A 57,671-nucleotide genomic window follows, 5' to 3' on the forward strand; every position below is an offset into this window, starting at 1 on the left:
AAGACCCCTAACGTTTTTGGCCATTGTCCACGGGAAATTATTTTCTGACAATTCAGATTAATTATTGTGTTAGTTTTTATGCAACGCTACTGATGAATCCTACACAGGAGCGTCGAAAAGGGGCATGCGCGCCGAAATAGTGTATGAATCCTACACTGGAGCGCCGAAAAGGGGCGTGCGCGCCGAAATAGTGTATGAATCCTACACAGGAGCGCCGAAAAGGGGAGTGCGCGCCGAAATAGTGTATGAATCCTACACTGGAGCGCCGAAAGGGGGCATGCGCGCCGAAATAGTGTATGAATCCTACACTGGAGCGTCGAAAAGGGGAGTGCGCGCCGAAATAGTGTATGAATCCTGCACTGGAGCGTCGAAAGGGGGCGTGCGCGCTGAAATAGTGTATGAATCCTACACAGGAGCGCCAAAACGGAGCGTGTGCAGCACATAAACATTGAACGGTAGGCTGTAGTAGGCGATGTGGCCTCGGTTGGAGAGTGGAAAGTGGTTGAATGGGTGAATATGGAATAGATACAGAATGGATAAGTTTCAAGGAAATTCTTTTACAAAGGGATAATTTCTGTTATTATCTTAGTTAAGTTAAGTAATTAAAATCCGATAGACAGGCGAGGGTGTATATTGAAAAAGGTAGCAGGAAATCAGAAGCTCATTCGTTCCACCAATTTGAATTTGATCATTGACCTGGTAAGACGCCAGGGGCCGATCTCCAGAGCCGACGTGGCGAAAATATTAAAGCTGAGCGCACCTAGCGTCTCCTCCAATATCGAGCAGTTGCTTGCGATGGAGATATTGGAGGAAGTGGGCACGCGGGATGTCGTAAGCAGTGGAAGACCGGCCATATTGCTGAGGTTCAACAGACATTACGGATATATTATCGCCATTGACCTGGCAGGGGATCGCATTCGTATGGCGGTCGGCGACTTGATGGGTGAAATCATCGCTCAGGACGAGGTGTCGTTCTCGTTGAAGTCCAATATTACCGCAGACGATTTCTATTCGGTGATGAACAAAATGAAGGAACTGCTTGGCAGCAAGCATATTCCACAGGAAAAGCTGAAGGTCGTATGTGTGGGAACGCCGGGCATTATTAATAAAGAAACCGGTTATTTCAAGGCAGCTCCCAGATTCAAGGAATGGGACACGATCAATATACATCAGTTGATGAAGCAAGAGATGGATACCGATGTGATGGTCATGAACGACATGAATCTTAATGTCATCGGAGAGAATCGTTACGGAGCGGGCAAAGGGTTCAAAAACCTGCTTGGCATCAATATCGACTTCGGCATCGGGGCCGGACTGATTATCGACGGGAGGCTGTACGAAGGGAGCAGGCTTGCTGCAGGGGAAGTCGGTTACTGGGTTTGCGGAAATCCGAATTTCAACGAGCCGGGTCAGTTAAAGAATAATTATCTGGACTACTATTCGTCGTTATACGCTTTAATGAATACTGTGAAAAGGGACTTGAGCAACGGCGCAGAGAGTAAAATCACGGACTACTGCAAGGGCAACCTGGAGATGGTCGATTTCGAGGCGTTCTGTAAAGCGACGGCTGACGGCGATCCTTACTGCATGAAGAAGACGAAGGAGCTGGTGCAGTCCCTTGCCATCGTGCTGGCCAATATGAGCGTGCTCCTTGATCTGGAGCTGATTATAGTAGGCGGAGATATCGTAAAGCTGGGCTATAAGTTTATTCAGCCGCTCAGAGAGCTTGTTAATGGTATGGTTCCTCTGACGACGACGATCGTATTCTCGGAGCTTGGTGAACGATCAGGTATTTACGGCGGATTTGCTGTAGCTCTGGATCGTGTGATGCAAGAGATTCTACCTCAATAATTCGCAAAAAAAATTAGCTTGACGAGTGAACAAACAGAATCTATTATTAAGTTAAGTTAACTAATTAAATTGCGCATGTGTTTTGAAAGAGATGCATCAGCTCGTTATTGCGGTTATGCAAACGCTTATATTGCGCTTGCAAGTTGCTATTTAGACTAGACAAGAGGGGGTTGCGCATGTCAAAAAGGTGGTCGCCTGGAAGGGCGTTGATTCAAGTATTGTTCATGCTATACGCCATTTCCATTATTTATCCTTTTATTTGGATGTTCCTTAATTCGCTCAAGACCGGCCCGGAATTTTATGCCGACATCTGGTCGCTGCCCGATCAATGGCGATGGAGCAATTACGAGAAAGCGTGGGATGAGGCAGGGCTGGGCCAGTACTTTCTGAACAGTATCTATATAACCGCCATAGGTACGCTGCTTGGTGTCATGTCCGCCGCGACTTCGGCTTATACCGTTGCCAAGTACAAATTTCCCGGAGGAAATATCATTTTCTTCTTCGCGGTATCTACGTTCCTGATCCCTACGGTAGGGTCCTTGGCGGCGTTGTATAAGCTGATGATCGATTTGAGCCTGTTCAACTCGCATATTGGGCTGCTGGTGTTGTATTCGGCCGGGCTCGGCATGAATTTCATTATTTTGTACGGATTCTTCAAGGGCGTCTCGTGGGAATACGCGGAGGCGGCCTATATGGACGGAGCGAACGATTGGCAGATTTTCTTCCGAATTATGCTGCCGATGGCCAAGCCGGGATTGGCTGCGGTGGGGCTCATTACCATGATCAACATATGGAACGATTACTTCCTACCGTATATGTTCCTGCAGGAGCAGAAGCTGTTCACCATCTCGGTCGGTCTCTACGATCTCGTTCTGAAGCAGCAGTATGCCGCAGACTGGACTACATTATTCGCTGCGTTGACGCTGTCGACGGTTCCCGTCCTGATCGTATACTTCTTGCTGCAGGACAAGCTGATTAGCGGACTGACGACAGGAGGACTGAAGGGATGAGAAGAGCGATTGGCGCACTGACGGGCATAGCTCTCCTGCTGACGACGGCAGCGTGCAGCGGACAACAGGATGAAGGAGTAGAAGCAGAAATGAAAACGTTTCCTATCGGGCTGTGGGTGTCCCCCCCGGCAAATGAAGTGACTCTGGAGCGTTACGAGGAGATGAGGGAAGCAGGTATAACCTTCGTAACGGGATTTAGCGAATGGGAAGGCGGGAGAGAGACGATGATGAAGTCTCTCGATTATGCGGAAGCAACGGGAATGAAGGTGATATTGCGGGACCCGCAGATCGGAGAGCTGGCGGATGAAGACTTGTCCATGATAGGAGAATTGACCGCTCCGTATCGGGAACATCCCGCATACATGGGCCACGTCTTCTACGATGAGCCGTCGCTCACGCAGTATGACCGTCTGGCAGCCATGAAGGAAGCATACAAAAAAGATGCGCCGGACGGACTGCCCTATGTCAACTTGTTCCCGACATACGCTTCTCTGGACCAGAAGGGAGGCACCTACACCGAGTATCTGGATCAATTTATTCAGAAGTATAAGCCGGAGCTGATCTCCTATGACCACTATCCCTTCCTGACCGAAGCGAAGGGCGGACCCGGCGCGATTACCGAGGATTACTTCTACAATCTGGAGCTGATTCGGCGCGCATCGACCGAGCATCAGCTACCGTTCTGGCTGTTCATTCAGACGCTCTCCTTCAATACGACGCACCGCGATCCCACAGAAGAGGAAATCCGGTGGCAGGTGTTCACAAGTCTGGCCTACGGAGCCAAGGGCGTTCAGTACTTTACGTATTGGACACCGCAGTCGGGCAGGGAGACGTTCGGCAGCGGAATGATTGACCTTCAGGGCAATCGCACCCGGCATTATGATGAGGTAAAACGAATGAATGCGTCCCTGCAGGAGATCGGCCCGTGGCTGATGGAATTGCAATCCGAAGGCGTCATTCACTTCGGCAACCAGCCGCCATTACTGGAGGAGTCCATGCAGTCCTTCGGCCCGATTGCATCTATTTCGGGAGATCCCGCCATTATAGGTTGCTTTACCGATTCGGAGGGAATACAGAGCGTGTTGGTCGTGAACGCAAGCTTTCAACAGCCGTCGAGTACTGAGTTGAAGCTGGCAGGGGATGTGAAGCTGGCAGAGGTCTGGAACGGCGGACCAGTACAGTCGCGCAAGATTGCCGGCGGAGCCGTGCAAGTCGAGCTGGCGCCGGGCGGCGCCATGTGGATCGCATTCAACGGATAAGACAATATCTCAAGATATTGTTTTAGATACATGAAACTATAATCTGAAGGGGTGTACGAACAATGATGAAGAGAAGATGGAACAGAATGACATGGCTAACCGCCATGCTGATTGTCGCAATGATGCTGGCAAGCGCTTGCGCCAACAATTCGAACGGCTCGGAGGAGCAAGGCGGGAAGGAGAGCAATGCGCCTGCGGGAGAGAAGAAAGTACTGAAGGTAGCGTTCTTCCAAGGGGGCTTCGGCGATGCGTGGTTCAAGGAATTGAAGCAGCAATTCGAAGCCAAGCATGAAAATGTAACGGTGGAACTGGAAGGCGATCCCGGCATTATGGAGAAGATGGGCGCTCGCTTCGAATCGGGGGCGAATCTGCCGGATGTGGCATTTCTGACGAATACCCACTGGCAGATGTGGGCTGCGCAAGGCTTCCTGGCGGATCTGACCGACTTGTACGAGGGAACGGACTCTGACGGTGTGACGATCAAGGATTCCTTGAATGAAGCTGCCCGCCAATATGCGATATACAAGGAAAAGGCATATATCATTCCATGGTCCGACGGCTATCTGGGACTGGCTTACAACAAGGGCATGTTCGAAGAGAACGGATGGGAAGTGCCGAAGACATGGTCGGAGTTCGCCGAATTGGCGGAGAAGATCAAGGAGAAGGGGATAGCTCCGATTGTCTATCCGGGGAAAGTGATCGGTTACTGGGACTTCGTCGTGAAGCCGATGATGGTGCAGGCGGGCGGATTCCAGTATTTGAATCAGCTAGTAAGCATGGATACACCGGAGGTATTCCAGGACCCGGCCCGTTTGACCGCATTGGAGCAATTCGAGCAGCTGTTCCAGAACGATTGGATGCTGAAAGGTTCGGAAGCTCTCAATCATACGGAAGCGCAGATGGAATTCGTCAACGGCAAGGCCGCCATGATTCCTAACGGCAACTGGCTGGAAAATGAAATGAAGGCATCTACGCCGGAAGGCTTCCGCATGGCGATGATGCCGGTGCCTGCCGTAGACGGCGCCAAGGAAGAAAACATTTTCTTCAGCCTGGTCGGTGACATAACGGTTGTTCCCGCCAAGTCCAAGGAGCAGGAGCTGGCGAAGGCATTTATCGCATTCGCAGCATCTCAGGAGATGAATCGCAAGTTCACGGAGCTGACTGGGAACTTCCGGCCGTTCGACTACTCGCTGGAAGGCGTGGAAGTGTCTGAATTTACGCAGAGCGTAATGGACATTATGCAGAACAACAAGGCTTTCACCTTTAATTCCAACAATCCTCTCTTCGCCAAAATGCAGCTTTACCCTTCAGGCGACGCTTACGGCAATATTGCGTTCGGAGCGAAGACGGCAGAGCAGCAATTCCAGGACGACTACGCCTTTGCAAAAGACAAATGGGAGGCGTACAAGAAAGAAGTGGGAATGGAGTAAGAGGACTAAGACGGCTTTCGTATAAAGGCTTGCGCCGCAGTCGATGCGGCGCGAGCCGAAGCCGCATGCATGAGGTAAGCTTCTTGGAAAGTAGGGGATATCGTGTCTATATTGCAAAATCGAAAGAAAAGAATGCGATTTCTTTTCATCCTGTCCATGGTCATTTATCCGGTGGCGCATTATCTGATCTTTACGATTTACGTGAATATCAATACGTTCGTCTACGCTTTCAAGCGTTGGAATATGTCCACCGGCAATATCGACTGGGTAGGCTTCGAAAATTTCAGGGAGATCACGGAGAGAGTAATACAAGATCCGGCGTACAAGTATGCAGTCCTCAACACCCTGCTTTGGATTCCGCTGAATGTATTGATTTTACTGCCGTTGTCGCTTTATGCGGCCTATCTGTTCTCCAAGAAGATAAAGCTGCATCATTTTTATCGCATTGTTTATTTCTTTCCGTCCATTCTATCCATTGTTATTATCGCGATGGCCTTCTCGTTCATGGTGAACCCCAATATCGGGGTGGTGAATCCCATTCTGGAGTTCATGGGCCTGGAGAGCTTGACGAGAGCCTGGCTCGGAGATCCGTCTACGGCACTGGCAACGGTGTTCTTCTTCTGCGTATGGGCAGGAATCGGATTCAATTCTGCGATTCTCCTGGGAGCGATCGGACGCATTCCCCACGATCTGTATGAGGTCGGGGAATTGGACGGGATCTCCCGAATGACAGAGCTTCGGAAGGTCGTCGTGCCGATGATATGGCCTACGATTTCGACTTTGATCATTATCGGCACAAGCGGCGCTTTCACTTTGTTTTTGCAATCCAAGCTACTGACGAATGGAGGCCCCAATTTCGCCACGAATACGGCGGCGCTTCAGATTGTCGATCTGGTGTCCGACGGGAATTACGGCACGGCTTCCGCATTCGGAATTCTGTTGGCGATCATTGGATTCGCTGTGACGACAGTAATCAAGCACTTTCTGGATAAGAACACGGCTGTCGAATATTGATCGCACGTATTCACAGACGAGGAGGAACGTTCATGAATCAGAAGCGGCAGATCGGGGAAGCGGTTGTCTTGACGAAGCAGGACAGCCATGCGCTGCGTTATGTCCCTGTGCGGCCTGGAAGCCTGAGCTTGTACGAGAGGGAAACCGGGGCTGAAGGCGAAAGGGTGATGGGAAGGCTGTTCCAAGAGGGACGCGATTATGTGGTGGATTGGGAGGAAGGGCGGCTTCGCCGAACGACCGACAGTCGCATACCGGATTGGGCGAGGCATAGGTTCTTCGGGAAGCGGGCATTCGATCAGACGGGGCTGACCGATTACGGGAATGAGAGCTTCACCGTCTATGCCGACTATGAGTATGACGCGGAGCCTGCTGGCGGGAACGAGGCGGCTGAGAAGGCTTCAGCGACGGCAGCCTCCCTGTTGCCTAGCTGTGATGAACGGCATCGGAAGGGGCTTCCAATCACCTATGTCGTATACGGAGACAGCATCAGTACGGGGGCGGAAGCGAGCCACCATCGCCATTGTTATTCTTATCGGCTGTATGAACGGCTGAAGACGCTCTTCCCGGCTAGCGAGATCCGGTATGAGATGAGAGCGATTGGCGGAGAGACGAGCATGGAGGGGTGGAAGCGGTTACAGCGTGATGTCATCCCGCTGAAGCCGAATTTGATTACAATCGCTTATGGCATGAATGATGCGAACCGATTGCAGGGGCATGTGAATGAAGTGCCTGTGTCTCGCTTTAAAAGCTATGTAGGGGAGATGATTGCAAGCTTGAAAGAAAGGACGGAGGCCGATATCATCCTGATCACCCCTTGCGAGCCTAATCCCATGTGGAAATTCTGCAGCGGCGAGATTCATCACTATGCGGAGGCGATGAAGGAGACGGGGATGCGGTACGGTGTGCCGGTAGCCGATGTGCATGCGCTCTGGCTGGAAGAGCTGGGAGCCGGCAAGACGCCGGAAAGCTTGCTGTTGAATAATATTAACCACCCTAATGATTATGGGCACGAAATTTATATGCGGGCGCTTAGCCAGTTGTTGGGGATGGAATCGGGAATGAGGAAGGAAGGGGAGTCATGATGCGTTCGAAATTCATAATGTCTCTGCTTGCCGTTGCGCTGCTGTCTGTAGGATCGTCGGGTATCGGCATGGCTTACAGCCCGGCTATTCAGCCTTTCCCTATCGGGATATTCTGGCCGCCTTCTCCTGCCGACACCACGAATGCGAATTATACGGACATTGCAGGAATGAACGCCAACTTCATCGTAGGCGGCAATGGTGTAAGTGACTATACGGCAAACGATGCGGCACTGGGTTATGCGGCTACACATGGCTTGACGCTGCTGGCGGATGACAGCCGATTGGCTTGGCGCAATATGTCGGTCGATCAGCACGCTACGGGACACGGGCTATTCGTCAGCTCGTCCGTCACGCTTGGCCAGACCTTCAAGACCCCTCAAGGGACGGGCTGGGGACTCAATACGATATCCATGTATATCGATAAATTGAATTGGCCTGCAGGCACTGCATTGACACTGACCTTGTACGATAGCCCGGCGAAGCAGAACGTACTGGCCTCGGATACCCTTACAGGGCCTGTGCCGACCTATTATCCGACGTTCCAGCTGCATGTACCCGTCTCGTCCGATACCTCCTATTACTTCGAGCTATCCAGCGATCAGCCGAGCGGAGTGGGATGGGTTGTGACCAGCTCCGCCGATGTGTATGGAGACGGCAGAGCCTACAGAGCCGGCGTAGCGCAACATACGGATTTTTGGTTCGAGCTCGGCTTCGCCCAGAGAGCTTACAATGACGGGAATCAGCCCGGCAATAGCGACATCGACCAGATTGCAAGTCATTACCGTACGCATGCCGCCCTGCAAGGCTACCATGTGCTGGATGAGCCTTCGGTTCTGCAGATGACGAGGATACAAGATACGATCCGCCGCTTGAAGAACGGTGATCCCGATCACATGTCCTTCGTCAACTTGTTCCCGAATTACGCGTCTGCAAGCCAGCTGGGATTGAATCAGATGACGGGAGAATACGTCAGCTCGTCTGTCCCGCTTGGGCAAGCTTTCCGCACCAAGCAAGGGCAGACACATATTGATACGGTGCAATGGTGGATCGATAAGAATACTTGGGGAGCGGGAGAAGCCTTGACGCTTTCACTATGGGACTCCAACGCCAAGACGAGCTTGATCGCCCAGCATACATTGACCACACCGACTACGGAGTGGCCGCAATTCCAGTTGAATGCACAAGTATCCGGCAATACGGAATACTATATGGAGCTTACCCATAACGGCGGCGGGAACAACTCGGTGGGCTGGGTTGTACGAGCGAATACAGGGGATGACTGGTACAATGACGGGGCTGCTTATATTGCCGGCAATGCCATTGACGCGGATTTCTGGTTCACACTCAATCAGAACATCGTCGGCGGCTCCTACGAGGATTATGTGTACCGGTGGATGTACACGGAGCCCGATGTGCTCGTGTTCGATCATTATCCGTATCTGGCGAACGGGGCGTTCAGAAGCGATTACTACGCCAATCTGGAAGTGATTCGCCGACAAGCGGACTTGGGGGGAGTGGACTTCTGGTCGTATATCCAATCCGTCGGCGTCAGTGGCGCATGGCGTGTGCCCAGCGAGAGCGAGATGAGATATCAGGTCTATTCCAATCTGGCTTACGGCGCCAAGGGTTATATTTACTTTACGTACTGGACTCCGGAGTCCAGCGGAGGGGAGAGCTTCAACAACGGCATTATCCTGCCTGACGGAACGAAGAACAGCTCTTACACGTGGGCGCAGCAATTGAATGCGGATGTGATGAATCTCGGAGACGTGCTAATGGGGCTGCATTCGGAAGCGGTCTACCATGCCGGGGGAGTTCCTACAGCGGCAACTTCATTGCCTTCGTCGTTCTTCTGGCAGCCGGACAATAGCGCCATTCCGCTATTGCTGGGCTACTTCCAGGACGATGCCGGCAACGATTATTGTCTCGTCGTGAACAAGAACACGAGCCAGTCGCAGCATATGGCTTTTACGATTTCCACAAGTTATGCAACTGTGCAAGAGATATCCAAAGCGACAGGGCAGCCGGCAAGCACCAACTATGACGCCGGGACGGGCAGCATGTCCACGAATTTCCAGCCTGGTGAGGGCAAGCTGTTCTTGCTGCAGTAATTTGTGGAACGAGAATAAGGCATCGATGGGTACAGGGAACTGTATCCGTCGATGCCTTTTGTGCGCTGGTGGCGAGCTGCGCTGTCACGGCATTTATCGTTAAGCTAGAACAACTCAGCTGTGACCGTCACAGCCTGAAAGTCTGTTTGGGTGACCGTTCCGCCACTGAGTACTTTGTAGGTATGAATGCGCACATTCGATGCAGTCTGGCTTCGAATGGTAACAAGTCCGGCATTGCCGGACGCATCTACGTTATTGGAGAACGACACCGCATACCGGTTAGTGGGATACGGGAAGCTCCAATTGATCTGGAAGTCGCCAGCTCCCACTCTTGTCACGCTGGCTACACCGCTGCCAGCCAGCAATGAGCCGCTGGCGTCGAAGGTTGCCCAAGCCCTGCTGTTGACGACCTGGTTGAAGGAGTCGATTAATCTGCCGTTGGTATGATGCAAATACTGGATGCGGTTATGGGCGCCAAGATCGGTAATGGCTCCATTGGAGGTGTAGTATCCCAGTTCTACCCAATTGCGCTTAGAGAGACTGCCCAGATAGACGACATGGTTAGCAGTGGTCGCTTCTACATAACCGCCTTCCAATCGGCAGCCGTAGCCGTCGATGCGGTAGCAATAAGTAGTCGCAGTGCTCCCCCGGGCGGGAATGATTGTCTGGACGATGTTGTTGTTGAAGGTCAGTCCCGCCGTATAACGGGATTCTGTACCAATGCCGAGCTCGCAGATCTGCACATCACAATTGTCTATGGTGGTGGCATGAGCGGCTGAAGCCGGCGACAGAACAGAATCGTCCAGTACAATGGCTTTCTTGGCTCCCCATACCTCGCAGCGAACGGCACTGTTGACTTCGCCGCCGGCGTACGCCGGTGAACTGGATGACACATTGCCGAAGACGATGCCGTAGCCTTGCGCCATATCCTCCCACACGCCTTCCGTCTTGCTGACGCCGCCGCGCACGTAATTGCCGACGTAGCACTCGAATATCGTGCTTCGGGTAATGTTGCGGAAGTCGAATCCAATCTGTTCATAGTTGCTGGGAGATGCGGTGGTGGGATGGTTGAGCACAATAGCCAAGTGGCCGATGAACAAGTCCTGCAAGTAATCGTTGGGGCCGGATGGATGGAAGTCTCTTCGAATGACGCTGCCTCCCGTCGGCTTAGCCGACAATACGGAGACGTTCTCTCCTTCTCCAAGCAGCCATATGCCTCTCTTGAGCGCAATTCCCTTCGAAGGCGAAGGGTCGACCAGATAGACGCCGTTAGGGATGTACACGATGCCTCCGCCAGCGGTATAAGCCGCTGATATAGCCAGATTAATGGCATTGGTGTCATCGGTTATACCGTCGCCTGCCGCGCCGTAGTCGGCTACATTATACACGGTAATTCTTGCTGCTGCTTGAGCGGTTCCAGTCCCGAAGGGGAGTGCTTGGCTTGCGGCAAGCGCAATGCCTGCCGTTCCAAGCGTGGCCAGCAGCTTTCTGCGGCTGATGCCTCCTCCTGCTTCGTCTTCATGATGACAGGTATTAGTGTTCTGATGGTTGATCCCGGTCTTACGATTATCATTCATCCGTCTTCGCCTCCCATGTACAATGAAATGGTCAAGCATGACCAGTATAGAGTTTGCAGGGGATTAAGCCTATAGTAGCTTGATGCATGAATAATACTTTTGCGGCAATAGCATTCCGGGGATGGGCTCCATGTCGGAAAAGTATTATTTATCCGCGAATGTATTATAGAATTGGCGCAAGCATGTGAAATATAATTCGAATCAACCGAACCCGAGAGGAGGAATGATTCCTATTGATCAGCTTCAGAAGAGTGACTTTCAATAATTCGGAAAAGAAACGGCTTCAAAATGTGAAAGGGCTTTCAAAGAACGGCAAGTAGAAAAAGGGGGATATCCATGACAAGAAGAAGGTTATTGGCTGCTCTCATGATCGCTGTCTTGCTCATCGTAACAGCATGTTCGTCACAGGAGAATTCTAATAACAATGCTTCCTCTCCTGGAAGCGAGTCAGGGGACGGCGGCAGTGGGGAGCCGTCGCCGCCTGAAAAAGCTTATATTCTTACGAAAGTTGAAGCGGGTACGGAGCTGTCGGACGATAAAGCGGTGCTGGATGAGATCAGGAAGGAAACGAATGTAGAGCCGGTCATGATCAAGCCGCCTGCGGGCACATACGAGGAGAAGCTTAATATTATGCTGGCTTCCAACGAGCCGTTGGATGCTTTCATTGTGAGCGATTGGACAGAGTTCAAGAAGAAGGGGATGATTCGCCCCATTAACGATCTGCTGGAGCTTGCTCCGGAGCTCGTCAGCAATTATACACAGGAAGAATGGGACGCTGTAACGGATAAGGAGACGGGCAATATCTATGCCATACCGTTCGCCAATACGCCCATAGGCAATGCGCCTCGCATTCGGGAGGATTGGCTGGAGGAACTGGGACTCCAGATGCCGACTACGCTGGAGCAGTTCGAGCAGGTGCTTGAAGCGTTCCACTTCACGGATAAGTTCGGAGATAACGTCATTCCTCTGGTGACTCACTTGAGCTTTCAGCAATTGGACAGGGCGTTCATGGGGTTATGGACCGAATACGGCGATCATCACTGGATAGACGACGCCGGGAATGTGAAGCCCGCGATTCTGCATCCCGGATATAAGGACTATATTGCCAAATTAGCGGAATGGTATGCGAAAGGATACATTTGGAAGGAAGCGTTCACACAAGAAATTAATGCTATAAATGATCTTGTTGCACAGGATCGGGTAGGCGTGTTGGCCACATGGGTGTCCGTAGGCATGACCGGAATCGATACATTGCTCGGGGAGAAGCCGGAGGCCCGCTACAACTATATGAGAACGTTCGAAGGACCTGCAGGAAGCGCTTACTCGCTGCGGCTGCCGGTACGTCAAGGCATCGCGTTCTCGGTGAACAGCAAAAATGCGGAAGCGGCCATCAAATTCTTCAATTGGGGTGTTTCTAATCCGACGAACCGCAATATTATTGACTTCGGCCTTGAAGGCAAGCATTGGAATTGGGTGGATCAGAATGAAGGTATTATTGAGCGGGTTGCCGGCGCGGAGAAGCAGTATTCCGGCATGTTCAGTCTCGTTCAGGGAGCGACTACGCTGGGATCGACCGATCGTACGACGTCAGGTCAACTGTGGGCGGAATTTTTCAACTTTACTTCCGATGCTAGCATTGTGCTGAAGAAGCCTGCCGATTACGGGACCATCTATGACGAAGCGAAGATTAACGAGACGGTGCCGTCAGTCAGCGATATCGACAAGCTGCGGGACCGCTGGCTGGTGAAGTTCATTACCGGACAGGAGCCGATCAGCAAGTGGGATACGCTTCTGGCGGAGCTTAACAAGCTGGGACTTGATCGGCTAGTGGCGGAGAGAACGAGACAGTACAGGGAGCAAGCCGAATAGATAGGCCAGTACCGTTCCAGTGGAGTGGTCCGGCATAAGGGTGGCGGCTGGAGAGGAGCATACGTATGAATGCAATGCGGAAAAATCCGCTGCTATACGCGTTGGTAGTGCCGGGTCTACTGTACTTTTTGATCTTTTATTATGTACCCATGTTCGGCGTTATCATCGCGTTCAAGGACTACAGCCCGTTCCAGGGCATTGGCGGCATATTCTCATCGGAATGGGTCGGCTTCCAGCATTTCCAGGATTTCTTTCAATCCTATTCCTTCCGGCAAGTGCTGGTGAATACGCTGCTGTTGAGCTTCTACAATCTTGTCTTCGGCTTTCCGGCGCCGATTATACTTGCTCTCATGCTGAATGAGGTGATACATCGGCGCTTCAAGAAGGCCATTCAGACGATCTCGTATTTGCCTCATTTCCTGTCCATGGTCGTTGTCGTAGGGATTTTGCACTTCCTGTTATCTACGGACGGCGGATTATTGAATGAGGCACTGGGCTGGTTCGGAGCCGACTCCGTTTTATTCTTGGGAGAGCAGAAGTTTTACCGCTTTATTATTGTCTGTACGCAAATATGGCAGCAGATCGGCTGGGAGAGCATTATCTTTCTTGCGGCCATGACAATGATTGATCCTCAGCAGTATGAGGCGGCTGTCATTGACGGCGCCGGCAAATTCAAGCAGATGCTATATATTACGCTGCCAGGTATTCTTCCCGTTATCGTCATCATGCTCATCTTTCGGATCGGCAATGTGCTAAATGTCAATTTCGAGCTGATCTTGCTGACCTATTCTCCATCCACATACGATGTATCGGACGTGATCGACACGTTCGTATACCGGGAAGGATTAATTGGCATGAAGTACTCCTATACGACAGCGGTAGGCTTATTCAAGTCCCTGTTCTCGGCTATCATGCTGTTGGGGGCCAATTACTTGGCCAAACGGTTCGGGCAAGAGGGGATATGGTAACCGGCACTGCGATTGGGAAGGGAGGAAGTAAGGATGGCTGCGAATCGGAATAAGTTAACGAATGCCAATCCTGTTTTTACGACGGTGAACTACATCTTGCTGGGACTGCTAAGTTTCGCTTTCCTGCTTCCGTTCGTCATGATCGTATCCACTTCGCTTATGACGCAGGAAGATGTATTGAAGTACGGTACGTTCCGGTTATTCCCGAATACGGTTGACTTCTCCGCTTACCGCATGATACTGAGCGAAGGCTCCATGATCTATTCCGGTTATGGGGTAACGGCTATTCGGGTCATTCTGGGTACGTTTCTGAACCTGACATTTACGTCTGCGTTGGCTTACGGCCTATCCAAGAAGTACTTGGCGGGACGCAATGTATTCATCTGGTTCGTATTCATCACGATGGTGTTCAGCGGTGGCTTGATTCCTACTTACATGGTCGTGAAGTCACTAGGACTTACCAATACGATATGGGCGCTTATGATTCCGAATCTGATTAACGCTTTTAACTTCATCTTAATGAAGGTGTTCTTCTCGCAATTACCGGACAGCTTGGAAGAGTCGGCATGGATCGATGGAGCTAATCCACTGCAGACGCTGCTGCTCATCGTTGTTCCGTTATCGCTTCCTTCTCTGGCAACGATCGGCTTATTCTACGGAGTAGCGCATTGGAACGCGTGGTTCGATGCCGCTATCTTCATCAATGACTATGACAAGATGCCGCTTCAGATTATATTGCGGGACGCTATTATCCATATGTCGGGAGATCATGTCGGGCTAAGTATGACGGTCGTCGATACGACGATCAAGAAGCCACCAACGATCGCTTTCCGTTCCGCTATTATTGTCGTATCGACGCTGCCGATCCTGCTGGTGTACCCCTATATTCAGAAGTACTTCGTCAAAGGGGTCATGATCGGCTCGCTGAAGGGCTGACGAATCAGATGAGGAGGGACACTATGCGAAGGGCGAAGCGGAGAAGCTACTTATTCAATTGGGATGGCTCGGATTGTCTCGCGCTGATAAAGGAACGCCCGTCGGAGGATGATCTGCTGAGGCAAGTGTTCGAGCCGTTGGAGGACAGTGGAGTGGATACGCTTGTCTATATGCAAGGGGTGGGGAACTTCGCAGAATACCGGAGCAAGCTTCTGCCCCTGGCAGGAGAGGCTAGAGATTACCGCTTCAACAGTGTCAGCTCTTATAAGCGATATGCGAACGCCAAGCACTTTCTGGACAACGGCATGGACCCGCTTGCCATCGTCGTTCGCGGCGCTCGGGAGCGGAAGCTTGACGTCTTCTTCTCGTTCCGTTTGAACGATATTCACGACCATTGGCCTGACTGTGTAGACTTCTTGCCGAGGTTCAAGTTGGAGCACCCGGAGTGGCTTCATCCGAAGGAGTATTTTCCCGACTTTCATGGCCGTACGGAGATTACTACAGCACTGGACTATTCTGTGAAGGAAGTGCGCGACTTCCGTCTCCGTATTATTCGGGAGGTCCTGGAGAATTATGAATTTGACGGGCTGGAGCTGGATTTCATGCGAAGCCCCTTCTATTTCCATTGGGATAAAGGGCTTGGCAGCGCGTATATGCTGACGGACTTCGTGTCTGCCGTCCGGGATATGCTCGATGAGATCGGTGGACGACGGGGCGCTTATCTGGAGTTGGCCGTCCGGGTGTGCACGACGGTGACAGGCTCTGGCATGGCGGGATTCGACGTGGCCGCATGGGCGAAGCGGGGCTATATTGATCATGTCATTGCCGGGACCGGAGGCTTGAACATTGATACGAGAGGCTACATGGAGCTGCTGCAAGGAACTGGCGTCTCCTTCTATCCATGCTTATATGGCGATTATGAGCGAATCGCTTCGTCGGATGCGGTCATGCGCGGAACGGCGGAGCTGCTGCTGACAGATCGGCCCGATGGTATATATGCCTTTAATATTTATCCTTCAGGCCCGCATCGCAGAGAGCTTGTGCGGCAGATCGGCAATCTGAGCGCCCTACAAGGCTTGGACAAAACCTATATTGTGGATTTGGACTATGACTACATTCTAACCCGGGAGGAGTGGCGCTACAGCATACACCTGCCTATAACATTGGGAGAGACGGAGCGTGAATCGTTGACGATTCCGGTCAGAGCGGGCGAAGAGCTGGCCAGTAGGACGGTGCCGGAGCATGCTGCCATACGGCTGAAGGTGTGGATTAAGGATATGACGGCCGACGACGTCATCCGATTCCGATGGAATGGCGGCAGGCTGGAAGAGGCGGGTACGGAGCCTGTAGCGGAACAGTTCGCACAGCATTGGCTAACCTGGGAGCTTCGGCCGTCTATGATCCGATACGTCAATGAACTATCGATACAGCTTGTGGAGCGCAACAAGCATCTGAAGAGCTATGCGCCCGCTATCGTGCAGCGAGTCAATCTGGAGCTGGCCTATCATTGACACATTTTGAATGAAAGCGCTAACATATAATTGATTTCAAAATGTGTGTGTGCGGTAGCGAAGGGAGTGGCGAAGATGCTGAATAGAGTATGGCGGAAGAGTCGGCTCGTAAGAACGAGAAGAAGCTTTCGCCGCACGCTGACTTTTTATATTGCATTGGCCGCCGTATTGCCGGTGCTGGTGTTGGGCGCGCTGTCTTATTACAACGTTAAGAACGGCTTGGAGAAGGAGATGGACATCTGGAGCCGATATGTGCTGAACAACTCCAAGGAAGCGTTCGAGATGATCATGAACCAGATTTTTTATCAGGCCAGCTACTTGCCTACCAGCAGTACGACCAAGGATTATGAGAATGTATTTAATGCAATATCATACGAGAATAAGTCGGTTCATACGTTCGCTCATGATCTGAACGGGTTGAATGAGTACTTGTACTTCAAAAAGAATATGATCAAAATGATGTCCGCGCTTCATATGAACAACCGGTATATCGATGAGATTTATTATTATGACGAAGAAAAGGCAATGGTGCTCACTTCCGACGGGCTGCAGTATGAAATGGACAAATTCCACGACGTCGCCTGGCTGGATACGGTGAGGGAAGGAAGTGACATGTTCGTCCGCATGAATGTGCGCAAGCTGAACGGGAATGGCATTGAGAAAAATGTCGTCACACTGCTATATCGAACCTTCAATAAAAATAATGCTTTTATCGTCAACGTAAACATGAACGAACTGTATGCAGGTACAATTGAAAAAATGTCAGCAGGGCGTGACGATTATTATCTGTACACTGGCGACGGCGATATGTTCATTAGCAGCGAAGGCTCCTCGATCGACCGCTTGAAGACAATCCCGATGGACCTGATGGAGGGGGAGGAGAGCGGGTCAGTGCTGTACGACAAACATTATTTGCTCACGTGGGTACACTCCGACAAGCTGGGCTGGACATTCATCAATCATAAAAATCTGCAATCGTATTATGGCAACATGAAACGGACGACCAATATGATTCTGCTTGCCTGCGTGCTGATGTTGCTTGTCATCGCAGGGCTATCTCCTTATGTGTCCAGCAGGCTGTATTCGCCTGTTCTCCGGCTTATGCAGATGATCAAACAGAAGACGGATGCATCGGAAACACTCAAAGAGTTCGATGACTTCGGTTATTTGGAAGGCCGATTCGAAAGCATCTATAACGAAAAGTTCGATCTGCAAAAGAAATTCACTGAGCATCTGCCTATGCTGCAAACGATGTTCAAATATGAGTTGATCAAATACGGCTCCTTTAGCAGGAAGGAGCTGCTTGCCAAGCAGGAGGAGCTTGCGCTGCACATTCCGCAAGGGAATCTGGTGCTTGCCGCCATCCATATCGAATCCTCAGACAGGGAGCGTTCCGAGCACTTTAGAGGAAAGCAAGTACAAAGTTTGTACGTGCAGCAGTGGATGAAGGAGACGCTAAGCGACTATCTCGGCTTCAGTGCGGAGATCAATGACTGTCTATGTCTGGTCGTCCATATTGCTGAAGATAAGCGAGACAGTTTGTACAGGAAGCTGCAGCAGGCGAGGGAGGAAATCGGGCGCAGCAGCAACTTGGACTTGACTATCGGCATTGGCGCTTATTGCAAGGATATTATGGAGCTTAATCGGGCTTATCATGAGGCCGAGGAAGCGCTTAAGCGCAGATTGGCATACGGGAACAAGCAGATTATCCTCTACGAGGAGCTGTGCACGGCAGGTGGCAACAGCTACCATTACCCCGTCGAGAAGGAGAAAGCGCTCAATCATCTCATTGCTTCCGGGAATGGCGAAGCGGCCTTAGCTCTATTGGCGACGATTGTGGAGGAATTGACGAACCCGCGGCATGAGCTCAGCCATTCCAAGCTGCAGCATGCTGTACAGATGCTGCTGAGCAGCATACTCAGGACTGCAGAGACGCTGGAGCTGGATACGGATGCGCTTCTGGAAGCCGATGCCGACTTGTACGACAAGCTGCTGCACAAAACGAACAGGGATGATTTGCTCGCCACGTTGTCCGCATTGGTTGAAAAAATTATCCTCTGTTATGCGGAGGGAGCAGACGAGAATGTGAATAAAGATGTGCAAAAAATTGTGGCTTTCATTGACGAGCATTACAATCGGGACTTGTCGCTTGTCGATGTGGCGGATTATGCGGGATTCAATCCTTCCCATGTCAGTCGCTTGCTGAAGAACGGCATTGGACGAAGCTACACGGATTATGTCACGGAGAAAAGGATTGCTCATGCGGAGCGGTTATTGGTGTCGACAAGCAAGAAGCTGGATGTCATTAGCGCAGAGGTCGGATATAACAATACCTACTACTTTATTAAAGTGTTCCGAAAGCATTATGGAACAACGCCCAGCAAGTATCGTCAAGCGCAGAAGGAAAGCAGGAATAAGGAGATGGATAAGAAGAAGGGAGGGCAAGGATGAGACGTATTGACCGTTCCGTTTTGTATATGAATAACGACAGGTATAACCGGCCCAGCGCGACCGTTGCTTCCGGTGAAACGTTCGTCGTAGTAACCGAGCTGGCCACCGGCGATTGGCTGCATAGTATGGAGGATGTATGGAGCCCGGACAAGACGAAAGGGGCGAACCCGTGCGTATGCATTGCGGTCGAGGGGGCGATGCCGGGTGATGCCCTGGCTGTGACCATAGAGCAAATAGTGCCGAGTACGCTGGGATATATGGCGATTGAAACCGATGAAAGCATCTTTCCTGCGATCTCAAAGCCGATCTTCGGAGACATATTCGCCCATACCGTCAGCATCCGTGAAGGGGCTATTCAGCTCTTGCCGGGAATAGACGTACCAGTACAACCTATGATTGGAACGCTAGGCACTACATTGGGCGACAAGATCGAGACGCATATTGCAGGAGGATTCTACGGGGGCAATATGGATATTCAGGAGGTTGCTCCAGGCGCTACGGTCTATCTGCCTGTACTGGTGGAAGGGGCGATGCTTAATGTGGGCGACGTGCATGCCCGCCAGTCTGACGGAGAGGCCTCCGCAGTCGAAGTGCGAAGCGAGGTCACAATGACGGTGAGGGTGGAGAAGCGGAGTAAGCCGCTCGCAGGCCCACGTATAGTGAATGACGACTATATAATGACTGCGGCCTGTTCCAGATTAGAGAAGGAAGCGTACGAGATCGCATTCCGGGATATGTTGGAATGGCTTGTCGATGAACATGGATACAGCGAGCGCCATGCCTATATTTTGCTTGGCGCGACGGTAGAGGGGCGCTGTACGAGATATATAGCTCCCAGCTATACATTCGTGTGCAAGCTGAATAGAGGATATTTGAGCCGTTAGACATGTGAGAGGAGGTTATGGGGTGAGTGGGACAGTGATAAAGCTGAGGAATAGGGAGCTGTTGTTTGGAACGATGATTTCCTATATGACGTGGACAGGGCTTGTTCCATTGCTCAGGAAGCGCAGGCTTGATTTTGCCGTGTTCGAGATGGAGCACAATCATTACGACTGGTCCGAGCTGGAAGCGCTGCTGCGGACGGCGAATTTGACAGAGTTGACCGCGTTCGTTCGTGTGCCCGATATCGGCTATGCGCATTTGTCGAAAGCGCTGGATCTTGGCGCAGACGGCGTACTTATTCCTAGAATTGAGAGTCTGGAGCAGCTGAGAGAGGTGATCGATATCGTAAGGCTGCCGCCCCGAGGCAGGAAGGGAGTAGGCGGCTATGATTTTGCGGTGGACGACTTGACCGACAAGCTGTCCCTCTATAACGACGAGAAGCTCATTCTCATTCAGGTGGAGTCCATGGCGGCCGTACAGACTCTGGATACCATGCTGGCAACCGGGGAGGTGGCAGGCGTTATTGTCGGTCCTTACGATTTATCGGTATCGATGGGCATTCCGGGCGACTTCCGCCATCCCCGATTCATGGAAGCGGTGCATGAAGTCATTCGGCTATGCGATTCGCATCAACTGTCCTGCGGCATGTTCATGGGAAGCGAGCAGGATATCCGTTATTGGCATGAGCAAGGCATGAATATTGTCTGGTCCGGTTCGGACTTGGGTATGCTCTTGGACGGATACCATCGGTTATGCGATGTGGTTGAATCGCTATGAGCGGCGGAAGCGAGGGGAGAGAGACGGGCTGCCGCATAGAGGAAGTGTTAGTAAACGACGTGCCCATGCTGCGTCTGGAGAACGATTCGATTCGGATAACGGTATGCGTCTTGCACGGCGCTCATATTATCGAGCTGCTGGATAAACGAACAGGAATCGACTTGCTGTATAAAGATCCTCGAGGACCGTTGCGATATGATGTCGGAGGGTGGTACGAGTTGTTCCCAAATGCGGGCAAGGCGTGCGGCTATAATGGCAGGACGATACCAAAGCATGGCGATATCCAGCACCGGCGATGGGATTATAAGATTGTGGAACATACGTCGAGCCGAATCAAAGTTAGCATGTGGACGGAGAGCGGGGTGCTGCCGTTCCGGCTGGAGAGAACGATTGGCATGACAAGTCACAGCGGCAGCCTGTATTTGCATGAGTGTGTGACGAATATCGGACAAGAGCGTCTGCCGTACCTTTGGGGGCATCATGTGACCTTCGGCGGAGCTTTCCTGGACGGGCGCTGCACCATTCAACTCCCCGCATGCCGAGTGTTCAAGAGGGAGGAGTACGATTCGTCTACCAGCAGATTGCATCCGTCTGCAGCGGGCACGCTAGCGGCTATGCCGGGAAGAACGGAAGGAACGGTTGATTTAACGGCTTTCCCGACCGGGCCATGCAGCGAGATGGTGTTTGCCGACGGCATGAAGGAGCATTGGTGCAGCGTCTATAACGAACGTCTGGAGACCGGTATTGGCTTAAGCTGGGACGGCGAGGCTTTCCCGTATGTATGGCTTTGGATGGAGAGTCGTGGGGAACAGGCTGCGCCTTACAACGGACGGGTAAGAGGCATGGCGCTGGAGCCTCAATCTTCCGCTGTGCCGGTGCTTGAACGGGCGATAGCCGACGATGCGGCTATGTGGCTGGAGGCGGGGGCCTCCAAGAAAGCCTGGCTGACTGCAGTCGTTCATCGGTATGACGGAATGGTGGACAGAGTCACTAAGGAAGGAGAAGTATTATGGAAGCCATCATAGAAGTAACCGGAAGCGGATTGATATATAGTAATCCGAAGCCGCATGTGTACAGCAGACACGCTTACTTTCCTTCTGTTATCCAATTAAAGGGGAGAGAGTTGTTAGCGTCTTTCAGCATCGGCCAGGCTTTCGAATCTGCGGACTTGCGCACGAACATTGCCCGTTCTGTTGACGGGGGGAAGAGCTGGACGTTGGAAGGTCCCATATGCTCGGAGACAATAGACGAAGATGCCTCGTATGTCAGCCGCTTGTCACACGGCGCGGACGGGGAAGTGGTAGCCTTCACGATCCGGCATAACCGGTCGCGCAGGGATGAAGGATTGGTGAATCCCGCCAATCTGGGCTTTGTGGAGGTGGAGTTGCAGTTATGGCGATCACGGGATGGAGGGCGTACATGGGACGGGCCGGAAGTTATTGATCCCCCGCTTGTCGGACCGAGCTTCGAGATGACGTCGCCTATCCTTCCCTTGCAGAGTGGCGGATGGCTGCTGCCGACCTCGACCTGGAGGGGATGGGACGGCAGCTGCCCTAACGGCATGAAGGCGGTGGCCTTCTGCTCTTTCGACAATGGCGTTACCTGGCCGGTTTATAGCGATGTCATGAAGGACCCGCTTGGGGATAAAATTTATTGGGAGTCCAAAATCGAGCAAATGGGCGACGGACGTCTTGTAGCCGCGGCTTGGGTGTATGACGAGAAGCATGGGTGCGATCTGCCGATTCATTACGCGGTGGGGCATCTGAGCGAAGAAGGTCCGGTTTTTGGGGCTGCCCGCTCGACGGGGATGCAGGGACAGACCGTCTGTCTGCTGGCTATGGATGAGGAACAGTTGCTTATCGTATACCGTCGTACGGATCAGCCCGGCTTGTGGGCCGCACTGATTCATTTGGAAGGTGAGGCATGGGAAGTGCAAGCGGAAGCGCCGTTGTGGGGACGGCCGGGCAGACTGACGGGCGACAGCGAGGATATGGCGCATAATTTTGCGATATTGAAGTTCGGTGCGCCTTCCATCTGCCGTCTTCATGATGGCGAGCTGCTGGTGTCATTCTGGGCCAGTGAGGATGGCTTGAGCAGTATACGCTGGGTGAGGCTTCGGATAAGGGGGTGAGCAGCATGTTGAATTGGATAGCTGTGTCTGGCGGCAGTGGTAGGATGCGCATACATGGATTGCCATGGCTGGAGGAGAATGGAGGGCGACTAGCCAGATTGCCGGAGAGAGCCGAGGCCGCTGGGCGTCTGCCTAACAAGGTGCTTGCTCTGGGACGGATGCCAAGCGGTGTCCGTTTAAGATTCGCCAGCACGACTACGACGTTGCGCATTCGAGCGAGGTATCTTCAACTGCCGTCTATGCTCGATATGTCCACGATCGGCCATAGCGGAATTGATTTGTACGTTGACGGACCCGAGGAGAAGTATTGGGGGACTTCAGCGGCGGCAGCGGAAGTTGACAGTGGCTACGAGCATTGCTTTTTCGAAGGAATTGCCGCTGCAAGAAGGTCTTTTACGCTCTACCTGCCAACGTATAACGAGGTTGTGGAATTGGATATTGGCATCGATACGGATGCGGAACTGTTCGAGCCTGTCCCGTATGCCGTAGAGCAGCCCGTCGTCTTCTATGGCAGCTCCATTACACAAGGCGCTTGCGCAAGCCGTCCGGGCAACAACTATGCGGCTATCTTGTCGCGCGAGCTGCGCTGTGACATCGTGAACATGGGCTTTGACGGGAGCGGGAGGGGAGAGTCCGCCATGAGCGAGCTGCTGGCCGACATCGATGCGTCATGCTATGTGCTTGATTTTCACGTCAACTTATCAACTGCAGATGAGCTGGAATCTGTATATGAGCCATTCTACCGCATACTCCGCACGAAGCGTCCAGGCACTCCGATTGTAATGGCGACTCCCTATGTGCAGTCTTGTGAGCGCTTCAACCTCGAGGCCGCTCGTCGTCTGAACGGGATGCGGGAGGTGATTGAAGGAACGTACAAGAGGGCTCGATTGCAGGGCGATAAGGCGGTATTTCTCGTTGACGGGAGAGAATTGATTAATGAAGAAGCAGCCGCTGATGCCTATGTTGACGGACTTCATCCCAATGATATCGGATTTCGCCGAATAGCGGACGGAATGAAGGGAATTCTAAGTGAAGTGGCAGTTCATCGGAGTAGAGGATGTGCGCATAATAGGATTGGCGATGTGGATAAGGAACGGAAGGTTGAAAAGAAGGTGGAATAGAGCACAGTCTGTTGAGCTATCTCAGGACGCCTCCAGGTGTCCTTTTTTCGTTGTTTAGGGAATGATGCGCTAGTCCAAACTGGGGCCGACTTGTCACCGGTATGGTGCAGGGCGCACTTGCCGCTCCTGTAATACGAGGGACGGTTGCCACAGAGCTTAATTGACTCGAAATAGGCGGATATGCGGGCTAACAGTTGCCGGAGCGCTTATGTGACTCGAAAAGTGCGATATCCGATGTCACCGCGAGAAATAGGCTTCATAGCGCCCGTTACAGAAGAAAAAGTGGAATTTGAGACGAATAAGCGCGAGGGCAACCGTAAGAGTGTCGAACGGAGATGTGGAACGGTAGCGTTGAACAAAAGCATCGAACGGAGATGTGAAATGGTAGCGTCGCACAAAAGCATCGACCGGAGGCGTTGAACGGTAGCGTCATATGGAACGTCCGAAGTACGAGCGGGGAAGCTTGTGACTCAACATATCTGAAAAATATATTGCATCATATATGTGTATGTGATATTAATATAGTACACTATATATCTATATAACGTCATATATAAGGGAGTTGATGGGTGATTTCATTTTATGTGACGTTATAATATTCGACATACTGGGATGTTTAGTTCAACAATTGTCGTATGAAACATCATAAAGGGATGGAGAGGGTAAACGATGAATCAGGGCGTACAAGGGCAAGCCGGTCTGGAACTGTCGTCCGGCGAGCAAGCGGCTATCGTTGCAGGGAGAATGGTGTTGCATTTCCAAGAGGGCCATGCCGGCATGCGCGAGCTGCTGGGGGGCAAAGGCGCCAATCTGGCGGAGATGACTACAGCGGGACTGCCCGTTCCCCCGGGCTTCACAGTGACCACCGAGGCTTGCCGGGAGTTCTTCCAGACGGGGGGGAAACTGTCGGATGAGCGGTTCGGGGAGATCGGCGATGCGATGAAGGCATTGGAAGTGAAGAAGGGACAACGCTTCGGCGATCCGCACAACCCTCTGCTGGTCTCTGTACGCTCAGGCTCCGTCAACTCTATGCCGGGTATGATGGATACGATATTGAACCTGGGCTTGAACGATGAGACGGTGCAAGGGCTTGGCCGTCTTACGGGACAAGAGGCATTCGCTTACGATTGCTACCGCCGGCTGATTGCGATGTTCGGCAATGTGGTGTTCGGAATTGAAGGTCTCTGGTTCGAGCGCAAGCTGCACAAGCTGAAGGAAGATTCTGGCATTGAAGAAGATCGCGATGTATCGGCGGAGCAGTGGAAGCTATTAATCGGGCAGTTCAAGCAAATTGTCGTGGAACGGGCCGGAAAGCCGTTCCCGCAGCAAGTAGAAGAGCAGCTGCGGCTAGCGGTGGAAGCGGTGTTCGCTTCTTGGAACAATCAGCGTGCTCAAATCTACCGGCGTATCCATCGCATCCCTGACGAGCAAGGCACTGCGGTCAATATCCAGTCCATGGTGTTCGGCAACTTGGGCAGTGATTGCGGAACAGGCGTTATATTCACCCGCAATCCTTCTACAGGAGAGAAGCAACTGTTCGGCGAGTACCTGCATAATGCGCAAGGGGAAGACGTTGTAGCAGGCGTTCGCACGCCATTGCCAATCTGCGAGCTGGAGAAGGATATGCCAGATGTATTCACTCAACTGAGCGCTACGGCGGACAGATTAGAGCGCCATTACAGAGATATGCAGGACATTGAGTTTACGGTGGAAAGAAGCAAGCTGTATATTCTGCAGACAAGAGGCGGCAAGCGGACAGCGCAGGCGGCAGTGAAGATCGCGGTGGACATGGCATCGGAAGCCGTCATTACACGAGAGGATGCGGTGCTGCGCATAGAGGCGGAGCATCTGGATCAGCTGTTGCATCGCGCGATAGATCCGGAAGCTGCGCTGGATGTAATAGCAACAGGTCTGCCGGCTTCGCCTGGAGCGGCGACGGGGCAAGCAGTCTTCCATGCCGATGCTGCAGATGAGGCGGCCCGCAACGGCAAGAGGGTCATTCTTGTCCGGCAGGAGACGACGCCGGAGGACATTCACGGCGTGCTGGCAGCCGAAGGGGTTCTGACCAGCAGGGGAGGCATGACCAGTCACGCAGCCGTCGTCGCTCGCGGCATGGGCAAGCCGTGCGTGTGCGGATGCGAATCCATTCGTATCGGCGATGGACAGTTCGCGGCCGGGGAGCAAGTCGTGAAGGAAGGGGACTGGATCTCGATCGACGGGGCGACGGGAAGAGTCATCCGGGGGCATGTCGCGCTGAAGGAGCCGGAGATATCCGCCGAACTGACGCAGCTGTTGGTATGGGCTGACGAAGTACGCGATCTGCGTATCTATACCAATGCGGATACGCCTCACGATGCGGCCAAAGCAAGGGAACTCGGCGCAGAAGGCATCGGACTGTGCCGTACAGAGCATATGTTCTTCGCTCCTGAGCGTCTGCCTGTCGTGCAGAGCATGATACTGGCCGAGGGAATGACGGAGCGCAAGGAAGCGCTGGATCAGCTGCTGCCGATGCAGCAGAGCGACTTCGAAGGGCTGTTCCGGGCAATGGATGATCTGCCGGTCACGATCCGCTTGCTTGATCCGCCGCTGCATGAATTTCTTCCGGAGCTGGGCGAGCTATTGAAGCAGCAGAGCGCCCAGCGGCAAGAGACGGAGCGACTGGAGCAAGCGGAGAAGCAGGATCCGCGTCTGGCGGAAGTGAAGCGGCAGCTGCTGGAGACGGAGCGGCTGATTCGCAAGGTCAGACTGCTTCATGAAGTCAACCCTATGCTGGGCCAGCGCGGCTGCCGATTGGGCATTCTGTTCCCGGAGATTTATGCCATGCAGGCGGAAGCGATCTTCCTGGCGGTGAAGAGCTGCCAGCAGGAGGGAGTCAGGGTGAAGGCGGAAATTATGATTCCGCTAGTCGGGCATGTGAACGAGCTGAAGCGGCTGCGGAAGCTGGTAGAAGAGACAGCGACAGCTGTGCTGGGCGATGAGCTGGCAGCGGTCGATTATCGCATCGGCACGATGATTGAAGTGCCGCGTGCGGCGATTACTGCGGATCAGATAGCGGAGCATGCGGAGTTTTTCTCCTTCGGCACGAACGATCTGACCCAGATGACCTATGGGTACAGCCGAGACGATGCGGAAGGGAAGTTCTTGACCGCTTATGTGGAGCAGAAGCTGCTGCCGGCCAATCCATTCCAGGAGCTGGACCGGGAAGGGGTCGGAGAGCTGATTCAGTGGGCTGTACAGCGCGGACGCGGCGTGAAGCCACAGCTGAAGACGGGGGTGTGCGGCGAGCATGGCGGGGATAAGGCGTCCATCTTCTTCTGCCATGAGCTGGGGCTTGATTATGTGAGCTGCTCGCCATATCGTGTGCCTCTGGCGAGGATTGCCGCCGCGCAAGCGGCTATAACGGCCCGGCAAGCGAAGGCTGAAGGTGCTGTAGGCTGAGGGAGCTATCGGCCCTCGGAGGAGATGATTTCTTCCGGCCACCTTGCTGAATGGTCTATCTGCTCGCAAGCGCCGTTCAGCGGACTGAAGCGGTATGCGACCTGCTTGCCGTCAACGAGCAGGTAGATGTAATAGGAATGGCTTGTCGTCTTCATAGACGTGTCGCTCCCGATAGCGAGCATGTCGCTTCTGTAACGGGGCAGCTGCAGCTGCACGCGCTGCCCCGACAGAGCGGCGGAAGCTGCGACAGTATCCGCAGCCTGTTCATACGTGTATTTGGGCAGGTCGTTATAGTAATAAGCGGCAAGCGTGCCGAAGATGATGAGGGTAATCATATAGGTGAACAGCCATTTCCTGATCTTGGACGTCCGGAGGAACGTGCAGATCAGAATCAGACCAAGGACGCTCCAGACACAGCCCATCATATAGAAGCTGTCATTGTTCAATATCCCCATATACTTGCGGTCGGGCCATGCAAAAACAAGCCGTCCCCCAACAGCAATCAACAGCACGTATATTATAGTAAGCGCATACATTGTGCGATGCGACTTGCTTCTTTGTAGCATGTTAAGCTCTCCTTCATATAGGCCTTCGCAAACTTAAACACCGAAACGCGATGAAAAGTAGCAGCAGGAACGGAATATGGTTCCAGGAGACTAATGATTGTTCTGCAGCCGTGCAATTCGAATAAGTGCAGTTGTATGATGGTATGCAGGATCGCTCTGAAAGGTGCGGCAACAAACAAGCCCCTCGCTCCATAAGAAGCGGGGGGCTTAATGTTATTCGGTCTTCCAGTCCGGAAGCTGATTCACATAGCTGTCTGACAGCTTCAGCAGCTCAAGTGCACTCGTATACTCTTCTTCCGTCGTCTCCTGCTGTGAGTTGCCGTCCCCTGTAAGCGGGTAATGCTTGCCGTCGTCGAAGCCGCTGCCGGATAGGAACAGCTCTTGACTGCTCAGGAAGGAACCGGTCGGCAAATAATAGCGCTGAGGCAAGATGTTATACGCTGATTGATTGTACAGATCTTGCCCGAAGTGAATCTGATTATCGAGCGTCAAGCCCATCAGATTGGCGATCGTCGGCAGCAGATCCACTTGTCCGCCAAGCTGCTCGAATATTTGCGGCTCGGTCTGGCCGGGGTTAACGATGACAAGCGGAATGTTGATCATATCGTTGTAGGTATATTCCTTACCGCCATATATTTCTTGCATAAGTTCCTTGTCATCCCGGTCCAACGAATAGATGGGCAGTCCCAGATGATCGCCATACAGCAGGATTAAGCTGTTGTCCCATATGCCGCGCTGCTTCAAGTCTTCGATGAACGCTCCAAGCGCGTAATCGGCATAATGCTGGGCCATCAGATAATCTCCGACAAGCGTATCCTCATAGCGCTCTGGCAATGTCATCAGATGCTTGTCATCCGGAATGGTGTAAGGATGGTGTGCAGTCATGGAGAGGACATGCGCGTAGAACGGCTTGCCGCTCTCTCCCATCCGATCCAGCTCATCAATCGTTTTCTTATACAGCACTTCATCGGAAGCGCCGAAGAATACGGTATCTTCTTCGCCGAAGAACTCGGCGTCATAGTAACGGTCGAACCCAAGCGCTTTATACAGCTCCCCGCGATTCCAGAATTCGACCACATTGGTATGGAACGTCGTTGTATCGTAGCCTTTCTCCTTCAGCAGTTTCGGCAAGCTTGGCAGCTCTTTCCCGGCATACATTTGGGTAGCCGCGCCGCGCGGGGGGATGTAGAACGACGTATTGACGACGAATTCCGCATCGGACGTATTGCCCTGACCGACCTGCTGATAGAAGTGCTTGAAGTAGTGGTTCTCCTTGGCCAGCTTGGAGAAGTTCGGCATGATTTCCTGTCCGTCCACTTCAAGTCCTACGAGGAAGCTTTGCATGGACTCCATCTGGATAATAATGAGGTTTTTGCCCTCTGCGGTACCTTGCAATATCGGCGCCGTCGCCGATTCATTTATTTTTTTAATTTGTTGGATGCGTTCCTGTGTAATTTGATTGGAATCGATCTGTTCTGTGTTTTTGCTGGACAGTAGCGTATAGGCTTCATAGTTGAGAATGCCCATCTGTTCCGCTTTCACAATCTCGTTCATGCTGGCCCGATTGGGCAGCACGTTGAATAGGCACAGCATGAGAGATACCGAGAGCACTCCCAGAATGACGCCTCTATGCTCTTTTCTCATGCTTAGCATCTTCCACTCGTCTGTCTTCTTCCGCCGCATCATAAGAATGGCAATAATGACAATGTCGGTGAAGATGAACAGGAAGTACGGATCCATCAGCGAGAATACGCTGTTCTTCACCGCTGTCACCTGATTCACCTGTGCCAATGCGAAATAAGTGACGATGACGCCGTAATACTTGTAATACATGATGACAGCAAATAGAATAGTAGTCATGAGAAGATTGGCGATTAAATAATACAGGAGCTTACGTTTGCTGGCGAACCACTCGATCAGGCTATAGACGACCAGTGCGAATGGCAGCTCCTTGAGCAAGGTTGTCCAAGAGGGTCCCCCCTCGAAGATAACCATCCAGGCCAAGTAACTTTTGAGAAGCATGATGAACGAAAAGAACAAGATGGGCCTGGCGCTAAACAGCCGATTAGACTTGAATAATGACACGTTACCTCCTACCTTTCCATAATGAAACGTTTTCTCTCTGTTTGGCCATGCTTTCAGTATGATCTCGCTTTAACAATTTATAAATATTTACTGCAAAATTAATTATGCTACTTCTGGTGGGTAATTGTCAAAAGGCAAAAGACCCCGGTTTAGGATAGATGATATGTATTCAGGTATGATTTGGCCGTCCAATCGGATTCATACAACGTCAAGCTTCATCAATCTAGTTTTTTTGTCATAAAGGAGCTCATGGACATGAAAAAAGGGAAATTATTGCTGTTAACGCTGGCGATTGCGGCAGTGGCGGCCGGGAGCTATGCGCTATCGGAGCAAACTTGGAAGGAAGCGGGCTCCGGACAGGAAGAGGCGCCGCGTCTTGCGGAGGGATTGGACGAGTCTGTGAAGGGACAAAGCGGATTTATTGACGAAAGTAAGGGGACGAGCGCTGTTACACCCCCGAATCCAACTAGTTCCATAGACGCAGGTTCCGGTGGGAATGAGGGAAGTGGAATAACCGATGAGAATGAGGGGATAACGCAGCCGGATAGCGCGCCTGACGAAATAGCGCCGACAGAAGTGCCGTCTGGCCTTGGAGGCGAGGGGGCAGTGGATGCAAGCGGACAAGCCTACTCCAGAGGCGAGGATAATGATATCGCCGTGTTGGCCGAGCCGGACAGTGTTATAGCGCTTGTCAATCCGCATAATAAGCTGCCCGAGGATTACAATCCGGATGATCTCGTCTATCCTGAGGTGAAGTTCATCTTCTCGGAGAAGCTGGAGAAGCGGAAGCTTCGCAAGGAAGCGGCGAAGGCGCTGGAAGAGATGTTCGAGGCCGCCGAGAAGGACGGCATCTATCTGGCAGGAGTATCAGGATATCGCTCCCACGCTACACAGAAGGCGTTGTTCGATCGGTATGTGAAGCGTGACGGCTATGAGAAGGCGAGAACATATAGCGCGCTGCCTGGCACGAGCGAGCATGAGACGGGGCTTGCCATCGATGTGAGCGGGAGCGACGGCAAATGCGCCGCAGCAGACTGCTTCGGCGAGACGGAGGAATCGGATTGGCTACAAGAGCATTGTGCGGAATACGGCTTTATCGTCCGCTATCCGGAGGGCAAGGACGATATTACCGGTTACCAGTACGAGCCGTGGCATCTGCGCTATGTAGGCAAGGAGCTTGCTAAGAAGCTTACAGTTGAAGGTTCGACGTTGGAGGAGCATTATCATGCGATTCCTGTATCACAATGAAAGAAGCCTTCGGCTTGGGCGTAACATTGCGCCAAGCCGTTCCGCTTCCCATGAGCCCTGTCCTTAGATCTTCGGCTCGAAAGTCTTGCAGTCCGTTTCTTCCGAGTTTGCAGCGTTTTTCCCACGATTGCTTACGACATAGATCGATGTTGCGGCGCATTGATTGCCCGCAGCCCAGAATTTGCAAGAATTCACTTCACATAGTACATCCTTGGCCATTGAATCCACCTCCTTCTTTATAGGATGGTCCAGATCAGGCCATGAATATACTTGGTGGTAACTGAACTCCTGATGGGGGGCTTGCAGCATGAGCTTGCTTCAAAATTTATCGCTATTGATTATGCTACTTAATATTTCGCTTGCGGTGACGATCATTTTCCTGGAACGGCGCAATGCCACCTCTACCTGGGCGTGGGTCATGGTACTGTTCTTCATCCCTGTATTGGGCTTTATTATGTATCTCATACTGGGGCAGAAGATAAAGCGGCGGAAGTTGAATAAGCTGCTTGGCGACAATCAGCGCATCATTGAAGAGGAATACGGCAAGCAGATGGCGATGTTCGCTAGCAGGGGTTATCCTTTCGAGGACCGTGATTTTGCCAAATACCAGGATATGATCTATATGAACTTACTGTCCAGCTACGCGTTGTATACGGATAATAACGAGATTGAGATCTATACTGACGGCAACCGGAAATTCGATGCGCTGCTGGAGGATATCGCGGCTGCCACGCACCATATTCATATGGTTTACTATATTGTAAGGGATGATGCTCTGGGACGCAGGCTGGTCAAGGCGCTGGCGGAGAAAGCCACTCAAGGCATTGAAGTCAGATTTCTTTACGATCATATCGGAAGCTCAGCACTGCCCAGGCGATTCTTCCGCGAGCTTAGAGCTGCTGGAGGCAGGGAGGTAGCCTTCTTCCCCTCCAGAATTCCGTATCTCAACTTGAAAATTAATTACCGTAATCATCGCAAGCTTGTGATTATTGACGGCAAGGTAGGGTATATTGGAGGATTTAATATCGGGGACGAGTACTTGGGGTTGAATAAACACTTTGGCGAGTGGCGCGACACCCATCTGAAAGTGAAGGGAAACGCAGTGCTGCAGATGCAGGCCCAGTTCTTAATGGATTGGAACCTGGCGTTCCCGGGGAAAATCGAGCTTCTCGAACATTACTTTCCCGTAGGGGGCGAGAGACAAGGGCATATCGGCATGCAACTTGTAGCCAGCGGTCCTGATTCCGAAGAGCAGCAGATCAAGAATGCCTACGTGAAGATGATCTACTCGGCAGAGCGAACGATCTGCTTGCAGACGCCATATTTCGTACCGGATGAAAGTCTGTTGACCTCGCTTCGCATCGCCGCCCAATCCGGTGTCGACGTGCGTATTATGATGCCAAGCAAGCCCGATCACTTCTTCGTATACTGGGCGTCTCGCTCTTATATGGGAGAGCTGCTTGCCAGCGGCATCAAAGTATATTTGTACAAGCGAGGCTTTCTTCATGCGAAAACGCTTGTTATCGACAGCAAGGTGGCGTCAGTAGGAACCGCCAACCTGGACATTCGCAGCTTTAAGCTGAATTTCGAAATTAATGCCTTCATCTACGACCGAGACACGTCGAATCGTCTGATGGACATATTCCGACAGGATGAGAAGCACTGTCACCTGCTGACGGCAGAAGAATATGCGGCCCGTCCGTTATTCCAGCGGATGAAAGAGTCTGTCTCCCGACTACTTAGCCCCATTCTATAACACGATAAAAGGGATTCTGCTTATCTGCTGATAACCAGAATCCCTTTACGTTCTTGACTTGCGCCTATTCAATTTATTCAAACGCTCCAATCCACTGCTTGTACAGCACTTAAATGTGTTGTCACAGCTAACTTGTTTCCAAACTTTCTTCAATATGTTGTACTCTCTTCAATAATCCTTGCTCATCATTATTCCTTGCCCGGTATTTCACATCTTCATCTTCTGGCCGACTCGGATTCCCACATGCCCGATATGGTTAATACTCCTTTCCCTTGTGATAGGGCACGCTTCGCTAACTTACTTCAATGGACTATCCCCTTTCCTTTAAGTTAAGCTCATTATATATTATTATTTTAATTTTGTAAATATTCAGATAACAATAAAATCACATCGAGAATTGGTGGAAAATTGTCGAAAGTTGACGATGTCAAAGTGCATATTTATACTTAGTCTAAATTAAACGATAAAGGCGGCATGAACTTATGGCTGGGAAAATAAACTTAACTATACAGCGAAAAGCAATCTATGAAGTGGTGCAGCAGTCGCATGATCATCCCACTGCAGCTGACATTATTGAACGGCTAAGGAAGAAGGACTTTCAATTCGCCTACGGCACCGTCTACAACTCCTTGCGTTACTTGGCGGATGTTGGACTTATCCGTGAATTGAAGCTAGGAGAGGCGATCAGCCGTTACGATGCGCGGGTGGAAGAACACGGCCATATCGTCTGCAAGCAGTGCGGCCGTGTAGACGAAGTAATGACGGAGCTGCCGGGCGATTGGTTCAAGAAGGTACAGGGGGAGACCGGATACAAGGCACTTCATACGCAAGTGCTGGTAGAAGGATTGTGTCCGCAATGCGCAACGCCAACGTTATGACGGCATTCAGGTTATGTCTAATTATAATGCTAATGAGGTGTTGACGATGGATAAAGGGAACATGACGACTAATCAAGGCGCGCCGGTAGGGGATAATCAGAATTCGCGAACGGCCGGACAACGGGGACCGACGCTGCTGGAGGATTACCATCTGCTGGAGAAGCTGGCCCACTTCGATCGGGAACGCATTCCGGAGAGAGTCGTTCATGCGCGCGGAGCCGGGGCTCACGGCGTCTTCCGCACTGAGCAGGAGATGAAGGATTATACGAAGGCGCATTTCCTCAGAAGTGCTGGTGTAGAGACGCCTGTATTCGTCCGCTTCTCTACCGTGATTCACGGTACGGGCTCGCCGGAGACGGCTCGCGATCCCAGAGGCTTCGCCGTCAAGTTCTATACACAAGAAGGCAATTACGATCTGGTGGGCAATCATCTACCGGTATTTTTCATCCGCGATGCGATCAAATTCCCTGATATGGTGCATGCACTGAAGCCAGCGCCGGACACCAACATCCAGGACCCGAACCGCTATTGGGACTTCATGACGCTGACGCCGGAATCGACACACATGCTGACCTGGCTGTTCACCGACGACGGGACGCCGGCTACCTATCGGGAGATGAACGGATTTGGCGTTCACGCCTTCAAATGGATCAACGGGGAGGGCAAGATTGTTTATGTGAAGTATACATGGAAGTCGAAGCAAGGCGTGCGCAACTTGACAGCGAAGGAAGCGAGTGAGATGCAGGCGCAGGACTTCAACCATGCGACCCGTGATCTCTATGCGGCAATCGAGCAGGCCGACTATCCATCCTGGGAGTTGCATGTGCAGTTGATGCCTCCTGAGCATCTAGACCGCTATGCGTTCGACCCGCTTGATCCGACCAAGATATGGCCGGAGGATAGGTACCCGCTCATGATGGTCGGTACGATGACATTGAACCGCAATCCCATTAATTACTTTGCTGATGTGGAGCAATCGGCGTTCTCTCCAAGCGTTGTCGTGCCGGGCATTGAGCCGTCGGAGGATAAATTGCTGCAAGGGCGTCTATTCTCCTATCCTGATACACAGCGTTACCGCTTGGGTGCGAATTACTTGAATATCCCCGTCAATTGTCCTTATGCGCCAGTACGGAACTATCAGCGGGACGGAGCGATGACTACGAAGGTGGATGCCTCTTCGGTCAATTACGAGCCGAATAGTTCATCCGGCAGTCCTGTGGAATCGCCGGAACACATGGATTCCTACGTGCTCCTACAAGGCTTTGCCGGCCGGCGGAAGATCGATAAGACGGACGACTTCACGCAGGCGGGCGAACGATACAGGTCATTGGACGAGAAGCAGCAACAGAGCCTGATTGACAATCTGACGGGTGATCTCCAAGCGACTAACAGCGATATTCGTATGCGAGCAGTCTGCCAGTTCTATCGGGCAGATGCGGAGCTGGGCAAGAAGCTGGCAGATAGTCTTGGCGCTGATATTTCCTCTTTTGAGCAGCCTGACAGCTGAGAATGAGCGGTTCTCTCGTATCGACCAATAGAGTCGAATGATCGCAAATTGGTCATACTACCCACCAGTACTCTTATACTGGTGGGAGTTGTTGTGTAATGAGCGATAGTGAGATCAATCATGCCAGGTCGGACCGTTTCTCCTCGACAGGATTTATTCTGGCCGCTGTCGGTAGCTCCGTGGGATTGGGTAATATGTGGAAGTTTCCTTACATAACAGGACTTTATGGAGGAGCGGCGTTCGTGCTGCTGTTCATCTTCTGCATTTTGTTAATCGGATTGCCGATCTTGCTGGCGGAATTGACGATCGGCAGGAGTGGGAGGGGGAGCGCATCGTTGTCGATGGCCAGGCTGGGCGGGAGCAAAGCTTGGGGAGGCGTCGGCCTGCTGCCGGTGACCGCATCTTTCCTCATTATGGCATTCTACAGCGTCGTGGCGGGCTGGACATTGCACTATGCTATGTTATCTTTCAGCGGAGTGTTGACGAACGGTGCCAACTATGAAGAGTTGTTCGCTGCATTCGTAGGCAGCTGGGTGCCGATATGCTGGGAGTTCATCGTGACGCTTGTTACGGCGATGATTATTGTACGCGGGGTATCGGCTGGCATTGAAAGGTTCAACAAGCTTCTTATCCCGGCGCTAGTCCTCCTGTTAATTGTGCTGGCGATTCGCTCAATGACGTTGGAAGGGGCGGGGGAAGGGCTGTCCTTCTTCTTCCGACCGGACTTCAGCAAGCTTACGACAGAGTCAGCGCTTGTCGCGCTTGGTCAGGCGTTCTTCTCCCTCTCTCTTGGGATGGGTACGATGATGACCTACGGCGCCTATGTGGACAAGCGGCAATCGCTGGGTACGGCGACGCTGGCAATCGGACTGGGCAACCTGTTGTATGCCTTGCTAGCCGGACTAATTATTTTCCCTGCTATATTCGTATTCGGTATCGCGCCTACCGAGGGTGCTGGCCTTGTGTTCGTGGCATTGCCGGCAGCTTTCGCGGCGATGCCCTTCGGTAGTCTGATCGGGGGAACGTTCTTCCTATTGCTGGCGCTCGCTGCGATTACGTCGGCCGTCTCGGCTCTGGAAGTGCCTTCGGCATTTGTTATGGACGCGTTCGGATGGAGCCGTTCGACGTCGGTACTTTTCATTGCCATACTCAGTTTTCTTGTGGGAGTGCCATGCTCCTTATCGTTGAACCAAGAAGCGGAATGGTTGATCATCGGTGGGCAGTCCTTGTTCAATGGGGTTGATTTCGTTGTGACGAATGTACTGCTGCCGCTGTCGGGGCTTATTGTCACGATATTCGCGGGATACATATGGAAGGGGGCGCGGGCTGAAGCCGGCCTGCACCCCGGATGGCTACGGTTATGGCTATTCATGTTGCGCATCGTGTCGCCCGTGCTGGTGCTGCTGGTACTCTTGTATTACACGGGGGTTCTTAAGCTGTAGGGCGAGTGGCAGATGAGCCGGCGCCGCAGGTCGCCTCTACCAAGGAAGCGCCTGCTACTTCGATTGCAGGCAATTATACTGTGAGGCGATCGTCCATACTTTGATCAAAGTGCGAAGAAGCGGGAAGCTCTGATGCAAGATGAGGGCAATCAATCCTGCCATCCATACAGACAGGCCGGAAATGACCATGCTGAGCAGCAGCCCGCTTCCCCACATCAGCAGGGAGAGGGACGCATAGGATAGGAATCGGCTAGCGGCCCTGCCCAGTGTGCGGAACATGCCGTCGCCGGTGACGGCGCCGAGTTGCATGGCTAGGAAGAGAAGCTGCAGCAGTCCTGCCCATAGCAGCCAGCAGGCGGCGCCGAGCAGTATGCCTGTCGCCAGATCTGCAAGGGACGTACTGTGGAGAACGAGCTCCATGCCCTTCGGCAATAGCCAATAAGCGGGAGCCAGCACTAGCGCGCTCTCCAGCCAGTAGAGCAGCATGACCGGCTTCCAGGCTTTGCGGATGCCTTCCAGGAAGCGGGTGCCGCCGCCATCACGCATCTCATGATGCAAGGAATAGTATAAGCCCGCATTGAAGAGCGGGGTGATCAGCATGCGGGCGGCGAACAAGCCGCCTATGACCCATAGATAAGGGGTAATCAGCTCCGTCTTGAACAGATGGAACTGAGCCTCCGTCATGAAGGGATGCAGTGCATGCTGCGAGGAGGGCGTGCCGGGAAATCTCCTGAGCAGCGGAGCTACCGTCGAGTCAATCAGACGGTACAGAATAACGCCCCATAGCAGCTGGTAAAGGAACAATAGCAGCACAAGGTGCATATGCTTCGATGCAAGCCGCCAGCCTTGCGCGATATGCGATCTCATCGTGATCACTCCTGTCGGGAAGTTGGTGAATGGCATCGGATCTACCAGCCGAGGGAACGGAGCAGGCCCTCCAGCAGCTTCGTCGCGGCGAGGCTCCAGCGTGTGCGTGATTCCGTCTCCAGCTCCGCCATCATGAAGTTGTTAATCAATTTATTATCCAGCACATTCGTATGCTGCGGATCGATAGATACCCATTCCAGCGGAGATGAGGACAATTCTGTATATTGAATATGGGCTTCTTCTGCTCGCCATTCCTTCGTCACTTCTGTCCCGTCCGCGAATCGCATCACGATGGGAATAGAACGGTTGCCGCCGCCGTGGCGCTTGATGAGCACGGTGGATTCATAGAGCCGCTTGCCGTCTTGCGACGTCTCTCTGGTCGTAATCGCCTCTACGGAGAAGTCGGCCATTCCGTCGCCATAGACGAATTGATTGAAGTACTCCGTCCACTTCGTTTTGGTCACTAGCTCGACCGTACGCTGGAAGTCCGCCGTGGAAGGGTGCTTGAATTTGTATTTTTGGAAATAAGTGCGGAGTATTCGCTGCATTAGCTTGCTGCCAACCTGTCGCTCCATGTCCAGCAGCACCAGCTTCGCTCGAATATAGACATTCTCGGCATACTGGGAGTGGGAGTTATACGTCCACGAGGTCTGCTTCAGCGGCGCCGGATCGGTCATATAGCTGGACTCTACTCTGAGATTGGGAGTGACGCCGTAAGCGGCCTCCATGACTTTGTCTTCCGCATATGAGGTGAATCCTTCATCCAGCCAAGCTTCCTCGAATTCGTTGGATGCTACCATGCCATACCAGTATTGATGGCCGATCTCGTGAACGATTGTGCGCTCCAGCTCGTAGCCGGGATTGTCCTTATCTGCGGCGAATGCCGTCACGAGCGTGGGATATTCCATCCCTCCTGCGCCGCTTGCTCCCTTGGGCGGGACGACAATGGACAAGGTGCTGTAGGGATAGGAGCCGTACCACTTCGCATAGTTGGATAATGCGGACTTGGCGGCGTGTATGTACCGTTCCTTCAGTTCGGCATGCGCTGGATCGACATACAGCTTGATTCGTACCCCGGGAATGCCTTTATCGGAGTAAGCGACCTCCTCATAGATGAAGTCTGGTGATGCGGCCCAGGCGAAGTCGTGCACATCCTCGGCGTAGAATTGGAAGATCTTCGAACCGTCTTGCGTAATGGCTGGCTTCGTCTGAAGCCCCGTAGCCGCCACCGCATAGCTCTGGGGGACACGGATGCGTACGCTGTATACGCCGAAGTCGCTGTAGAACTCTGAATTGCCGTGATATTGATGGACATTCCATCCCTCCGTCGTCCGATTGCGAACCCCTTCAGTCTCATAGACGGCGATCTTGGGGAACCATTGGCCCGCCATGACGAAGTTGCCGGAATACCCCATGCGGGCGAACACTTCAGGCAGCTTCACCTCGAAGCTCATGCGCAGCGTAACGGACTTGCCCGGCGACACCGCTTCGGGCAGCCGGAGCCTGGCCAGCGTATAGTCATGAGCATTGCCGTCATCCGGACGTGTGTATTGCAGCCTTGGCAGCAGACTTTCTCCTTCCAGCGTCTGAAGCGTGAGTAGCTCAATGTGACTGCGGCTGTCCGGCGTCGCTCGATCCTGCCGCAGCTTGCCCCCTGATTCGCGCATGAAGGTGGATTTGCCTGACTGGAACGCGTTAGGATACAGATGGAAGTAGAGCTCGGACACTTCTTTTTTACCCGGATTCGTCCAGGTGACGGATTGCTCGCCATCCAGATGCTGTCCATCCTCGCGCAAGCTTACGCTCATGTGGTATTCCACGATACGTTTGCTTAACGGCTGGAGCTGTGTCGTCTGATCCGGTGATGGCGCCTTCGACGGCGGACCCGCCGAACTCGGAGAGGGCGCCTGCTTCGTCTGGGCTGTTGGGGCGAGGGCGTATGTATACTTGGACTGCCAAGCGGTTCCGAAGCCGGATTGAATGGATAGAATGAGCATGATCACTGCAAGTGCTCCGATTGCAATTGATTTGACATGGTATGGAGACATTCACGATTCCCTCCCGTTGACAAGCATCTACAGCATGTATATGTTTGCATTTCCAAGATTATTAGCTAAAATGGAATTATTGTACGGGAAAGGCGGGAGATGAAGAACGTATGACTGAAGAGCAGAACAACACACCTAAGCCGGAGAAGAAGTCACTGTCGCTGAACGTTGTTAGCGGCAAGAAGCATAGAGGATTCGGCGCCGGCTCCATTGACCTCAGCAATGTAGCCTGCGTCATGATTGATAATGGCGAAGCTTATATTGACGTAGGAGCGATGCATGCCAAGAGTAAGATTGAGCGTGGCATCAAGTTCACCTCCAACAAGGAGGACACGCCGAACGGCCGCCAATGCTGGATCGTCTGGGTGGCGGTGGACCGGGACGAGGAGGGCTCCTTCTATGCCGGAGCGACGGCATGTGAGATGCTCATTGACAGCGAAGCTCGTCGCGGCTGGAAGATTCTCGCCGACCATGTGAACCGGCTGGATTACTCCATCAAGCGCAGATTCATGTTGGATAATCTGGGTGAGGGCGATAAGGCGGCGCTTCGCAAGCTGCTGATGGAGCATAATGCGGAATGGTGGGAGCGTTCGCCGGATGAGCTAAAGAATGCTCTGAACGGGTAAGCGAATGTGGAACGGGCCTGACGGCGAGAAGCCGTCGGGCTTTTTTAGTGTGAACGGAAAAAATGCAGCAGATGCAGCGAAATTATGTAGCAGGTGCAGGGGAAAGCGTGGCGGATGACGTCTATTAGGACAGGAAGGGAGGGAGCGATATCGAGAATACGGATTGGATCAGGGCGGTGCGCGACGGCGGTCCGCAAGCTTATAGGCCGTTCGTGCAGACGTATGGTCCATATTTGTACCGTACGGTGTACGCTGTGCTGCAGTCGCCGCATGATGCGGAGGATGTGACACAGGAAGTGCTGCTGCAGATCTATCGCTCCCTCCCGGACTGCAGGCTGGAAGGCTTCAAGACGTGGATTACCCGCATTGCGGTTAATCGGGCGATTGACTTCAAGCGGAAAAAAGCGCGAAGACCTGAGCAGCTGATGGAGGATGGAGAGAGTGGTTGGGGGACCGGGGTAAAAAGAAGAGAAGCGGTTCCCCCTCCGCAAGTGCTGGAAAGGTCGGCCGAAGACATGGCGATCAGCCATGACGAACGGAGCAACATTAGAGCGCTTGTGGAGCATCTTCCGGCCAACTATCGTGAAGTGGTATACGCCTACTACATGGAAGATAAAAGCTACGAGCAGATTGCGGCGGAAACGGGATTGGAACGGAAAAGCGTGGAGTCGAGACTGTATCGGGCGCGAAACTGGATGAAGCGGCATTGGCGGAAGGAGGATTTCGAATGAAGGACAACGTGACGCATTCGCATATAACGATGGCGGATATGCTCAAGTATCTGGATGGCATGCTGGATGGCGCATATCGGGATAAGGTGGACGGCGCTCTGGTGTCATGCGAGGAGTGTCTGGCCGTGTTCATGGCGGCTCTGGAAGCGAAGGATTCCCGTCAGGGCGATGAGAATGACGAAGCGGTCGATTCACCTTGGATACTCGCTATGCCCGATATGAAGAAGATGGCGGATTCCGTAATCGACGGACTGTTATGCGAAGAGGGTGAACGGCTTGGAAGCAGTGAATATGCGGAAGGCGGGAACAGGCAGGACAACTCCGACAGCCCGATTGTCCATACAACGGTCAGACGCCGGACTTGGCTGCAGCATCCGGCTGCCCATTACACCCTAGCGGCTTCCATTACCTTAATGCTGCTGGCATCGGGGGCATTCGCCGGATTGTCGGAGAAGCTGCGCGAGCTGGATATGGCATCAGGCCATGTTCCAGGCTATGAAGCGTTACATGAACCTCAGGAGATACCGGAGCCTTCTTGGTCGGAGCGTATGTTGAACCGAACGGGAAGCTGGATTGACCGTATTCAGTCCGCCAGATTTCAATAGAAGAAGAGAGGATGGAAATGATGAAGGTGCCGAAAAGTCCGTTAGTCGCATTTTGGCTTTCTTTTATACCCGGTGCAGGTCATGCCTATCTTGGACGCATGTGGCGATTTTTGCTTTATGCTGGAGGCTTCTTTGGTCCAATAGGTTTGGGGTTTCTCGGCCTGCTCGTTAGCGGAGGGGATATCGGAGGAGACGTTCTCGCGTTCCTGCTGTTCGTGGCGGCTGTATTCGCCATTGTCAATATGATCGATATGATAGTGACCATCATATCCGGGAAGGTAACGTCTGTGGAAGGAGAACGCATCGTTCCGCCGCCCGCGCCTGCCGCTTACGCCGCGAGTGCATACGGATCTGCGTCGAGCGGGGGCGCTGCATACGGGTCGGCGCCGAATGGCGGCACTGCGTACGGTGCCTCGCAAGGAATACCGCATGCCTCGTCTGCTATCGGCCCAGTCTACGCCTACGAGCAAGAGGAAAAGAGCCGGGTGATCATGCTGTCCATTATACCGGGTATCGGTCATATGAGCCTGGGTCTTATGCAGAGAGGGATTACGTTTTTGATTTCCTTCGTCGGGCTGTTGTCTATCATCCTGTTCCTCAGTGTTGTCATGGGTTCCGGTGCGGTGCTGATCTTCTTGCTGGCACTGCCGGTCATATGGGCATACAGCATATTCGATGCCATCGGTCTCGTGAACGCCAAGCAGCGCGGAGAGGTGCTGGAGGACCGCTCCCTGTTCATACAGGTGGAGAAGCATATGTCCGGGCAGAAGAACAGAGCGCTGGCTATTGCTCTTGCGGTCTTCCCGGGAGCGGGCCATCTGTATCTCGGCCTGCAGAAGAGAGGGCTTCAGCTGATGGGCGGGTTTCTACTGGCGATGTTTATGATGGACAGCTTGCGCCTGTCGCTGTTCCTCTTCCTTCTGCCGTTATTCTGGTGCTTCGCTTTCTTCGATGCCGTGCAGATGACAGCCCGCTACGAGAAGCAAGAGCTGCAGGATGAGCCGATCCTCTCCCAGCTGGTGCCTTATCAGCGCTGGTTTGGCGTATTGCTGATTTTGTCCGGCGCTTATTATTTGTTCGACCGTATTGCGGCGGAATTGATTACGCAGTACTTTCATCAGTTCCAGAATGAGTATTACCGGATCAAATATATGCTTCCGACTGTCATAACCGCATTCCTCATAATCGTTGTCGGCTTGCGTCTCGCCTTCGGCGGGAAGCAGGCAAGCGAGCAAACCGGCAAGCACAAGGGCTGAACCTCAATCTGCTCATTGTGGAAGGGCTGCCGCTGCGGGTTCTGAATGATATCGAATAGCAAGTTTCTCACCTCGAAGGCATAGCGGTGCTCTTGGCTTGCCGCTGAAGCGGGAGCTTGCAGCGGCTGCTCATGGAGAATCGTCTGACACTATCTAGAGACAGCGCATGCAGTACGGTTGAAGACTACAGCCACTTCCAATCGCTGTTCACGAGGACGTAGCGCCTCCCAGTGATGCAAGCTTAACCAAACATGAAGGGCAATGAAATTGTGACTAATTTTAAACGTTTCGATAAAACGTTGTTTTCCAGTTGAATACGATTACAGAATCTTATATAATAAAATCGAAACGTTTAGATAGTGTGAAACATGTGAATGAAACCTCTCATTCTCTTTTTTTTACGCATGATCGAAACGTTTCACCAATGCTGTTCAATGGTTAAAAAGGGTATGCATTACAGTGAAAAGGACAATCTATCAGAGGAGGGAGAGGCGGCATAACGATTCATATAAGCTTAATCTGGTTATAGGGTTATATCTACAAAACGACATCAATGAGAGGGGTAGATAAGTGTGAATAAATCAGTCAAAGTTACAACGGCGGTATTGTTGAGCGTAGGTCTTCTTGCAGGTTGTGGCTCTAATAACACTAACAATGGCGGAACCAATACTGGCGAGGGAACGAAAGAAGAGAAAGTAACCTTGAACGTATGGGGAATGGGCGAGGAGGCCAAAGCGCTGCCGACAATCGCTGAGGACTTCACCAAGGAGAATCCGAATATCTCCATTAAAGTGCAGGCGCTGCCATGGGGGCAAGGACATGACAAACTGCTGACGGCAGTTGCTTCCAAGAAAGGGCCGGACGTTGTGCAATTGGGCTCCTCGTGGACGCTTGAATTCGGAAGCGCAGGCGCACTTGCCGACATGGCGCCGTACATCGAGCAGTATCCGGAATTGAATATGGACAACTTCTTCACCGGCGCAGCGGAAAGCGCGCAGATCGACGGGACAATTGTAGGCATTCCTTGGTATGTGGACACTCGCGTTCTCTATTATCGCACCGACCTGCTGAAGGAAGTGGGCTATGAGCAGGCGCCTGCAACTTGGGAGGAGCTGTCCGACGCAGCACAGAAGCTCGCTGCGCGAGGCGAAGGCCAATACGGCATCAGCATCGATCCGAAGGAGCAGTCGCTGGGCTTCATGTTCGCGCGTCAGAATGGCGCGGAATGGTTCAAGGAAGACGGTCAGCCTAACTTCACGGACGCGAAGTTCGTGGAAGCAGTAGAATACATCGCCAGCTTCTACAAGAACGGCTCGGCACCGAAGGATCTGGGGCTGGACATTATTCCGGCGTTCAACGAAGGCATTACGCCGATGTTCATTAGCGGGCCTTGGATGATCAAGCTGATCTCCGAGCAGGCTCCCGAGCTGGAAGGCAAGTGGGGAATGGCCGTTCTTCCGAACAAAGAGAACAATATCTCTCTATTGGGCGGCTCCCATCTGTCTATCTTCGAATACTCCGAGCACAAGGATGCGGCTGCCAAGTTCGTCGCTTATATGAGCAAGCCGGAGACGCAGCTGAAGTGGCACGAGTTGTCCAAGACGCTACCATCCACAACAGCGGCATGGGAAGCCGATGTGCTCAAGGATGATCCGCAACTGAGCGTATACGGCAAGCAGTTGGAAGCGGCAATGCCGATGCCGGTTATTCCGGCATGGGAGCAGCTGGGCCAGACTTATGTGAAGTACTTTGAGAATATTTACCGCGCGGACAAGGACGTTGCGGAGATGATGGAAGCCTTCAATCAAGAGGCGGCCAAATTAATGAAATAAAGCATGACTTGCCAGTCATGACAATTGAGGGGAGGTGTGCCGGCGCTCGGAGCCGGACTCCTCCTTCTTCGTCCAAACATGCCGCGGGCATAAGTAAAGGAAGTGAATATTTCCGATGAAAGGTTTTCTGAATCGCCAAGCGCCTTATGTATTTATCGCGCCAACGCTGCTTCTGTTGTCCCTATTCTCGCTTTTGCCCATTCTGGTAGCTCTCGTTATCAGCTTTACAGACATGGATTTGGGCGGGCTAGCCAACTTCAGCTCTGTCGAATTTATAGGCTTTACCAATTATGTTGAGGTGCTTGCCGATCCCGTGTTTCATAAGGCGATCTTCAATACATTGTTCTATGTCATCATCGGCGTTCCATTTGTCATCTTGTTATCTCTCGGCATTGCGCTGCTCATTAATTTGGGGACGGCGAGAATATTCAAAGCTTTTCGTGTCGTCTATTACTTGCCTTCCGTGACGAACATCGTTGCGGTGGCGGTCGTATGGAGCTATCTGTACAATCCTTCCATCGGCTTGTTCAACTATATGCTGAATGCTGTAGGCTTGCCTGATGTCGGCTGGCTGACAGAGCCGACGACAGCGAAGATCTCACTCATCATTTTGGCCGTATGGAAAGCGATTGGCTTGAATATGATTATTTTCATTGCCGCGCTGCAAGGTATACCGAAGACTTACTACGAAGCTGCGCAGCTCGATGGCGCGAACACTTGGCAGCAAGTATGGCATGTGACCATTCCCATGCTTCGCTTTGCGATTTTCTTCGTATCCATTACGACGATGATCGGCTGGCTGCAGTTTTTCGAGGAGCCATTCGTTATGACTGAAGGCGGACCGCTTGACGGCACAGTCTCGGTAGCCTTGTTCATCTATCAGAACGGATTCCAGTTTAATAACTTCGGTTACGCGGCTGCGGGTTCATTTGTTCTGTTCGTAAGCATTATTGCCGTTACGCTTGTTCAGCTAAGATTGCAGAAGAACGAGTCGGACATGACATAGGAGGCGGAAGAAACCATGAGTGCACTGACGAAGAAGGGAAGGCGCATCGGAGGAAATAGTAAAGCCTTTCAATGGATTGCCGGCATTGTTCTGGGTATAGGCGGCGTTTTGTTCATGCTTCCTTTTATATGGATGATTCTATCCTCCTTCAAGCCGGAGAAGGAGATTGTGCAGATTCCGCCGACTTTATGGCCCGATACGTTTACGCTGTACAACTTCAAATATCTGTTCGAGAATATGAACTTTGACGTTTACCTGAAAAATACGCTGATTATCGTGCTGTTCTCATTCTTGGGTTTGTTGCTCAATGCGCTGGCTGGCTTCGGCTTCGCCAAGTACAAGTTCAAGGGCAGAAACGTCCTGTTCGTTGCCGTGCTGGCGACAATGATGATTCCAAGCCAGGTAACGATGATCCCCGTATACCTTATTCTCAATTCCATGGACCTGACCAACACGATGATGGGCATTGTGCTGCCGGGCATGGTCACAGCCTTCGGCATCTTCCTGTTCCGCCAGTTCATGTCGACGATTCCGACGGAGCTGCTAGAAGCGACCAGACTGGACGGAGCGAGCGAATACCGCATCTTCTTGCAGATTGCGCTGCCGATCTCAAAGCCGATATTGGCCGTGCAGGCGATTCTGACATTTATTGCTGGTTGGAATAGCTTCTTGTGGCCGCTGATAATTGCCAATGATGAAAGACTATATACATTATCCGTAGGGTTAGCGCTGCTGAAGGGGCAGTACGCCGGCAACTATGGCCTGCAGATGGCGGGTGCGGCATTCATGGTGGCCCCTGTTATCATTTTGTTCACGTACTTCCAGAAGCATATTATTGAGAACTTTACGATCTCCGGCATGAAATAATTCGTTGGAAAGAAGGTTGTATGATGTCAGCTTCCCTCTATAAGCGTCCCAATATTTTGTTCATTATGTCTGACGATCATGCCTCGCATGCGATCAGTGCATATGGCAGCAAGGTGAACCGGACGCCGCAGTTAGACCGTCTCGCAGAGGAGGGCATGCGTCTGGACAATTGCTTCTGCACCAATTCCATCTGCGCGCCCAGCCGCGCCGCCATTCTGACGGGCACCTACAATCATATTAACGGCGTGAAGACACTGGGCGACGATCTGGACGGCAGGCAGGTGACATTCCCCAAGCTGCTGCAAGAGGACGGCTATCAGACGGCGATGATCGGGAAGTGGCATCTTGGCCACGGCGGGCATTACGATCCGACAGGCTTCGATTACTGGACGGTACTGCCGGATCAAGGCGATTATCACGATCCTCAGTTCATTGAGATGGGGACGATGAAGCAGTATCGAGGCTATGTGACGGACTTGATTACGGACATGTCTCTGGACTGGATCGATAAGCGCGATCCCGCGCGGCCATTCATGCTCATGTGCCATCATAAAGCGCCGCACCGCCACTGGGAGCCAGATGAGAAGCATATGCATCTCTATGAGGATACCGATATTCCGGAGCCGCCGACGTTCAATGACGATTATGCGACGCGTTCGCAGGCGGCTGTCCAGGCGAAAATGCGAATAGACGATCTGAATGAGCTGGATACGAAAGGAGCGCCTCCGAAAGGGTTATTGCCGGAAGAGGTGCGGAAGTGGAAGTATCAGCGGTACATGAAGGATTATTTGCGCTGTATCGCGTCGATAGACGACAACGTAGGCCGAATGCTGGATTATCTGGAGGAGCAAGGGCTGGCGGAGGATACAATCGTCATCTACACATCGGATCAAGGATTCTTCCTCGGCGACCACGGCTGGTTCGACAAGCGGTTCATGTACGAGGAGTCGCTCCGTATGCCGTTCCTGATCCGCTATCCCAGAGAGATTAAGCCGGGGTCGGTCAATTCCGATATTGTGCTGAATACGGACTTTGCCCCTACCTTCCTGGAATATGCCGGCCTCGGCAGGCATGAGCGTATGCAGGGCAGGAGTGTGAGGCCGCTGTTGAACGGCGATACGCCGGCAGACTGGCGTACGGCGATGTATTACCGCTACTGGATGCATCTCGACGGATGCCATGAAGTGTATTCGCATTATGGCGTACGCACGCATGACTATAAATTGATTTATTATTACGCGCAAGCGTTAGGAACGACGGATTCGCGCGATGAATCAAGGCCGCCCGAATGGGAGTGTTTTGATTTGAATAAGGACCCTTACGAAATGAACAACGTGTACGGCCTTCCGGCATACAAGGAGCGGATAGCGGAATTGACCGCGCTGATGGAACGGCTGATGGAAGAGGCGGGGGACGAGGGCGTTCATTGAGATGTGTTGTTGGTGAGAGCGGGAAGAGGAGGGAGCTTCTTATGAGAGAACAACAATTGCAATCACTGCTGCAGGAGATGACGCTGGAGGAGAAGGTGGCGCAGCTGCTTCAGCTGGCACCGGCCTTCTTCGAAGGAGCGGGAAGCGAAGGACAGATAACGGGCCCGCTGCAAGGAATGGGCGTGAGCAAGGAGGAGGTTCATGCGGCAGGTTCCGTGCTGGGGATTGGCGGAGCGGAGGAAGCGATCGCGATTCAGGAGGCCCATATGCGCAATCATCGCTTGTCCATCCCGCTGGCGACGATGGCCGACGTCATCCATGGCTACCGGACGATCTTCCCGGTGCCGCTGGCGATGGGCTGCAGCTGGAGCCCGGAGCTGGTGGAGCAGTCTGCGGCCATAGCCGCCAAGGAGGCCTCCGTCTCCGGCATTCACGTCACGTTCTCCCCGATGGCGGATCTGACGCGCGATCCGCGATGGGGAAGGGTGATGGAGTCGACCGGCGAGGATCCGTGGCTGAACAGTCTCTATGCCCGGGCGTTCGTGCGGGGCTATCAGGGCGGCCAAGATGGCGACTTGTCACAGGATAAGCATCGTCTGGCAGCTTGCATCAAGCACTTCGCCGCATATGGTGCGGCTGAGGGCGGACGCGACTACAACACGGTCGATATGTCGGAATGGATGCGTCGCGAATTTTATATGCCGGCATATCTCGCAGCGCTGGAAGAGGGCTGCGAGATGGTCATGACGGCGTTCAATACGGTCGATGGCATTCCGGCTACGGGCAACCGCAGGTTAATGCGCGAAATGCTCCGGGAGGAATGGGGCTTCGACGGGGTGCTCATCTCCGACTGGGGAGCGGTGAAGGAGATGATCCCGCACGGCGTCGCCACCGATGAGCGGGAATGTGCCTATAAGGCGATTCAAGCGGGCGTGGACATCGAGATGATGTCCCCTTGCTATATTCGCCATCTGCAGGAGCTTGTCGAGAGCGGGGAAGTGGCGGAGAGCCTTGTGGACGAAGCCGTGCTGCGCATTCTGAAGCTGAAGAACAGGCTTGGACTGTTCGAGCAGCCCCACCGCGGAGCCGATCCGGAAGCGGAGAGGCGGATCGTATTCAGCGACGAGCACCGTCAGGCAGCACAGCAGCTGGCGGCGAAGTCGTGCGTGCTGCTGAAGAATGAGGATGTGCTGCCGCTGGATAAGGCTCATCGCGTAGCGCTGATCGGGCCGTTCGCAGAGAGCCATGATGTGCTGGGGCCATGGTCTTGCATGGGCGTGAGGGAGGATGCCGTCACGCTGAGTGAAGGCATGGCGGCAATCGCGGCATCGCATGGCATGTTGGAGTCTGTGCCATGTAGCTTGGAGCATATAACGGAAGCGGAGAAGGAGCGTGCGATAGAGGCGGCTCGCCGTGCGGAAGTGATCGTGCTGGCGCTTGGCGAAGGCTCCGAGATGAGCGGCGAAGCGGGCTGCCGCGCCGATATCGCACTGCCTTCGGCGCAGCTGGAGCTTCTCCGGAAGCTGAAGGAGCTGGGCAAGCCGATCGTTGTCGTGCTGTTCAATGGCCGCCCGCTTGATCTGCGCGTCGTTGATGAGGAGGCCGATGCCATCCTGGAGGCTTGGTATCCCGGCAGCAATGGCGGCGCAGCCGTTGCCGGACTTCTGTATGGTCTGGACAATCCGTCCGGGAAGCTCGTCATGTCCTTCCCTTATGCGGTCGGCCAAGTACCGGTCTATTACAACTGCTTCAATACGGGCCGTCCGCAGAATGCGCCGGATGCTCAGGAACGCTATGTCTCGCAGTACCTGGACATTCCGAACGAGCCGCTTTTCCCATTCGGATATGGCCTGAGCTACACGACGTTCCAATACGCTCAAGCGACATTGTCGGATGAGAGGCTAAGCATGGACGGCAAGCTTGAGCTCGCTGTGAGTGTGACCAACACAGGCGTATTGGCGGGAGAGGAGATTGTGCAGCTCTATATAAGAGATGTTGTGGGCGAAGCCGTCAGGCCGCTTCGCGAGCTGAAAGGCTATCGGAAGGTGAAGCTGCAGCCAGGCGAGACATGTCACGTAAGCTTCGATATTACGGAAGACATGCTGCGTTATCATCACCCGGATTTGCAATTCGGAAGCGACCCTGGACAATTCATGGCATTCGTAGGGCCGAATAGCCGGGATGTTCAGGCGCTTGCATTTATACTGACACCATGAGAGGGAGGAGACTGATGATGAGGACGGAAGTGATCCAATATACAGTGCCCATTGAAGCCGACGGACTGCGTTTTTCTTTCTTCAGAAGCGGGGATATTCAGGATATACGATATAAAGACTTGATGCTGAACGAAGTGATGGGCAATCCGCTGGACGGATCGATGAATAATCTGTACCTGCGCCGTCACGATGAGGAAGGGATCAAGGCGGCGCCGTTGATCGGACATCGCGCAGGCGGTCGGGTCAGCTTCGCGCAGCGCAGAGTGATCTGGCGGGGCGAGGCGCTGGGCGTAGCTTATGAGGTGAGATTCACGCTAATGCCGGGACATATATGGTTCTGGGATGTGCGGTTAAGCGGCCAGGGAGTCAAGGTGGACGTTGTCTATGGTCAAGATATGGGACTTGCCGATCGAGGTGCCGTTCGCACGAATGAAGCGTATATGTCGCAATATGTGGACCATGCGGTATTCCGGGACGAGCAGCGAGGTTATGTCGTATGCTCGCGTCAGAATCAGCCGATGTCGACGGGCTTCCCGTATATGCAGCAGGGCGCTCTGACGGGAGCGGACGGCTTCTCCACGGATGGCTTCCAGTTCTTCGACCTTTCCTACAAGGAGACGGATGAGCCGGAAGCGTTGAAGCGGGAGCAGCTTGCCAATGAAGTGTATCAATATGAATTCGCCTATACGGCGCTGCAATCGAAGCTCGTCGAGCTGGAGGGGATGGCTTCATTCGTCTTCTACGGCATGCTGAAGCCGGATCATCCGGAAGCGATTGACGAGCTTCGATTCCGTGAGGAAGCGGAGGAGGCATGGCGATTGGCCGAGACGCTTAAGCTTGATGCGGATGTAGAGGAGCCGGGCGAGGAGCTGCGGATGAATCCAGCTATTGGCCGACCAGTCGTGGCAGCCCCCATGTCGATGCAGGAGATCGTAGCCCGGTTCCCTGATCGCCATCAAGAGGAACGGGATGGGGAGGAGCTGCTCTCCTTCTTCACCGGCAGACATGAGCATGTCGTGCTGAAGGCGAAGGAGCTTCGCGTGGAGCGGCCGCACGGTCATATCGTCATGAGCGGCGATAATACGAGGATGAACGAGTCTGTGCTAACGTCCACGCATTATATGTACGGTATCTTCAATTCCCAGATTACGATCGGCAACACGTCCTTCCATAAGCTGATGTCGAACGCTCGCAATGCGCTTAATGTGCTCAAGACGTCGGGGCAGCGCATCTATGTGGAGCTGGACGGGGAGTATCGGCTGCTGACTATGCCGTCTCTCTACGAGATGGGCTTCAATTATTCACGTTGGCTCTATAAGCTGCAGGACAAGGATGATACTATTGTTGTCACCTGCTGGACGAGTGCGGAACGGCCGAAGCTGGCGCTGGAAGTAGTGTCGGAGAGGGGCATCGCCTACCGCTATCTGGTGACGAACCAGATAACGATGGCGGACAAGGAATATGAAGTGCCGTTCCGAATGACAGAGGATGGCCATAATGCATTCATGTTCTATGCGGTCAATGAAGCAGAGAGCGGCTCCGTATGCCCTGACTTGCACTATCGGATGAGCGTAACGGGAACGTCCGCTCAAGCGCGGGATGAGCAGCTGCTGGCGTCGGCTGCTCCTGCAGGCTCCGCCTCACTCGTCGTATTGGAGCTTGCAGAGACGGCTGAATGGCGCTTGACGGTACAGGGCTATCTGGAAGCGGGCGAATCAGTAGACGAGAAAGCATTGCAAGGTGCTCGATCTGCAGAAGCGGATATTGAAGCTTACCGCTCCTTCCTGCGAGCGGTCATGAACGACTTCCTGCTGTCCCATCCCGATGAAGAGAAGCGGTGCGAACTTCAGAAGGTCAACGCGTTGGCCTGGTGGTATACGCACAATATGCTGGTTCACTATTCCGTGCCGCACGGACTGGAGCAATACAGCGGGGCGGCATGGGGGACGCGTGATGTATGCCAAGGGCCGACGGAATATTTCATGGCGACTCAGAAATACGGGCAGATTCGCGAAATTTTGCGTACGGTGTATTCGCATCAATACGAGAGCGACGGCAATTGGCCGCAATGGTTCATGTTCGATCGCTATTACCGGATTCAGCAAGAGGACAGTCACGGCGATATTATCGTCTGGCCTTTGAAGGTGCTTGGCGACTATTTGCGGGTAACGGGCGACTTCTCCATTCTGGAGGAGAAGGTGCCTTATACGCTGAAGGGCGGCGAGCAGACGAATCAGAGCTACACACTCCTGCATCATGCGAAGAAGGAAATCCAGTATATAAAGGATCACTTCCTGCATGGCACGCATCTGTCTTCGTATGGAGATGGAGACTGGGACGATACGCTCCAGCCCGCCAATGCGAAGCTGAAGCAGTATATGGTCAGCAGTTGGACGGTATCGCTCACCTATCAGGTGACGAAGGAGTTGTCCCGTGTGCTGCAAGTAGAGGAGCGGCATCGTGAGCTGGCCGGCGAATTGGAAGAGATGGCACAAGGCATCTATCGCGACTTCCATCAATATCTGATCATGGACGGCGTCATTCCTGGCTTCGTATACATGGAATCCTCCGATGCGGTCGAGCCGCTGCTGCACCCGCGGGATGAGAAGACCGGCATCCAGTACCGCCTTCTGCCGATGACGCGCAGCATGATCAGCGAGCTACTGACATCGGAGCAGGCGGATGCGCATTATGAATTGATTAAGCAAGAGCTCTATTGCCCTGACGGCGTACGGCTGATGAACCGTCCAGCAGAGTACAAGGGCGGCGTCAGCACGCGCTTCAAGCGAGCGGAGCAGGCGGCGAACTTCGGCCGTGAAGTCGGCTTGCAGTATGTGCATGCCCATATCCGCTTTATCGAAGCGATGGCCAAGCTGGGCAAGGCCGATGAAGTATGGAAGGGACTCGGCATGATTAACCCGATCGGGCTGAGGGACGCGGTGCCGAATGCAGAATGGCGCCAGAGCAATGCCTACTTCAGCAGCTCTGACGGCAACTTCAAGGATCGGTACGAGGCGCAGAGCGGCTTCTATAAGCTGCGAAGCGGCGATGTGGGCGTGAAGGGCGGCTGGCGCATCTATTCCAGCGGGCCGGGGATCTATATCAATCAGCTCGTATCGCATGCACTTGGCATACGGCAAGAGGGCGGAGATCTGGTGCTCGATCCTGTATTGCCAGAGGAACTGGATGGCTTACAGTTCCAGTTCCAATACTTGGGTCGCAATGTACAGTTCCGGTATGCGATTCGTGGACGGCATATCGGTGAGGTGAAGGTGAACGGGGAAGCTGTACCACTGTCAACGCTGGACAATCGCTATCGGAAGGGCGGAGTTCGAATTCGCCGTTCGCAGCTGGAGGCCATACTGAGAGATGGAGTCAATACGATCGAATTGGCGCTGTTATAGTCGGGTTGGTCAAGATTAATAGGGATTTTGCTTAACAAACCCCTGACATTTGATATACTCTAAAGATAATAAATGGGTTAATGGAAGATAGGAGCGAGAGCTGTGGTAAGTATTAAGGACATTGCCAAGCACGCAGGAGTTTCCATCTCGACGGTCTCCTATGCTTTGAACGGAAGCCCCAAAGTCACCGAGGAGACGAAGGGAAGGATATTAGCTGTCGCTAAGGAGCTTAATTACGTACCAAATGCAGCAGCCAGGCAATTGAAACCGAGAGAGACAAAAATTATAGGCTGCTTCCTGACGACCTTCGCCGGCGCGTTCTACGGATCGCTGCTGCAAGGAATGAAGGAAGAGCTCAACAGACGGGGGTATGACCTGATCATCTGCAGCGGCACCCAGTCGCATCGCATGCTGCCTGAGCGTATGCTGGACGGGGCGATCGTGCTGGACCGCTTCTTCACCGACAAGGAGCTGCTGCTCCATGCCGAGCGCGGACATAAACTTGTCGTATTGGATAGGGAGCTTAATCATCCAAACATCGTCCAAGTACTGCTGGATAATAAGGCGGGCGCGACCTTCGCCATCGAGCATCTGCTGGAGTACGGACATCGGAAGATCTACGCTGTCAAAGGGCCTGAGGGCTCCTTCGACGCCGACCAGCGCTTGCAAGCAGTGCGTCAGACGATGGAGCGAAACGGCACGGCAGAGTATATCGAGCTGCCAGGCAACTTCGACAAGGCTAGCGGCGAGGCGGCAGCGATACGAATTATGGATGAATATACCGGCCAGGTCGCAGTATTCTGCTTCAATGACGAGATGGCGATTGGTATGTATCAAGCGTTGAAGGGAACAGCGTTCCGGATCGGAGAGCATATTCACATTATCGGCTTCGACCATCTGGAGATAGCGGAATATCTCCAGCCTCCGCTCGCTTCCATCCACTATTCCGAGAAGCGGTGGGGTGCAGTAGCTGCAGAGCAGTTAATTAAGCTCATCACCGACGAAGGTGCGGAGCATGAGCGGATCTATGCATCGCTTGCCGAGGGCGGGTCCGTGCAGCGTCGGAATAGCTTCAGTTAGATAGTGAAGAGGCAGTCTCTTATAGAGGGGCTGTCTCTTTTTTTGTGAGATGACGAATGTAAGCAGCTGTCCCGCCAAGCCGAAGGCCGGCTCGCGAGACAGCTGCTTGACATTTGCGAGCTCAAGCATATCGTATCAGGCGGGCAGATGGTTGTATATGTGCGAACTGGGAAAAAGTAAAATGGAAACCGTCCGGGATTGGCACTATAATAAGAAGGTTGAAAGCTGGAATGAAGGTTAGAGAGGAACAAGCAATGAGCAACCAGAGCAGTCAGAAAAAGCAAGGAAACGGGCAGTTGGTGCGCGGGCTGAAGGCCCGTCATATGACAATGATTTCGCTGGGCGGGTCGATCGGGACAGGACTGTTCCTGGCCAGCGGCGGCGCCATCCATAACGCGGGTCCGGGCGGAGCGCTTCTCGCCTATGCGGCGATCGGATTTATGGTCTATTTTCTTATGACCAGTCTGGGGGAGATGGCGGCCTATATGCCGGTGTCGGGTTCCTTCAGCACTTATGCCGGGCGGTTCGTCGATCCGGCGCTCGGCTTTGCGCTGGGCTGGAATTATTGGTTCAATTGGGCGATTACAATCGCCGCCGAGACCTCCGCAGCAAGTCTTATCGTGAAGTATTGGCTGCCGGAGTCTTCTACTCTGTTATGGAGCGCGTTATTTTTAGGCATCATGGTATTCATTAATTATTTGTCGGTGCGCTCGTTCGGCGAGTCGGAATATTGGTTCTCAATGATCAAGGTCGTCACCGTCATCGTCTTTATTGTGGTAGGTGTCCTGATGATAGCCGGCATTATGGGCAATAATGCACCGGGCTTGCATCGGTTGACGGAAGGGGACGCTCCCTTCCATGGTGGATTCCTGGCGATGCTCGGCGTATTTATGGCGGCAGGCTTCTCCTTCCAGGGGACTGAGCTGATTGGCGTGTCAGCCGGGGAGAGCGAGGACCCGGCGAGGAATGTTCCGAGAGCGATCAAGCAGATCTTCTGGCGTATACTGTTGTTCTACATTATGGCCATCTTCGTTATTGGCGCTCTTATCTCGTATAACGATCCCATGCTACTGAATGCCAACGTGACGAATATCGCGGTCAGCCCATTCACTATCGTCTTCGAGAGGGCGGGATTCGCCTTCGCGGCCTCCGTCATGAACGCTATTATCCTCACGTCGGTGCTGTCTGCGGGCAGTTCCGGGCTGTACGCTTCCACTCGCATGCTGTGGGTGCTTGCGAAGGAGGGAAAGGCGCCGGGCTGGCTCCGCTATTTGAACCGGAGAGGCGTCCCTGTAGCTGCGCTGGCCGTGACAGCCGCCATCGGCATGCTGGCATTCCTGGCTTCCCTGTTCGGAGACGGCGTGGTGTACGTCTGGCTGCTGAACGCCTCCGGCATGTGTGGCTTTATCGTATGGCTGGGCATATCGATTAGTCATTACCGCTTCCGCAAGGCGTTCGTGGCGCAAGGACATCGGCTGGACGAGCTGCCTTACCGAGCAAGATGGTTCCCGTTCGGCCCGATCATCGCCTTCTTCATATGTTCCATTGTGATCGTCGGACAAGGCTACTCCATGATTCGGGACGGGAGCTTCAATATATACGGGTTTATAGCTACCTACATCGGTCTTCCAATTTTTATCGCCGTATATGTCGGCTATAAGGTGAAGTATCGCACTCGCGTCGTTCCGTTGGAGCAATGTCGATTCGGAGACGAATAACTCTCGATACCTCCGCGGTATCATGAGCGCTTGGCGGAGTAGTTGAACGACAATATGATGAGCATTAAAAGGCTGCCCTTCCGCGGAAGGGCAGCCTAATCTGCTTATTCGGTATAGCCTTAAGTGGCGACCTGGTTGTAGGTCATAATCCAGATCGAGCCTGCGACGATTGTAAGCATGATGATCAAGCCGAAAATCAACGCGATCAGGTTAAAGCGCGGCTTCTTCTCATCTCGGATATGCATGAAGAACAGCAGCTGTACGCCGAATTGCAAGATGGCCATGACCAGAATCAATACGGTAGTCGCCTGCTTGCTGAACATGTCGTTCATGACCGCCACAAGCGGAATGATCGTCAGTACGATGGAAAGCAGGAAGCCGGTGACGTAAGCCTTGATAGAGCCGTGTCCGCCGTGCTCGTCGTGCTGTTCATGCGCAGCGTGGTTCGTATGGTTCGCCATTCTACATCACCCCCATCAGGTACACGATCGTGAAGACGAAGATCCAGATGACATCAAGGAAATGCCAGTACAAGCTGACAATGTTCACTTTCCGCTTCGTTACTGTCGTAATGCCCCTGCGGGACAATTGAATAATGAGTGCGGTCATCCATACCAGGCCGACCGATACGTGCAAGCCGTGTGTGCCAACCAGTGTAAAGAAGGCGGACCAATAAGCGCTTGTACCGATCGTAGCGCCCTCGTGTACGAGGTGCAGGAACTCCGTCACTTCCAGATAGATGAAGGATGCGCCCAGCAGCGCTGTAACCGCCAGCCAGAAGATAAGCCCCTTCTTATTGCCCTTGTTCATCTCCAGCAGCGCAATGCCGCTTGTGAAGCTGCTTGTCAGCAGAATGAACGTGGAGATGATAATGCCGGTCATCTCGATCAGCTCGCCGCCGGTAGGACCGGCGGCCGTATTGTTGCGAAGAACGATGAATGTGGCGAACAGGACGCCGAACAGAATGACGTCGCTGATCAGGAACAGCCAGAAGCCGAACGTCTTCATCTCTTCTTGCTCATGGTGATCATGATGATCGTGGCCGCCATGACCGTGATGGGAGCCGTGAACGGCCGTCTTCTTCA

General features: G+C 53.0%; 43 protein-coding genes (1 of these 43 running past the window's edge). 35 read left to right on the forward strand and 8 right to left on the reverse strand.

The window, feature by feature from the left end; all coding sequences use genetic code 11:
* Window positions 1-633 precede the first annotated feature (633 nt).
* From ACFQ2I_RS14620 to ACFQ2I_RS14650, 7 genes are all read left to right on the forward strand, one after another.
* Window positions 634-1,851, forward strand: coding sequence for an ROK family protein (locus tag ACFQ2I_RS14620; protein WP_377565222.1), 1,218 nt, complete (start codon window positions 634-636; stop codon window positions 1,849-1,851).
* 176 nt (window positions 1,852-2,027) lie between these two features.
* Window positions 2,028-2,861, forward strand: coding sequence for a carbohydrate ABC transporter permease (locus tag ACFQ2I_RS14625; RefSeq protein WP_377565223.1), 834 nt, complete (start codon window positions 2,028-2,030; stop codon window positions 2,859-2,861).
* A complete protein-coding gene (locus ACFQ2I_RS14630) occupies window positions 2,858-4,120 on the forward strand; it encodes a beta-galactosidase (RefSeq protein ID WP_377565224.1) in 1,263 nt (420 codons plus the stop codon). Before ACFQ2I_RS14625 ends, ACFQ2I_RS14630 begins: the two co-directional genes overlap by 4 nt.
* Before the next feature lie 62 nt (window positions 4,121-4,182).
* Window positions 4,183-5,550, forward strand: coding sequence for an extracellular solute-binding protein (locus ACFQ2I_RS14635; protein ID WP_377565226.1), 1,368 nt, complete (start codon window positions 4,183-4,185; stop codon window positions 5,548-5,550).
* Window positions 5,551-5,652: 102 nt separating this feature from the next.
* The gene (locus ACFQ2I_RS14640; RefSeq protein WP_377565228.1) at window positions 5,653-6,564 is read left to right on the forward strand and encodes a carbohydrate ABC transporter permease; all 912 of its coding nucleotides are present in this window, start codon (window positions 5,653-5,655) and stop codon (window positions 6,562-6,564) included.
* A 32-nt stretch (window positions 6,565-6,596) separates the two neighbouring features.
* Window positions 6,597-7,646, forward strand: a complete 1,050-nt coding sequence (locus tag ACFQ2I_RS14645; protein ID WP_377565230.1) for an SGNH/GDSL hydrolase family protein — start codon at window positions 6,597-6,599, stop codon at window positions 7,644-7,646.
* A complete protein-coding gene (locus ACFQ2I_RS14650; protein ID WP_377565231.1) occupies window positions 7,643-9,757 on the forward strand; it encodes a hypothetical protein in 2,115 nt (704 codons plus the stop codon). Before ACFQ2I_RS14645 ends, ACFQ2I_RS14650 begins: the two co-directional genes overlap by 4 nt.
* A gap of 104 nt (window positions 9,758-9,861) precedes the next feature.
* Here the strand turns inward: ACFQ2I_RS14650 and ACFQ2I_RS14655 are convergent, their stop codons facing one another.
* The gene (locus ACFQ2I_RS14655) at window positions 9,862-11,334 is read right to left on the reverse strand and encodes a glycosyl hydrolase family 28-related protein (RefSeq protein ID WP_377565233.1); all 1,473 of its coding nucleotides are present in this window, start codon (window positions 11,332-11,334) and stop codon (window positions 9,862-9,864) included.
* 336 nt (window positions 11,335-11,670) lie between these two features.
* On the opposite strand from ACFQ2I_RS14655, the gene ACFQ2I_RS14660 reads away from it, so the two are divergent.
* The 11 genes from ACFQ2I_RS14660 to ppdK all read left to right on the forward strand — a co-directional run bounded on the left by ACFQ2I_RS14660 (window position 11,671) and on the right by ppdK (window position 27,418).
* Window positions 11,671-13,203 (forward strand): extracellular solute-binding protein, encoded by a 1,533-nt coding sequence (locus ACFQ2I_RS14660; protein WP_377565235.1) that lies wholly within the window; start codon window positions 11,671-11,673, stop codon window positions 13,201-13,203.
* A 65-nt stretch (window positions 13,204-13,268) separates the two neighbouring features.
* Window positions 13,269-14,171, forward strand: a complete 903-nt coding sequence (locus ACFQ2I_RS14665; RefSeq protein ID WP_377565236.1) for an ABC transporter permease — start codon at window positions 13,269-13,271, stop codon at window positions 14,169-14,171.
* Between the two features lie 33 nt (window positions 14,172-14,204).
* The gene (locus ACFQ2I_RS14670) at window positions 14,205-15,107 is read left to right on the forward strand and encodes a carbohydrate ABC transporter permease (protein ID WP_377565237.1); all 903 of its coding nucleotides are present in this window, start codon (window positions 14,205-14,207) and stop codon (window positions 15,105-15,107) included.
* A 23-nt stretch (window positions 15,108-15,130) separates the two neighbouring features.
* Window positions 15,131-16,618, forward strand: coding sequence for a hypothetical protein (locus ACFQ2I_RS14675; protein WP_377565238.1), 1,488 nt, complete (start codon window positions 15,131-15,133; stop codon window positions 16,616-16,618).
* A gap of 75 nt (window positions 16,619-16,693) precedes the next feature.
* Window positions 16,694-19,069: a helix-turn-helix domain-containing protein gene (locus ACFQ2I_RS14680; protein WP_377565239.1), complete on the forward strand. Its 2,376-nt coding sequence runs from the start codon at window positions 16,694-16,696 to the stop codon at window positions 19,067-19,069.
* On the forward strand, window positions 19,066-19,953 hold the full coding sequence (locus ACFQ2I_RS14685) for an acetamidase/formamidase family protein (protein ID WP_377565241.1): 888 nt from the start codon (window positions 19,066-19,068) through the stop codon (window positions 19,951-19,953). The genes ACFQ2I_RS14680 and ACFQ2I_RS14685 overlap by 4 nt, the downstream gene beginning before the upstream one ends.
* Window positions 19,954-19,975: 22 nt before the next feature.
* A complete protein-coding gene (locus ACFQ2I_RS14690; RefSeq protein ID WP_377565243.1) occupies window positions 19,976-20,728 on the forward strand; it encodes an HpcH/HpaI aldolase family protein in 753 nt (250 codons plus the stop codon).
* Window positions 20,725-21,753: a DUF4432 family protein gene (locus ACFQ2I_RS14695; RefSeq protein ID WP_377565245.1), complete on the forward strand. Its 1,029-nt coding sequence runs from the start codon at window positions 20,725-20,727 to the stop codon at window positions 21,751-21,753. Before ACFQ2I_RS14690 ends, ACFQ2I_RS14695 begins: the two co-directional genes overlap by 4 nt.
* The gene (locus ACFQ2I_RS14700; RefSeq protein ID WP_377565247.1) at window positions 21,738-22,859 is read left to right on the forward strand and encodes a sialidase family protein; all 1,122 of its coding nucleotides are present in this window, start codon (window positions 21,738-21,740) and stop codon (window positions 22,857-22,859) included. The genes ACFQ2I_RS14695 and ACFQ2I_RS14700 overlap by 16 nt, the downstream gene beginning before the upstream one ends.
* A gap of 5 nt (window positions 22,860-22,864) precedes the next feature.
* Entirely contained in the window at window positions 22,865-23,980 is a 1,116-nt protein-coding gene (locus tag ACFQ2I_RS14705) for an SGNH/GDSL hydrolase family protein (protein ID WP_377565249.1), read from the forward strand.
* 669 nt (window positions 23,981-24,649) lie between these two features.
* Window positions 24,650-27,418 carry a pyruvate, phosphate dikinase gene (gene ppdK / locus ACFQ2I_RS14710; RefSeq protein ID WP_377565251.1) on the forward strand — a complete coding sequence of 923 codons (2,769 nt, stop codon included), beginning with the start codon at window positions 24,650-24,652 and terminating at the stop codon, window positions 27,416-27,418.
* A 5-nt stretch (window positions 27,419-27,423) separates the two neighbouring features.
* On the opposite strand, the gene ACFQ2I_RS14715 is transcribed toward ppdK, so the two are convergent.
* Together ACFQ2I_RS14715 and ACFQ2I_RS14720 are read right to left on the reverse strand one after the other, a co-directional pair.
* The gene (locus ACFQ2I_RS14715) at window positions 27,424-27,984 is read right to left on the reverse strand and encodes a hypothetical protein (protein WP_377565253.1); all 561 of its coding nucleotides are present in this window, start codon (window positions 27,982-27,984) and stop codon (window positions 27,424-27,426) included.
* 213 nt (window positions 27,985-28,197) lie between these two features.
* A complete protein-coding gene (locus ACFQ2I_RS14720; RefSeq protein ID WP_377565255.1) occupies window positions 28,198-30,069 on the reverse strand; it encodes an LTA synthase family protein in 1,872 nt (623 codons plus the stop codon).
* Window positions 30,070-30,324: 255 nt separating this feature from the next.
* On the opposite strand from ACFQ2I_RS14720, the gene ACFQ2I_RS14725 reads away from it, so the two are divergent.
* Window positions 30,325-31,317, forward strand: coding sequence for a M15 family metallopeptidase (locus ACFQ2I_RS14725; protein WP_377565257.1), 993 nt, complete (start codon window positions 30,325-30,327; stop codon window positions 31,315-31,317).
* A 63-nt stretch (window positions 31,318-31,380) separates the two neighbouring features.
* Here ACFQ2I_RS14725 and ACFQ2I_RS14730 read toward each other — a convergent pair whose 3' ends face one another.
* Entirely contained in the window at window positions 31,381-31,536 is a 156-nt protein-coding gene (locus ACFQ2I_RS14730; protein ID WP_377565259.1) for a DUF1540 domain-containing protein, read from the reverse strand.
* Window positions 31,537-31,624: 88 nt separating this feature from the next.
* Between ACFQ2I_RS14730 and cls the strand changes: the two genes are divergently transcribed.
* From cls to ACFQ2I_RS14750, 4 genes are all read left to right on the forward strand, one after another.
* A complete protein-coding gene (gene cls / locus ACFQ2I_RS14735; RefSeq protein WP_377565261.1) occupies window positions 31,625-33,073 on the forward strand; it encodes a cardiolipin synthase in 1,449 nt (482 codons plus the stop codon).
* Window positions 33,074-33,555: 482 nt separating this feature from the next.
* The gene (locus ACFQ2I_RS14740; RefSeq protein WP_377565263.1) at window positions 33,556-33,951 is read left to right on the forward strand and encodes a Fur family transcriptional regulator; all 396 of its coding nucleotides are present in this window, start codon (window positions 33,556-33,558) and stop codon (window positions 33,949-33,951) included.
* 46 nt (window positions 33,952-33,997) lie between these two features.
* Complete coding sequence (locus ACFQ2I_RS14745) at window positions 33,998-35,458, forward strand: catalase (protein WP_377565264.1); 1,461 nt, start codon at window positions 33,998-34,000, stop codon at window positions 35,456-35,458.
* Window positions 35,459-35,556: 98 nt separating this feature from the next.
* Window positions 35,557-36,900, forward strand: coding sequence for a sodium-dependent transporter (locus ACFQ2I_RS14750; RefSeq protein WP_377565265.1), 1,344 nt, complete (start codon window positions 35,557-35,559; stop codon window positions 36,898-36,900).
* A 54-nt stretch (window positions 36,901-36,954) separates the two neighbouring features.
* On the opposite strand, the gene ACFQ2I_RS14755 is transcribed toward ACFQ2I_RS14750, so the two are convergent.
* On the reverse strand, window positions 36,955-37,767 hold the full coding sequence (locus tag ACFQ2I_RS14755) for a hypothetical protein (RefSeq protein WP_377565267.1): 813 nt from the start codon (window positions 37,765-37,767) through the stop codon (window positions 36,955-36,957).
* Between the two features lie 41 nt (window positions 37,768-37,808).
* Window positions 37,809-39,815 (reverse strand): M1 family metallopeptidase, encoded by a 2,007-nt coding sequence (locus tag ACFQ2I_RS14760; protein ID WP_377565268.1) that lies wholly within the window; start codon window positions 39,813-39,815, stop codon window positions 37,809-37,811.
* A gap of 110 nt (window positions 39,816-39,925) precedes the next feature.
* On the opposite strand from ACFQ2I_RS14760, the gene ACFQ2I_RS14765 reads away from it, so the two are divergent.
* The 12 genes from ACFQ2I_RS14765 (at window position 39,926) to ACFQ2I_RS14820 (ending at window position 56,586) form a co-directional block, all read left to right on the forward strand.
* Window positions 39,926-40,441 carry a YwhD family protein gene (locus tag ACFQ2I_RS14765; RefSeq protein WP_377565269.1) on the forward strand — a complete coding sequence of 172 codons (516 nt, stop codon included), beginning with the start codon at window positions 39,926-39,928 and terminating at the stop codon, window positions 40,439-40,441.
* Window positions 40,442-40,617: 176 nt separating this feature from the next.
* On the forward strand, window positions 40,618-41,172 hold the full coding sequence (locus ACFQ2I_RS14770; protein WP_377565271.1) for an RNA polymerase sigma factor: 555 nt from the start codon (window positions 40,618-40,620) through the stop codon (window positions 41,170-41,172).
* The gene (locus ACFQ2I_RS14775) at window positions 41,169-41,777 is read left to right on the forward strand and encodes a hypothetical protein (protein WP_377565272.1); all 609 of its coding nucleotides are present in this window, start codon (window positions 41,169-41,171) and stop codon (window positions 41,775-41,777) included. The genes ACFQ2I_RS14770 and ACFQ2I_RS14775 overlap by 4 nt, the downstream gene beginning before the upstream one ends.
* Before the next feature lie 11 nt (window positions 41,778-41,788).
* Window positions 41,789-43,033, forward strand: a complete 1,245-nt coding sequence (locus tag ACFQ2I_RS14780) for a hypothetical protein (protein WP_377565274.1) — start codon at window positions 41,789-41,791, stop codon at window positions 43,031-43,033.
* Window positions 43,034-43,599: 566 nt separating this feature from the next.
* Window positions 43,600-44,865, forward strand: coding sequence for a sugar ABC transporter substrate-binding protein (locus ACFQ2I_RS14785; protein ID WP_377565334.1), 1,266 nt, complete (start codon window positions 43,600-43,602; stop codon window positions 44,863-44,865).
* 115 nt (window positions 44,866-44,980) lie between these two features.
* Window positions 44,981-45,871, forward strand: coding sequence for a carbohydrate ABC transporter permease (locus ACFQ2I_RS14790; RefSeq protein ID WP_377565275.1), 891 nt, complete (start codon window positions 44,981-44,983; stop codon window positions 45,869-45,871).
* 15 nt (window positions 45,872-45,886) lie between these two features.
* Complete coding sequence (locus ACFQ2I_RS14795; protein ID WP_377565277.1) at window positions 45,887-46,738, forward strand: carbohydrate ABC transporter permease; 852 nt, start codon at window positions 45,887-45,889, stop codon at window positions 46,736-46,738.
* 20 nt (window positions 46,739-46,758) lie between these two features.
* A complete protein-coding gene (locus ACFQ2I_RS14800) occupies window positions 46,759-48,168 on the forward strand; it encodes a sulfatase family protein (RefSeq protein WP_377565279.1) in 1,410 nt (469 codons plus the stop codon).
* Window positions 48,169-48,209: 41 nt separating this feature from the next.
* Window positions 48,210-50,384 carry a glycoside hydrolase family 3 N-terminal domain-containing protein gene (locus ACFQ2I_RS14805; protein ID WP_377565281.1) on the forward strand — a complete coding sequence of 725 codons (2,175 nt, stop codon included), beginning with the start codon at window positions 48,210-48,212 and terminating at the stop codon, window positions 50,382-50,384.
* Between the two features lie 17 nt (window positions 50,385-50,401).
* Window positions 50,402-53,788, forward strand: coding sequence for a GH36-type glycosyl hydrolase domain-containing protein (locus ACFQ2I_RS14810; RefSeq protein WP_377565337.1), 3,387 nt, complete (start codon window positions 50,402-50,404; stop codon window positions 53,786-53,788).
* 102 nt (window positions 53,789-53,890) lie between these two features.
* Entirely contained in the window at window positions 53,891-54,868 is a 978-nt protein-coding gene (locus tag ACFQ2I_RS14815) for a LacI family DNA-binding transcriptional regulator (RefSeq protein WP_377565283.1), read from the forward strand.
* A gap of 254 nt (window positions 54,869-55,122) precedes the next feature.
* Window positions 55,123-56,586, forward strand: coding sequence for an amino acid permease (locus ACFQ2I_RS14820; RefSeq protein WP_377565285.1), 1,464 nt, complete (start codon window positions 55,123-55,125; stop codon window positions 56,584-56,586).
* A gap of 119 nt (window positions 56,587-56,705) precedes the next feature.
* Here ACFQ2I_RS14820 and cyoD read toward each other — a convergent pair whose 3' ends face one another.
* The gene (gene cyoD, locus ACFQ2I_RS14825; protein WP_377565287.1) at window positions 56,706-57,047 is read right to left on the reverse strand and encodes a cytochrome o ubiquinol oxidase subunit IV; all 342 of its coding nucleotides are present in this window, start codon (window positions 57,045-57,047) and stop codon (window positions 56,706-56,708) included.
* Window position 57,048: 1 nt separating this feature from the next.
* Window positions 57,049-57,671, reverse strand: the 3' portion of a protein-coding gene (gene cyoC / locus ACFQ2I_RS14830) for a cytochrome o ubiquinol oxidase subunit III (RefSeq protein ID WP_377565289.1). Its footprint extends 16 nt past the window's final position; only the last 623 of its 639 coding nucleotides appear in the window; its start codon lies off the right edge, out of view; it ends in the stop codon at window positions 57,049-57,051.

This window comes from Paenibacillus chungangensis, assembly GCF_042675905.1.
Classification (GTDB): domain Bacteria; phylum Bacillota; class Bacilli; order Paenibacillales; family Paenibacillaceae; genus Pristimantibacillus; species Pristimantibacillus chungangensis.

Excerpts from the sequence above, each read along its gene's own strand:
- ACFQ2I_RS14680 (WP_377565239.1), top strand. The coding sequence starts at position 16,694 with ATGCTGAATAGAGTATGGCGGAAGAGTCGGCTCGTAAGAACGAGAAGA.
- ACFQ2I_RS14820 (WP_377565285.1), top strand. The coding sequence starts at position 55,123 with ATGAGCAACCAGAGCAGTCAGAAAAAGCAAGGAAACGGGCAGTTGGTG.
- ACFQ2I_RS14675 (WP_377565238.1), top strand. The coding sequence starts at position 15,131 with ATGCGAAGGGCGAAGCGGAGAAGCTACTTATTCAATTGGGATGGCTCG.
- ACFQ2I_RS14670 (WP_377565237.1), top strand. The coding sequence starts at position 14,205 with ATGGCTGCGAATCGGAATAAGTTAACGAATGCCAATCCTGTTTTTACG.
- ACFQ2I_RS14665 (WP_377565236.1), top strand. The coding sequence starts at position 13,269 with ATGAATGCAATGCGGAAAAATCCGCTGCTATACGCGTTGGTAGTGCCG.
- ACFQ2I_RS14655 (WP_377565233.1), bottom strand. The coding sequence starts at position 11,334 with ATGAATGATAATCGTAAGACCGGGATCAACCATCAGAACACTAATACC.
- ACFQ2I_RS14660 (WP_377565235.1), top strand. The coding sequence starts at position 11,671 with ATGACAAGAAGAAGGTTATTGGCTGCTCTCATGATCGCTGTCTTGCTC.
- ACFQ2I_RS14790 (WP_377565275.1), top strand. The coding sequence starts at position 44,981 with ATGAAAGGTTTTCTGAATCGCCAAGCGCCTTATGTATTTATCGCGCCA.
- ACFQ2I_RS14740 (WP_377565263.1), top strand. The coding sequence starts at position 33,556 with ATGGCTGGGAAAATAAACTTAACTATACAGCGAAAAGCAATCTATGAA.
- ACFQ2I_RS14730 (WP_377565259.1), bottom strand. The coding sequence starts at position 31,536 with ATGGCCAAGGATGTACTATGTGAAGTGAATTCTTGCAAATTCTGGGCT.
- ppdK (WP_377565251.1), top strand. The coding sequence starts at position 24,650 with ATGAATCAGGGCGTACAAGGGCAAGCCGGTCTGGAACTGTCGTCCGGC.
- ACFQ2I_RS14795 (WP_377565277.1), top strand. The coding sequence starts at position 45,887 with ATGAGTGCACTGACGAAGAAGGGAAGGCGCATCGGAGGAAATAGTAAA.
- ACFQ2I_RS14625 (WP_377565223.1), top strand. The coding sequence starts at position 2,028 with ATGTCAAAAAGGTGGTCGCCTGGAAGGGCGTTGATTCAAGTATTGTTC.
- ACFQ2I_RS14775 (WP_377565272.1), top strand. The coding sequence starts at position 41,169 with ATGAAGGACAACGTGACGCATTCGCATATAACGATGGCGGATATGCTC.
- ACFQ2I_RS14765 (WP_377565269.1), top strand. The coding sequence starts at position 39,926 with ATGACTGAAGAGCAGAACAACACACCTAAGCCGGAGAAGAAGTCACTG.
- ACFQ2I_RS14745 (WP_377565264.1), top strand. The coding sequence starts at position 33,998 with ATGGATAAAGGGAACATGACGACTAATCAAGGCGCGCCGGTAGGGGAT.
- ACFQ2I_RS14750 (WP_377565265.1), top strand. The coding sequence starts at position 35,557 with ATGAGCGATAGTGAGATCAATCATGCCAGGTCGGACCGTTTCTCCTCG.
- ACFQ2I_RS14705 (WP_377565249.1), top strand. The coding sequence starts at position 22,865 with ATGTTGAATTGGATAGCTGTGTCTGGCGGCAGTGGTAGGATGCGCATA.
- cyoD (WP_377565287.1), bottom strand. The coding sequence starts at position 57,047 with ATGGCGAACCATACGAACCACGCTGCGCATGAACAGCACGACGAGCAC.
- ACFQ2I_RS14800 (WP_377565279.1), top strand. The coding sequence starts at position 46,759 with ATGATGTCAGCTTCCCTCTATAAGCGTCCCAATATTTTGTTCATTATG.
- cls (WP_377565261.1), top strand. The coding sequence starts at position 31,625 with ATGAGCTTGCTTCAAAATTTATCGCTATTGATTATGCTACTTAATATT.
- ACFQ2I_RS14805 (WP_377565281.1), top strand. The coding sequence starts at position 48,210 with ATGAGAGAACAACAATTGCAATCACTGCTGCAGGAGATGACGCTGGAG.
- ACFQ2I_RS14780 (WP_377565274.1), top strand. The coding sequence starts at position 41,789 with ATGGAAATGATGAAGGTGCCGAAAAGTCCGTTAGTCGCATTTTGGCTT.
- ACFQ2I_RS14810 (WP_377565337.1), top strand. The coding sequence starts at position 50,402 with ATGAGGACGGAAGTGATCCAATATACAGTGCCCATTGAAGCCGACGGA.
- ACFQ2I_RS14725 (WP_377565257.1), top strand. The coding sequence starts at position 30,325 with ATGAAAAAAGGGAAATTATTGCTGTTAACGCTGGCGATTGCGGCAGTG.
- ACFQ2I_RS14685 (WP_377565241.1), top strand. The coding sequence starts at position 19,066 with ATGAGACGTATTGACCGTTCCGTTTTGTATATGAATAACGACAGGTAT.
- ACFQ2I_RS14760 (WP_377565268.1), bottom strand. The coding sequence starts at position 39,815 with ATGTCTCCATACCATGTCAAATCAATTGCAATCGGAGCACTTGCAGTG.
- ACFQ2I_RS14695 (WP_377565245.1), top strand. The coding sequence starts at position 20,725 with ATGAGCGGCGGAAGCGAGGGGAGAGAGACGGGCTGCCGCATAGAGGAA.
- ACFQ2I_RS14630 (WP_377565224.1), top strand. The coding sequence starts at position 2,858 with ATGAGAAGAGCGATTGGCGCACTGACGGGCATAGCTCTCCTGCTGACG.
- ACFQ2I_RS14715 (WP_377565253.1), bottom strand. The coding sequence starts at position 27,984 with ATGCTACAAAGAAGCAAGTCGCATCGCACAATGTATGCGCTTACTATA.
- ACFQ2I_RS14650 (WP_377565231.1), top strand. The coding sequence starts at position 7,643 with ATGATGCGTTCGAAATTCATAATGTCTCTGCTTGCCGTTGCGCTGCTG.
- ACFQ2I_RS14645 (WP_377565230.1), top strand. The coding sequence starts at position 6,597 with ATGAATCAGAAGCGGCAGATCGGGGAAGCGGTTGTCTTGACGAAGCAG.
- ACFQ2I_RS14700 (WP_377565247.1), top strand. The coding sequence starts at position 21,738 with ATGGAAGCCATCATAGAAGTAACCGGAAGCGGATTGATATATAGTAAT.
- ACFQ2I_RS14755 (WP_377565267.1), bottom strand. The coding sequence starts at position 37,767 with ATGAGATCGCATATCGCGCAAGGCTGGCGGCTTGCATCGAAGCATATG.
- ACFQ2I_RS14635 (WP_377565226.1), top strand. The coding sequence starts at position 4,183 with ATGATGAAGAGAAGATGGAACAGAATGACATGGCTAACCGCCATGCTG.